Origin of the sequence: Streptococcus caecimuris (assembly GCF_943193075.1) — a bacterium.
GTDB classification, from domain to species: domain Bacteria; phylum Bacillota; class Bacilli; order Lactobacillales; family Streptococcaceae; genus Streptococcus; species Streptococcus caecimuris.
This window is the reverse complement of the sequence record NZ_CALPCT010000012.1, coordinates 1-57,671: the sequence shown is the minus strand read 5'-3', so window position 1 is coordinate 57,671 and position 57,671 is coordinate 1. Positions and strand designations below refer to the sequence as shown.

Genomic DNA, 57,671 nt, shown 5'->3' with positions numbered 1-57,671 from the left:
TTCCAAAAAGCAGAATTTCTACAAGAACATGGATTTGTAGACTTGATCGTGGAGAGAAGTCAAATCCGAGCGACAGTTGGACAATTATTAGCCCTTCATGGAGGTAAACATGAGTAAAATAACACAGATTATTAAAGAGGCACGTGACCAAGGAAGATTGACTGCGCTTGATTTTGCTCAAGGAATTTTTGATGATTTTATCGAATTGCATGGAGATCGAAACTTCCGTGATGATGGTGCGGTGATTGGTGGGATTGGACGCTTAGGCGATCAAACGGTTACAGTCGTTGGAATCCAAAAAGGAAAAAATCTTCAGGATAATCTAAAACGTAATTTTGGGCAACCACATCCAGAAGGCTATCGAAAAGCTTTGCGTCTCATGAAGCAAGCGGAGAAATTTGGCCGTCCAGTTGTGACCTTTATCAATACAGCGGGTGCTTATCCCGGTGTTGGTGCTGAAGAACGAGGACAAGGGGAAGCCATTGCCCGCAACCTCATGGAAATGAGTGATCTAAAAGTTCCAATTATCGCGATTATCATCGGAGAAGGTGGCTCTGGTGGTGCCTTGGCTCTTGCTGTGGCAGATAAGGTCTGGATGCTTGAGAACTCCATCTATGCGGTCTTGAGTCCAGAAGGTTTTGCCTCTATTCTTTGGAAAGATGGAAGTCGTGCCATGGAAGCAGCAGAGTTGATGAAGATTACTTCTCACGAATTGTTAAATATGGAAATTGTCGATAAGGTGATTCCCGAGCATGGATTTTCAAATGGAGAACTACTGGCTCAAGTGAAGAAGGAATTACAGGAAGAGTTAAAGGTTTTACAAGCTTTAACTCTCGAAGAGCTTCTGGAGCAACGCTACCAACGTTTTCGTAAATATTAAAAAACTGAGCTTGCAATTTGCAAGACTCAGTTTTTTTAAACTTTATTTTGGTGCGATGACTTCAGCGCCACCCATGTATGGGCGAAGGACTTCTGGAATGGTCACAGAACCGTCTTCGTTTTGGTAGTTTTCAAGAATAGCAGCGACGGTACGTCCGACAGCCAATCCAGAACCGTTCAAAGTGTGAAGGAGTTTTACCTTGCCATCTGCTTCATCACGGTAGCGGATTTGCGCACGGCGAGCTTGGAAATCTTCTGTATTGGAACAGCTTGAGATTTCACGGTAGGTGTTTTGCGCTGGAATCCATACTTCCAAGTCATAAGTCTTGGCAGCTGAGAAGCCCATGTCTCCTGTTGAGAGAGCTACTACACGGTATGGAAGGTTCAGCTTTTGAAGGATATTTTCAGCATTGACAACCATTTTTTCCAATTCATCATATGATTCTTCTGGTTTAGCAAATTTCACCATTTCAACCTTATGGAATTGGTGCAAACGGATCAATCCACGAGTATCACGACCAGCTGAACCAGCTTCTGAACGGAAAGATGGACTCATAGCGGTGAAGTAGATTGGAAGATCTTTCCCATCAAGAATTTCATCGCGGTAGTAGTTTGTCAAAGGAACTTCGGCTGTTGGAATGAGGACATAATTGGTATCGCTAAGTTCAAAAGTATCTTCCTTGAATTTTGGATACTGACCAGTACCAAACATAGAATCATGGTTGACCATGTAAGGAGGGATGACTTCAGTGTAGCCTTCCTTGCCATGTTCGTCCAACATAAAGTTGTAGATAGCGCGTTCTAAGCGAGCTCCAAGTCCTTTGTAAAAGAGGAAACGAGCACCAGTAACTTTAGCCCCGCGTTCCCAGTCAAGGATATCAAGGTCTTCACCTAAATCCCAGTGAGCTTTTGGTTCAAAGCCAAATTCGCGCGGTGTTCCCCAACGGCGAACCTCAACGTTGTCATCCTCATCCGCTCCAACAGGGACACTATCAGCAGGGATGTTTGGAAGGGTAGTAGTGAATTCAGTTAATTTTGCATCGATTTCAGCTAATTCTGTATCCAATGCTTTGACCTCTGCAGAGAGGGTTTGCATGGCAGCAATCTTATCATCTGCATTTTCCTTGTTGCGTTTAGCTTGTGCGATTTCAGCAGATACAGTGTTACGCTCTGCTTTGAGATTTTCTACTTTGACTAAGATATCTCGACGTTTGGCATCGATTTCTTTCATTTCATTCAAAATAGCTGCATCTACGCCACGTGTTGCCAATTTTTTAGCAACCGCATCAAAGTCTGTACGAATTCGTTTAATATCTAACATAGCTTCTCCTTTAACAAAAAACACACCTGTTAGAGTGTTGGAGTGGCATAGCCACGGTTCCATCCAACTTCACAGGTGTGCACTTGATTCGATATTGTATTTTAAAGAAACGGTAGAATTTCAATTAAGATTTCTATCTGCTCGCAGCAACCGCAGACTTTCTGAAAGAACCTCTTAACTTACTTATCCGTTTGCGTCTATTATACAAGAAAAGATCCTATTTTGCAAATAGATTTTTAATTTTAGCCGTGATGATTTGGATCAACGTAGGAAGTTTGACAATTTTATCATTTCCTAGATGTTCCCGAGCAATCTTTAAAATTTTTCCAGAGTCTTTTGAAGCAAAGAGAAATTTTGATTCTCTGGTATAGATTTCAAAATGGCGGCTAATTTTACGTCCGGATACATTGGCTCCGATTCGCTCGATTTCTTGCCAGGGAATTTGGATGTAGTCTTCTACATTTGCATCCGCATAAAATTCAAAAGCGGCATTCCCGACTAGGATTTTTCCAACCTTTCCCCCCACTCCAAGGTAAGAAACCCCTGTAGTATGGAATTCAACGGTTTTATTCAATGATTGAGCCATGAGATCCTCCTGTATTGCTATTCACTCCATTATATCATAATAAAAAGAAGGCCGAAACCTTCTTTTTAGTTGATCTTTGCTTACATCAAGCCAGCAACGTGTGCTAATACACCGATTACAAAGAGAGCGATGATGATAGTGATTGGAGATACTTTTTTCTTCAACAACCACATACAAGCAAAAGTAAGAAGTAATCCCATCAAACCAGGAATCAAAGAATCCAAGTTTTGTTGGAAAGTCGTAACTTTTTCAGGTGTTTGAGAGAGACCTGAGCCAACTTGAGCGAAGGCTTCTTGGATACCCTTGTATCCTTCAGGAAGTTTATCCCAGTGGATATAAGCTTTGTCGTCTAATTTGACAGAAGAAACATTAAAGATGAATTTAATAGATACCCAACGTTCTACCAAGACAGCGAGGATGAACATCCCAAGGATAGAAGCCCCTTTAGTGATATCTTGCAAGATCCCACCAGACATATCTTTGGTAATTTCAGAACCTGCTTTGTAGCCAAGTTCTTGCGTGTACCACAAGAAGGCCATACGAATCGCATTCCATGCGATAAAGAAGATGAGTGGACCAAGGATATTACCAGACGCAGCAAGTGATGCACCAAGAGCCCCAAGAATTGGACGGACAGTGAACCAGAAGACTGGATCTCCGATACCCGCCAAAGGACCCATCATACCAATTTTAACCCCTTGGATGGCAGCATCGTCAATAGCGGCACCGTTTGCTCTTTCTTCTTCAAGAGCAAGCGTTACCCCGATGATAGGAGCGGCAACGTATGGGTGAGTGTTAAAGAATTCCATGTGACGCTCAAGAGCAGCCGCTTGGTCTTCTTTCTTTGTGTAGAGTTTTTTGATAGCTGGGATCAATGAGTATGCCCAACCCAAGTTTTGCATCCGTTCATAGTTCCAAGAACCTTGCAAGAAGGTTGAACGCCACCAAACTTTTTGACGATCTGATTTAGATAATTGTAATTTTTCAGTCATGATAGTGTCACACCTTTCTTAATAGTCTTCGAGAATGTCGCCAATTGGATCGTTAGAAGTAGCGGCTCCGCCACCTCCATTGCCACCTTTCTTAGAAAGAGTAAGGTAGATCAAGGCAAGGGCAACACCAATTGCTCCAAGGGCGATCAAGGTCAATTGGCTAACAGCTGCAAGAGCAAAACCGATGGCAAAGAATGGCCATACTTCACGGCTCGCCATCATGTTGATAACCATGGCATAACCAACGGCTACAACCATACCACCACCGATTTGCATTCCATCAGAGAGCCATTTTGGCATTTGTTCAAGAGCAGTTTTGACAGTTTCAGCAGGAATCATCAACAAGAGGGCTGCAGGAATGGCGATACGAAGACCTTGAAGAAGAAGGGCCACAAAGTGAGCGCGTTCTACACCTTTGATATCCCCTTTTCTAGCAGCAGCGTCGGCAGTGTGAACCAAACCAACGGAAAGGGTACGGACGATCATGGTCAAGAAAAGACCAGCAACTGCAAGTGGAATAGCGACACCTTGAGCGACAGCGATTCCTTTTGTACTGAAGTCTCCCCCAAGTACCATGATGATGGCAGCAGCGACAGATGCAAGGGCAGCATCGGGTGCAACTGCGGCACCAATGTTTGCCCAGCCAAGTGCAATAAATTGAAGTGAACCACCAAGCATAATGCCAGCAGTCAAATTACCTGTTACCAAACCGATTAAGGTACAAGCAACAAGGGGTTGGTGGAATTGGAATTGGTCAAGGATACCTTCAAGACCTGCTAAGAAGGCAACAACGACCACTAATACCATAGAAATAATAGACATGTTTAAAATCCTTTCGTAAGTAATCGATTATTGAACGTTAGCTTTGTTAATTAAGTCAAACAAATCTTTCTTAGAGTCATTTGGCACTTTACGGACGTCAAATTCTACTCCAAGATCACGCATTTTTTCAAATGTAGCCACGTCATCTTTATCCATTGACAACACATTGTTCACCATGGTTTTACCAGTTGAGTGGGCCATTGAACCAACGTTCAAGGTTTTAATCGGAACACCACCTTCGATGGCGCGAAGAGCATCTTGGGGTGTTTCAAATAAGATCAAAGCATGGGTATTTCCAAAACGTGGATCTTTTGCAACGTCGATCAATTTTTGAATTGGGACAACGTTTGCTTTCACACCATTTGGTGCCGCTTGTTTGATCAATTCCTTACGGAGTTCATCTTTGGCAACAGAATCTGAAGCAACAATGATCCGATCGGCTTTTGAATCAGGTGTCCAAGCAGTTGCGACTTGTCCATGAAGAAGACGTGTATCTAAGCGGGCAAGGTTAATCTTGAGTTTTCCATCTCCGATAACCGTTCCTTCTGGAATCGCAGCTTGGGCTACAGGAGCAGCAGCGGCTGAACTAGCTTCTTCGACAGGATTCAATTCTTCTGGAAGGGCTTTGACACCGTCTTTAGCTTCCTTGATGATGTTTGCAGCGACTTTATCAACGCCGGCATTTGCATCCATCAAACGCTCTGTATAAGCTTGAATCAACATCGGAAGGTTCAATCCTGTGATGATCGCAAATTTACGATCTGGATTTTCTCCCATGACGCGACTTGCTTGGTTAAATGGAGAACCACTCCAAAGGTCAGCCAAAACCAAAACTTCATCTTCTGCATCAAATGCGGCAACAGCTGCATTAAATTTAGCATAGAGATCATCCGGGCCTTCGCTTGGCATGAACGTAACCACTTGAACTTTCTCTTGATCCCCAAAGATCATCGAGCCGGATTGGTGGATTCCAGCTGCAAATTCACCGTGGCTAGCAATAATGATACCAATACTCATTATTGACATTCCTCCTTATAAAATTTGTTTGACTTTCAGTTTAAGAAAACTTTAAGCTACTTTATTATAAATCGTTTCCACACTTAAGTCAATTTTTCTATCAAAATCTCGATGTAAAAATATCAATTTATTATATTAAATTATAGTTGGATAGAAAAAGAATGTTTTTGGATAGATCTTTTTTATTACTTGTTGATGCTTAAAAAATCAATGATAGATATGTTTTATAGGATTTTTTTCTTAATGAAAAAATTCCGACAATCAAGCAATATTCCCAAAAACAAAAATAAATATATAACAAATTGTAAATTAGAGTGATTGAGAGTACTCAAAAAAAGACCAGCCCAACTGGGCTAGTCCTGTAGGTTTAGTAGTTTAGTTTGTAAAGTCAAGCACCATACGTCCTTGAATGGTTCCGGCTTCCATTTCGTCAAAGACTTTGACAGCATCTTCTACTGGACGTTTTTGAACGACAGGGACTACCAAGCCTTCTGCACCAAATTGGAAGGCTTCTTCCAAGTCTTTACGAGTTCCTACAAGAGAACCAATGACTTGGATACCATCTAATACAGTTTTCACAATGCTGAGGTCCATCATTTCAGAAGGAAGACCAACTGCGATCACGCGACCACCTGCACGAACAGAATCTACTGCTTGGTTGAAAGCTACTTTAGAAACAGCTGTTACGACAGCAGAGTGAGCTCCACCATTTGTTTTTTCTTTGATCAATCCTGGGACATCTTCAACTTCGCGACCGTTGATGACAAAGTCTGCACCAACTTCTTTTGCCAATTCTAGTTTATCATTGTTGATATCGACAGCGATGACATGTGCGTTGAAGACTTTCTTAGCATATTGAACAGCCAAGTTTCCAAGTCCACCAGCTCCATAGATAACAATCCATTGTCCTGGTTCAGCTTTGGCTTCTTTGATGGCTTTGTAAGTGGTAACACCTGCACACGTAATAGAAGAAGCTTGGGCTGGATCTAATCCTTCCGGTACTTTCACTGCGTAATCTGCAGTAACGATACATTGTTCAGCCATTCCTCCATCAACAGAGTAGCCAGCATTTTTTACAGTACGGCAAAGGGTTTCACGACCAGTTGTACAGTATTCACAAGTTCCACATCCTTCGAAGAACCATGCAACACTGACACGATCCCCAACTTTTAGGCTCTTAACATCTGGAGCAACTTCTTTAACAATACCGATTCCTTCGTGTCCAAGAACACGGCCTGGAACTTTACCGAAGTCTCCGTGAGCAACGTGCAAGTCAGTGTGGCAGACACCACAGTATTCGATTTGAACAAGAGCTTCCCCTGTTTCAAGTGGACGTACGTCTTTGTTTGCAACGATTTCAACACCAGTACCTTCTGGATTTACAACAACAGCTTTCATTTTGTTCCTCCTTAAGTGAACGAGAAGCGATTTAGCATTTTTGAAAGCGCTTCTTTAATAACTATGTTAATAATATCACAAACTAGATGGCAAGGCAATGAAAAAAATGTAAAAATAGGAGGGTATTGATTAACCGATTAAGTATTTAGGATAGAAAAAGACATGAGGGATAGCTCATGTCTGTTCCTATTATAAGAATAATTGAATGAGTTGGCGCGCGACACCGTCCTCATTATTGGTAAAATCTGTGACGGAATCCGCGTAAGGAAGTAGGACAGAGCTCGCGTTTTTCATGGCGTATCCATGACCAGCGAGAGCTAGCATGTCGGTATCGTTGTGCTCGTCTCCAAAGGCAATCAAATCCTTCTGATCCATATTGAGTTTATCTAGAAGGTAGGTCAGAGCAGATGCTTTGGTCACATTTTTTGGATTGCATTCCAGAATATTTAAGGGACCACCCCAAGTATTGATAGACAGATTGTAGTCATAATGCCGATTCATTTCATCTGCCAGAGCATATTTGTCTTCCGCTTTCGTTTGAAAGAGGATACAGTTTGGGTCGCTCGTTACCCGTTCGGGGTTGAATTGATTTTCTGGTTGGAAAGCCTCAATACCGAATAATTTAGGATCTGCGACGTGCTCATTTGGATCGGTAATAAAGAATTTATTGCGGTATTCGCCTGCTATAAAGTCCGCTTGGATGGTGTCTCGGTTAGCGACCATATCTAACAGGTATTTTTTATCTAAAGTCAAACATTGTTCATCTGCCCATTTTTTCTCTGGGAGATGCGTAAGGGAGCCGTTAAAATTGATCATTGGAGTATCTAGCTCTAGTTGTTTGTAGTAGGTGTGTGCCATACGATAGGGGCGGCCTGTTGTAATAATGACTTTGTGTCCTAGAGCACTAATTTTTTTAATCGTATCAATGGTAAAGTCGCTCAATTTGCTTTCGGAATTTAAGAGGGTACCATCTAGATCTAGAGCGATCATCTTTTTATGCATATTTCAGTTCCTTTCGAGAAGAATGAGACCATTATATCAGAAAAATCGGAAAAGCGCTCAAAAATCGAGAAGAGAAGTAGGATTTCTTGAAAGGCGAAAGATCTTTTGGTAAAATAGAAATAACGTTCGCAAATTGATTGGGAGCGAGAATGATGAAAAAGGAGTTTATTCTGAAATGGATAAGTTTTTTAAACTTTCAGAACATGGAACCACTGTTCGAACAGAGGTTCTTGCTGGTTTGACAACCTTTTTTGCGATGAGTTATATCCTCTTCGTAAACCCTCAAATGTTGTCACAAACAGGTATGCCAGCTCAAGGAGTTTTCCTTGCAACGATTATTGGATCCGTTGTCGGGACCTTGATGATGGCTTTTTATGCCAATTTACCTTATGCACAAGCACCTGGGATGGGCTTGAATGCCTTCTTTACCTTTACCGTTGTATTTGGTATGGGCTACTCATGGCAGGAAGCTTTGGGGATGGTCTTCATTTGTGGAGTGATTTCATTGATTATCACATTGACAAATGTTCGGAAGATGATCATCGAATCGATTCCGACAGCTCTTCGGTCTGCTATTTCAGCGGGGATCGGGATTTTCTTGGCCTATGTTGGAATTAAGAATGCGGGATTTTTGAAATTCACGATTGACCCTCATACCTATACAGTGGTCGGAGAAGGAGCAGATAAGGCGAATGCAACGATCTCAGCCAATGCATCTGCTGTTCCTGGATTGGTTGATTTTAACAATCCGGCTGTCCTCTTGGCTCTTGTTGGTCTTGCGATTACTATTTTCTTTGTTGTCAAAGGGATTAAGGGAGGGATTATCCTTTCTATCTTAGCAACGACTGTACTTGGAATTCTCATCCATGTGGTTGATATCACTAAAATTGACTTTGCAAGTAATCATCTAGGAGCTGCCTTTAATGATTTAGGCACGATCTTTGGTCAAGCTTTGGGATCAAAAGGATTGGGTTCGTTGATTTCCAATACGTCTCGTTTGCCTGAGACCTTAATGGCAATCTTAGCCTTCTCCTTGACGGATATTTTTGATACAATTGGAACTTTAATCGGTACGGGTGAAAAAGTTGGGATTGTTGCGACAAATGGGGAAAACCATCAATCAGCGAAATTAGATAAGGCCCTCTATTCAGACCTTGTAGCGACTTCAGTCGGAGCTATTGCAGGAACTTCAAACGTAACGACGTATGTTGAATCTGCAGCTGGTATTGGAGCTGGTGGACGCACTGGTTTGACAGCCTTGGTTGTGGCAATCTGTTTTGCTATTTCAAGTCTCTTTAGTCCTTTGTTGGCGATTGTACCGACCGCTGCTACAGCTCCAATTTTGATTGTTGTTGGGATCATGATGTTGAGTGGCTTGAAAAATATCCATTGGGAAGATATGTCAGAAGCAGTTCCTGCCTTCTTCACCTCTATCTTTATGGGCTTCAGCTACTCGATTACACAAGGGATCGCTGCTGGATTTATCACCTATAGCTTGGTGAAAGTGGTTAAAGGAGAAGCCAAAGAAGTGCACAGCATGATTTGGATCCTAGATGTTCTCTTTATTTTAAACTACGTTAGCATGGCCTTGAATTAAGTATCAGAAAAGTGCCAAAAAGGAATGGGAGTTGTCTCCCATTCCTTTCAGATTGAAGACAAAGTTATACCAAAAACATTCCTTAGGTGAGTACGGACGTCAGCGAACTTCTTTGAAGTTCCATGACTAATTATTGAGCCTAAGGTCTCAATAATTCCGAGTGCCTGAAACGTTATTGTTTCAGGCACTTTTCTCACAGCGGAAAGTTTCAGTATTTTCTTAAATCGATTTAAAAATTGGAACTCAAATTTATTTTTTTTTGCAGAATCACTTAACTTATTTTACTTTAAAATAGTTTGTCTATCTATCTAAAAAGCAAACCTGAGTCGAACAATTTCTAAAAGAAAGAGCAGATTTTTAAAAAGTTTGGTATAATAGAGAAATGATTAGTCACAATGAAACGGAGCTGATCGCTCTAGGAAAACAGCTAGGAAAACTCTTAGAAAAGCAAGACGTGATTATCTTATCAGGTGATCTAGGAGCAGGAAAAACGACCTTTACCAAGGGAATTGCAAAGGGGTTAGGGATTGATCAGATGATTAAAAGCCCGACCTATACCATTGTTCGTGAATACGAAGGTCGCTTGCCTTTATACCATTTGGATGTTTACCGGATTGGGAATGATCCAGATTCTATTGATTTAGATGATTTTCTATTTGGAGATGGTGCGACCATTATTGAATGGGGAGAGTTGATTGAGCCGAGTCTCTCGGATGCTTATCTTAAAATTTTTATCCGAAAATTAGAAGATGGGCGAGAGTTAGCTTTTGAAGCTCATGGAGCGCGTGCAGAAGCTTTACTGACATCCTTTGAGCAGGTGGAAAAAACGGATGACTAAGGAAAAGGAAGTGACAGTAGAAATTCGGCAAGCTGACAGTGCAGACGCGGCTCTTGTCGTTGATTTCTTAAATCAAGTTGGGAAAGAGTCAGATTACATGACGCTAGATGAAGCTGGAATTGGCATGTCTCCAGCAGACATGGAGCAATTTCTGATGGTGCAAGAAATGGCGGAAAATCGGATTTGCCTCTTGCTATTTCTAGATCAGGAACTGGCAGCTTTGTTAAATATCACTGCAGCTTTTCAACGGTCCATTCGGCATATTGGTGACGTCTTTATTGTGGTTCAAAAAGCTTATTGGAATCAAGGACTTGGACAGATCTTGTTGGAAGAAGGAATTGAGTGGGCGCACTCGACCGGTGTTCTTCGCAAACTAGTCTTGAATGTCCAAGTGCGCAATGAACGAGCAGTTCACCTGTATAAAAAGTTAGGTTTTGAGATCGAAGGTTGTCAAGCTCGTGGAGCTTGTTCAGCTGAAGGAGAATTCTTAGATGTTTACCTTATGGGGAAACTGATAGATTAGAGAGAGTATACATGGTTAAAAAAATTATTTTGATGTTTTTGAGCTTATTGACGGTAACAGTGATTGGGATCGGGGCCTATGGCCTCACTATCCTCAATCAAACGACAGGGACCCTCAGTAAGACCTATAAAGGCTTTGGAAATGAGACCAATGTCATTGCAGAAAACAAGCCGATGACCATCCTTTTGATGGGGGTTGATACAGGTAGCGGTTCTCGGGAAGATCCTTGGGCCGGAAATAGTGATACCATGATTTTGGTGACTGTCAATCCTCAAACAAAAGAAACAACCATGACGAGCTTGGAAAGAGATATTCTAACCAATATTACTTCAGATGGCGAAACGGTCCAAGCAAAATTGAATTCGGCTTATGCTCAAGGTGGTGCCAAGTTAGCCATTAAGACCATTCAAGATCTTTTGAATATCCATATTGACCGCTATGTCATGATCAATATGAAGGGATTGGTTCAATTAGTGGATAAGGTTGGTGGCATCACGGTCAACAATCCATTTGACTTCGATATCTCGATCGAGGAAAATGAGCCAGAATATACGGCTAAGATCGCACCAGGACGTCAGGAGATTAATGGGGACCAAGCTCTCGTTTATTCACGCATGCGCTACCAAGACCCAGAAGGAGACTACGGACGTCAAAAACGCCAACGTGAAGTGATCAAAAAGATTGTTGAGAAAGTTTTAAGCCTCAATAGTTTGAGTCACTACAAAGGAATCATTGATTCTGTTAGTGACAATATGCAAACCAACATAGCGCTTGACAGTAATAGCCTTCTTCAATTGCTAGGATATAAAGATGCCCTTTCAACGATTCATCAGTACCAGCTGAAAGGAGAAGATGCCACCTTAGCAGATGGCGGAAGTTATCAGATTGTCACTTCAAAACATCTCTTGAAAATTCAAAATATCATCCGCAAAGCTTTGGGACTAAAAGAAATCAAAACATTGAAAACCAATGCTTACCTATTAGATGGAGATGAAGAGTTGAAGAATGCTTCTTCTCAAAATGATACGCCAGCGGCATCATCTGAGGAAGCACCTGTTTACCAAGAGTTTAACCAACTACCAGTTGTACCATCGACCCAGGATACGGGAGTGGTGACGCCTCAAAGTTCTGTTGCACCAGTGACACCAGTTGCTCCTGCAGCTACAGAGTCGAGCAGTGTGACACCTACGGTACCTTCAGAATAAGAAAAAAACGATTGAGTTTTCTCAATCGTTTTTACTTGGTTGCCAGATGTCTTTAATTTCTTTTAGAGATGCTGTTGCTTGTTGACGAAATAGTTTGGTCTTGTATTGGAAATCCGTTACCAATTCTTGAAGATTGGTCTTTTGGTCTTGGATAATATCCAGATTGCGTTGGATTTTTGCTAGGTTATCTTGAATTCCCTTGATCAATTGGCTGGATTCAGTCACCTCTGTTTTGATTTCTTTGCGGTTTTTTACTAAGTGGTAGCTAATGCTAGCTCCTGTTGCAAACCAAAAGAGATTTTTGAGTTTCATATGGCCTCCTTTTTAACTGTTTTTGATGGTTTCTGCAAGAACTGCTAGTTGTTCAAAATTAGGCTCGTGTTCAGTAAATGAAATGGCAAGCTCATCTTGATCGGAATAGCGAGGGATAATGTGGACATGTGTGTGAAAAACGGTTTGTCCAGAAACTTCTTCCATGTTGCTGATGACATTCATTCCCTTAGCTTGGGTAGCAGCTTCTACTTTTTTAGCAACTTTAGAGACACGTGCAAATAGTTGAGCTGTGGCGGTTTCGTCCATCTCTAAGAGATTGCGAGCGTGTTTTTTTGGAACCACTAACGTATGACCGGGTGTAACCTGAGAGATGTCCAAAAATGCGAGGACTTCCTCGTCCTCATAGACTTTGGAGGAAGGAATGTCGCCAGCTATAATCTTACAAAAAATACAATCGTCAACCATAAATACACCTCATTTAGACTAAATTTTGTTATAATATAAGAACATTATACCAGAAATCGGAGAAAATATGTTAGAAATCAACAAGTTGACAGGGGGCTATGTCAACATCCCTGTCCTGAAAGAGGTGAGTTTTTCAGTTCCGGATGGCCAACTGATTGGTTTGATTGGACTAAATGGAGCTGGGAAGTCAACCACGATTAATGAAATTATTGGTCTCCTGCATCCTTATGCTGGGGAAGTACGGATTGACGGCTTGAGTCTTCAAGAAGCTCCAACTGACTATCGTAAAAAAATTGGCTATATTCCAGAAACCCCTAGCCTATATGAAGAATTAACCCTGAGAGAGCATATCGAGACCGTAGCTATGGCCTATGATTTAGACATGGATCAGGTCATGGTGCGCGTCCAGCCTTTGTTGGAACGATTTCGTTTGGCTGAAAAATTAGATTGGTTCCCGACCCAGTTTTCAAAAGGGATGAAGCAAAAGGTCATGATTATTTGTGCCTATGCAGTGGATCCAAGTCTTTATATTGTCGATGAACCCTTTTTGGGATTGGATCCTCTTGCGATTGCAGATTTGATTCAGTTATTGGCAGATGAGAAAGCAAAAGGAAAATCGATTTTGATGAGTACCCACGTTCTGGATTCGGCTGAAAAGATGTGTGATGGTTTTGTAATCCTCCATAAGGGGCAGATTCGAGCACAAGGGACCTTAGATGAGTTGCGTTCAACTTTTGGGGATGAGAAAGCAAGTCTAAATGATATCTACATGACCTTGACAGAAGAGGAAACAGCATGAAAGAGTTGATGAAAAAACGGCAACAAACGTTTCGAACTCAATGTGTAAAATATAGCCGCTATGTTCTCAATGATCATTTCGTCCTCTTTATGCTGATTTTCATAGGATTTTTGGCGGTTCAATACAGCCAATTCTTACAAGATCTCCCCAAAGATACAAGCCTGATCCGCTGGAGTCTCATGATTGGTTTGCTCCTCTTGGTTCCGATAGGCTCTATTGCGACCTACTTAGAGAAGCCCGATGCTTTATTCCTTTTGGTAAAGGAAGAGGAAGTGAAACGTTATATCAAAGGGCAGGCCAAGAAGTCTTTTGTGTTTTGGTTTTTGATTCAAAGTTTTGTCCTTCTATTATTTGTGCCTCTTCTTCTGGCAATGGGGCTGGATAAACTTGCTATTGTAGCTTATATCCTTGTCTTAGGAGTGGCTAAAGGGGCTGTTTTTAGCTGGAAGGAAGCGCGCTTCTACCAGGATGGAAATTTGAATTGGACCTTAGCCATTGCTCGTGAGAATGCAAGGAAACAATTGATTCTTCGTTTCTTTGCCTTGTTTACAACGGTAAAAGGTATTACCAACAGTGTCAAAAGAAGAGCTTACTTGGATGGTTTCTTAGGGCTTCTTCCTAAAACACATGGCAATACGTGGCTTCACTTATATATGCGCTCCTTCCTACGGAATGGAGATCTTTTCTCTATGACTCTCCGACTCTTGGCTCTTTCCCTTCTCGCTATCATCTTTATTCCCCAACCCCTCGTAGTGATTGCCCTTGTAGCCTTGCTCAATTACTTGGTTATTTTTCAATTACTGGGGCTTTACAGTGCTTTTGATTACCAACCCTTGACCCTCCTTTTTCCGATGAAAAAGGGCAGTAAAAAGGCAGGGTTGAACAAAACGATTCAGCTGGTCATGGGGATGATAACGGTGATAGAAGGGGGAATTGGCCTGGGCTTTATTTCAGATAAAGTCCTGTTGTTAGGCTTATTGGCTTATACAGTTGCTTTAATCCTACTCTATCTTCCATTTAAGATGGCGCGCTTGGTTGACGAAAATCGTTAAAATTAGTAAAATAGATTGGAAACTTTTTACGGAGGAAAAGATGGACTCGAATGAAAAAGAGCTAAGCCTCACCCCAATTCCTGGGAAGAGTGGGAAGGCCTACATGGGGACCTACCCAGATGGTGGGCGCGTTTTTGTAAAAATGAATACGACCCCAATCCTTGCGGGTCTAGCAAAAGAACAGATTGCTCCTCAATTGTTATGGAGTCGACGTTTGCCAGATGGAAATGTGATGAGTGCCCAAGAATGGTTGAATGGGGAAATTCTCACGCCTAATGGGATGTCGAAAAAACAAGTCGTCAATATTTTAACGAGATTGCACCGTTCTAGACCTTTGATGACCCAATTGAAAAAACTTGGCTATCCTGTGGAATCTCCATTAGAACTGCTCAATTCTTGGAGCAATCGGTTGCCAATTGCCCTACGTCAGAACCACTATATCCAATCAGTCGTAAAGAATTTACGTAAGACAGTGCCTGCCTTTCGGGAGGATTATGCGACGATCGTTCATGGGGATGTCCGTCATAGTAACTGGATTGAGACAGAGAGCGGCTTGATTTATCTAGTCGATTGGGACTCTGTTCGTTTGACAGACCGGATGTTGGATGTGGCGCATATCTTGAGTCACTATATCCCAGATTCTAATTGGCGCGATTGGTTAGGCTATTATGGCTACAAGTACAATCAAAAAGTATTTGATAAACTCTATTGGTTTGGTCAATACTCTTTCTTGTGCCAAATTGCTAAATACTATGAAAATAATGATTTAGAAAATGTCAATCGCGAGATCTATGCTCTGCGCAATTTCCGGTTGAAATATGGAAAGGAAATATGAGAGTTAGAAATCGCAAGGGAGCGACTGAATTATTAGAAGCGAACCCGCAATATGTGGTCCTAAATCCAGAAGATGCCAAGGGAAAGTGGCATGAGATTTTCGGGAATGACCATCCTATTCATATCGAAGTAGGTAGCGGAAAAGGGGCCTTTATTACTGGGATGGCCAAGGCCAATCCAGAGATCAACTACATCGGAATTGATATTCAAAAATCGGTCTTGAGTTATGCTTTAGATAAGGTCTTAGAAGCTGATCTTCCTAACATTAAATTGCTTTGGGTAGACGGAGATAGCTTGACCAACTATTTTGAAGATGGGGAAATTGATCAACTCTATCTGAATTTTTCAGATCCTTGGCCTAAGAAACGTCATGAGAAGCGTCGTTTAACATACAAGACCTTCTTGGATACCTTCAAGCAAATTCTTCCAGAACATGGGGAGATTCACTTTAAAACAGATAATCGAGGTCTGTTTGAATACAGTTTGGTGAGCTTTTCACAGTATGGTATGACGTTGAAGGGTGTCTGGCTAGACCTTCATGCTAGTGATTTTGAGGGGAATGTCATGACGGAATATGAGAAAAAGTTCTCAAGTAAAGGACAGGTCATTTACCGTGTAGAAGCACAGTTTTAGCATATTCCTTGCAATCATTGGGGAATCGTGTTATAATACCTTAAATGAATAGAAAAGGAGAGGCGGGGAAATATCTTCGCCTCTTATCTATGAGGAGGTGGCAACCATCGCAACGATTGTTGACTTAGTAACAGAAGTGATTCAGGCAGCTATAAAGGAACCATTTGAATTGGTCGATGTTGAATATGGCAAAATGGGTGGTGACTACGTCTTAAGCATTTTCGTAGACAAACCAGAAGGGATCACACTGAATGATACAGCGGATTTGACAGAAATCATTAGCCCGCTATTGGATCAAATCAAACCAGACCCATTTCCAGAACAGTACTTTTTAGAAGTTACCAGTCCTGGCCTGGAGAGACCATTGAAAACCAAGGAAGCACTCGAGGGAGCTGTTGGCAAGTATGTCAATATCAGCTTGTATAAGGCTGTTGAAAAACAAAAGGTTTTTGAGGGGAACTTGGTAGGTTTTGAAGAGGATGTTTTGACCATTGAGTATATGGATAAAACACGAAAGAAAACTGTAGAAATTCCTTATAACCTTGTGTCCAAAGCAAGGTTGGCTGTAAAATTGTAACAGAATGAAAGAAAGGATGCCTTTATAATAGAGGCAAGAAAAACATGAGTAAAGAAATGCTAGAAGCCTTCCGCATTTTGGAAGAAGACAAAGGGATCAAAAAAGAAGATATCATTGAAGCCGTCACAGAATCATTGCGTTCAGCTTATCGCCGTCGTTATGGACAATCAGAAAGTGCAGCGATTGAATTCAATGAAAAAACTGGAGATTTCCGTGTTTATACGGTTCGTGAAGTGGTGGATGAAGTCTTTGATAGTCGCTTAGAAATCAGCTTGAAGGATGCCTTAGCCATTAGCTCTGCTTATGAGTTGGGGGACAAGATCAAGTTTGAAGAAGCACCAGCTGAATTTGGTCGTGTAGCAGCTCAATCTGCTAAACAAACGATCATGGAAAAAATGCGTAAGCAAACGCGCACCATCACCTATAACACTTATAAAGAACATGAAAATGAAATCATGAGTGGAACAGTGGAGCGCTTTGATAATCGTTTTATCTATGTCAATCTTGGTTCGATCGAAGCTCAATTGTCTAAGCAAGATCAAATTCCAGGAGAAGTGTTCCAATCTCATGATCGGATTGAAGTCTTTGTCTACAAGGTAGAAGATAATCCACGTGGTGTCAATGTCTTTGTTAGTCGAAGCCATCCTGAAATGATCAAACGTTTGATGGAACAAGAAATTCCTGAAGTCTATGATGGAACTGTTGAGATTATGAGTGTAGCGCGTGAAGCTGGAGATCGTACAAAAGTTGCGGTTCGCAGCCATAATCCAAACGTAGATGCGATTGGGACTATCGTTGGTCGTGGTGGATCGAATATTAAAAAGATTACCAGCAAGTTCCACCCAGCTCGATACGATCAAAAATTAGACCGTATGGTTCCAACAGAAGAAAACATCGATGTCATTGAATGGGTTCCAGATCCAGCTGAATTTATCTACAATGCGATCGCTCCTGCAGAAGTGGACCAAGTTATTTTTGATGATGAAGATAGCAAACATGCTCTCGTTGTGGTCCCAGATAACAAATTATCTCTTGCCATCGGTCGTCGTGGTCAAAACGTTCGTTTAGCAGCTCATTTGACTGGTTACCGCATCGATATCAAATCTGCTAGTGAGTTCGAAGAAATGGAAGCAGCTCAGGAAACTTTTGAAGACCAAGTAGAAAGTGACGAAGAGCAAGTCGATTAAGAGAGGGAGGGAAAATGGTAAAAACAAGAAAAATCCCTTTAAGAAAATCTGTCGTTTCAAATGAAATTATTGATAAGCGCGATTTGCTCCGCATTGTCAAAAATAAAGAAGGACAAGTCTTTATCGATCCAACTGGCAAAGCCAATGGTCGAGGTGCTTACATCAAGCTAGACAATGAAGAAGCGGCACTTGCTAAGAAAAAGAAAGTTTTTAATCGTAGCTTTAATATGGAAGTGGAAGAAGCTTTCTATGATGAATTGATCGCTTATGTAGATCATAAGGTGAAGAGAAGAGAGTTAGGCCTTGAATAAGCAAAAGATAAGTAATTTGTTGGGTTTGGCGCAAAGAGCAGGAAAACTCATTTCTGGAGAAGAACTCGTGATCAAAGCAATCCAGGAAGAAAAAGCAAAATTAGTTTTTCTGGCAAATGATGCAGCTAGTAACCTGACAAAAAAGGTGACAGATAAGGGTCACTATTATGAGGTTCAAGTATCTACCGTGTTTTCAACACTAGAATTAAGCACTGCAATTGGACGTGCCCGTAAGGTCGTCGCTGTTGTAGATGCTGGATTTTCAAAGAAAATGAGGTCTCTTATGGAATAGAAGAGGAGGACAGCAATTGTCTAAGAAAAGATTATACGAAATTGCCAAAGAATTGGGCAAGGAAAGTAAAGAAGTCGTCACTCGTGCGAAAGAATTAGGTTTTGACGTCAAGAGTCATGCATCTAGTGTCGATACTGATGTTGCTGAAAAGTTGATCAAGAGCTTTGTAGCGAAAAAAGAAACAGTCGAAAAGAAAGTAGCAGAAGTGGCTGCCAAGACAACGGCTGTCGCAGAGAAAAAAGAAGCAGCGCCCGTCAAAAAAGAAGGAGCAACTGAGACTAAATCAGTAATGCCAGCTGCTAAACCAAAGAGTCGTAACTTTAAAGCGGAACGAGAAGCGCGTGCAAAAGAGCAGTCTGAACGTAGGAAACAACAAGACAATCGTCCAAAACGCGATCGCAAGGACAATCAGCGTCATGGTGACAACCGAAATCAACGACCACAAGAGAGAAATGAACAACGAAATCAAGGTTCTGATCGTCGCAATAACCGACCAGATCAAAGACGTAGTGCACAACCCCAAGTGGCACCAAAAGTTGATTTCAAAGCGCGTGCAGCAGCACTGAAAGCTGAACAAAATGCTGAGTACGCACGTGGAAGTGAAGATCGCTACAAACAACAAACTGCAAAAGCAGAACAAGAACGTCAACAGCGCCGGAAACGGGTGGAAGCACCAGAAGTGAAAGCACCTGTACAGGAGCCAGCTGTTGAGAACCATACAAAACCAGCTGTTGCTGCTGCTCCAGCTCAAGTCGATACACGTCGGAAGAAACAAGCGCGACCAGATAAGAAACGCGATGATTTTGATCGTGAAGAAGATGGTCCAAGAAAACAACAAAGGAATCGAAATAGTCAAAATCAAGTGAGAAATCAGAGAAATAGTAACTGGAATAACAATAAGAAAAATAAAAAAGGAAAGAACAACCGTAATGATGCTCCAAAACCAGTAACAGAGCGTAAATTCCATGAATTACCAAGTGAATTTGAGTATACGGATGGAATGACGGTTGCAGAAATCGCAAAACGCATCAAGCGTGAACCGGCTGAAATCGTCAAGAAACTCTTTATGATGGGAGTCATGGCGACTCAAAACCAATCGCTGGATGGAGATACGATTGAACTCTTGATGGTGGATTATGGAATTGAAGCCAAGAAAAAGGTTGAAGTGGACAATGCCGATATCGAACGCTTCTTCGTTGAAGATGGTTATTTGAATCCAGATGAGTTGGTAGAGCGTCCACCAGTTGTCACCATCATGGGACACGTTGACCACGGTAAAACTACCCTTTTGGATACCCTTCGTAATTCACGTGTAGCAACAGGTGAAGCGGGAGGAATCACTCAGCACATCGGGGCTTATCAAATCGTGGAAAATGGCAAGAAGATTACCTTCTTGGATACACCTGGACACGCGGCCTTTACTTCTATGCGGGCGCGTGGTGCATCTGTTACGGATATTACCATCTTGGTTGTAGCAGCAGATGACGGGGTGATGCCACAGACCATCGAAGCCATCAACCACTCAAAAGCTGCCAATGTTCCAATCATTGTGGCTATTAACAAGATCGATAAACCAGGCGCTAATCCAGAGCGTGTCATTGGTGAATTGGCAGAGCATGGAGTTATGTCAACTGCGTGGGGTGGCGATTCTGAGTTTGTAGAAATCTCAGCTAAGTTCAACCAAAATATCGATGAACTCTTGGAAACGGTCCTTCTTGTGGCTGAAATCCAAGAACTCAAAGCAGATCCAACTGTTCGTGCCATCGGTACTGTTATCGAAGCGCGCTTGGATAAAGGAAAAGGTGCGGTGGCAACTCTCCTTGTTCAACAAGGTACCTTGAATGTTCAAGACCCAATCGTTGTCGGAAATACCTTTGGACGTGTCCGTGCCATGACCAATGACCTTGGACGTCGTGTGAAGGTGGCAGGACCATCTACTCCGGTTTCTATCACTGGTTTGAACGAAGCGCCAATGGCAGGTGACCACTTCGCGGTTTATGAAGATGAAAAATCAGCGCGTGCAGCGGGTGAAGAACGTGCCAAACGTGCTCTGATGAAACAACGTCAAGCAACCAACCGCGTCAGCCTTGAAAATCTCTTTGATACCTTGAAGGCTGGGGAAGTGAAATCTGTTAATGTCATCATTAAAGCCGATGTACAAGGTTCGGTTGAAGCCCTTGCTGCTTCCCTTCAAAAGATTGAAGTAGAAGGTGTGAAAGTGACCATCGTTCACTCAGCAGTTGGTGCGATCAACGAATCAGACGTGACCCTTGCAGAAGCTTCAAATGCCTTCATCATCGGATTTAACGTCCGTCCTACTCCACAAGCACGTCAACAAGCTGAAGCTGACGAGGTGGAAATCCGTCTTCACTCAATTATCTACAAAGTGATTGAAGAAATGGAAGATGCCATGAAGGGTATGTTGGATCCTGAGTTCGAAGAGAAAGTCATCGGGGAAGCAGTTATTCGTGAAACCTTTAAGGTCTCTAAAGTGGGTACCATCGGTGGATTTATGGTCCTCAGTGGTAAGGTTACACGTGATTCCAAAGTACGTGTCATTCGTGACGGTGTCGTGATCTACGACGGAGCTCTTGCAAGCTTGAAACACTTCAAAGATGATGTCAAAGAGATCACAAATGGTCGTGAAGGTGGATTGATGATTGAAGGCTACAATGATATCAAGACAGATGATACTATCGAAGCCTATATCATGGAAGAAATTAAAAAATAAGCAAGCTGACTAGGAAAAAAGAGGGGGGCCTCTGATTTCCTAGTTTTTAAACACAGAGCAGAAAGGAGTTCCTATGGCAAGTCATTTTCGGACAGACCGAGTAGGGATGGAAATCAAGCGTGAAGTCAACGAGATTTTACAAAAGAAAGTCCGTGACCCGCGTGTTCAAGGTGTCACCATTACGGATGTTCAAATGCTAGGTGATTTGTCTATGGCCAAAGTGTATTATTCAATTATGAGTGATTTGGCTTCAGACAATCAAAAGGCTCAGACAGGCCTTGAAAAAGCAACAGGAACCATCAAGCGTGAATTAGGTCGGAATCTGAAATTGTACAAGATTCCAGATCTTACTTTTGTGAAAGACGAATCCATCGAATACGGGAATAAGATCGATGAGATGTTGCGCAATTTGAACAAAGACTAGAGAGGTTGGAAATTTTCCACGCCCAGATTGAAAGACAAAGTCTTCTTAGAAACTTTCCTTAGGTGAGTACGGACGTCAGCGAACTTCTTCGAAGTTCCATGACTAATTATTGAGCCTAAGGTCTCAATAATTCCGAGTACCTGAAACTATTAAGTTTCAGGTACTTTTCTCACGACGAAAAGTTTCAGTAGATGATTGAATCACTCTAACGAGTAACATTTCTTTTTATAGAATTTATTAGATTTATAAAAAAGAATAGTTTGTCTACAGTCTCGGGTTGGAAATTTCCAACCTCTTTTTTTGGCTCTTAAAACGAGGAAAATAAAACAGAAGGAAAAAACGGTTTCAAAAAATAATAGAAATTTACAGAAATCTCTTGTGTGATTGGAAATTATCCTTTACAATAGGAGAGGAGTTTTATTTCTGATCTCAAATTTGGAGGAATGAACATGTCGATTAACTGGCAGGAAATTGTATTTAACTTTTTGGGAGGCCTGGGGCTCTTTCTCTATAGTATTAAAACCATGGGAGAAGGCTTGCAACAGGCTGCAGGAGATCGACTTCGATACTATATTGATAAATATACGAGTAATCCCTTTCTAGGGGTTCTAGTAGGGATTGGGATGACTGCCTTGATTCAGTCGAGTTCAGGGGTTACAGTGATTACGGTCGGTCTGGTGAGTGCAGGACTTCTAACCCTCCGTCAAGCTATTGGTATTGTTATGGGGGCCAATATTGGAACGACTATTACCTCCTTTATCATTGGTTTTAAATTAGGAGACTACGCTCTTCCCATGCTCTTTATCGGAGCGGTTTGTCTCTTCTTTACCAAAAATCGTTTGGTTAATAATGTTGGACGAATCGTTTTTGGTGTCGGTGGTATCTTCTTTGCCCTCAACTTGATGAGTGGGGCTATGGAACCTCTTAAAGATTTGCAAGTCTTTCGTGACTATATGGTGCAGTTAAGTAAAAGTCCTATCTTGGGTGTCTTTGTTGGATCAGGCTTAACACTTTTGATTCAGGCCTCTTCTGCAACCATTGGTATCTTGCAAAATCTCTATGCTAGTCATTTGATTGACCTGAAAGGAGCCCTCCCAGTTCTCTTTGGTGATAATATCGGAACGACCATTACAGCTATCATTGCTTCCTTGGGAGCTAATATTGCGGCCAAACGTGTGGCAGGTGCCCATGTAGCCTTTAATGTTATCGGAACCATTATCTGTCTTGTCTTCCTTGTTCCGTTTACCTCTTTGATTCAATGGTTTGAAACGACTCTTCATTTATCCCCAGAAATGACCATAGCCTTTGCTCACGGAACCTTTAATATAACCAATACCATCATCCAGTTCCCATTCATTGGAGCTTTGGCATACTTTGTGACCAAGCTGATTCCTGGTGAGGATGAGGTTGTCAAATATGAACCGCTCTACTTGGATGAAAACTTGATCACCCAAGCGCCTTCGATTGCTCTTGGAAATGCGAAAAAAGAGTTGCTTCATTTAGGTGGATATGCAGACAAAGCTTTTAATCTTTCTTATGATTATATTGTTCATCAAAATGAGAAAACAGCTGAAAAGGGTCATAAGACAGAAGAAGCCATCAATACCATCGATGATGATTTGACTCGCTACCTGATTCGTTTGTCAAGTGAAGCCTTGAGTCCGAGAGAAAGTGAAGTTCTCACCAATATCTTGGATTCTTCACGGGATTTGGAGCGGATTGGAGATCACGCGGAAGCCTTGATCAATCTGACCGATTATTTAATTCGTAAGAAAGTGGTCTTTTCAGAAGCGGCCTTGGCTGAATTGGAAGATATTTACAACCAAACCCATCAATTTGTAGAGGATGCCTTAAAAGCTGTTGAGAACAATGATGTGAGTCTTGCAAACCAATTGGTAGCACGTCACGAGGCAATTGAAAAGTTGGAGAAAAGACTTCGGAAAACCCATATTCGTCGTTTGAACCAAGGTGAATGTACACCTCAAGCCGGAGTGAACTTTATTGATATTATTTCTCACTATACACGAGTTGCAGACCATGCCATGAATCTCGCTGAAAAAGTACAAATCGATCAAATTTAAGGAACGTCAAACAGAGTAAGTAGGAAGCTTACTCTGTTTTTTTGTTGGATTCTATTCAAAAATAGGTCTAGACCATTTACAAATAGAAGTGAAAGCGTTATAATATGTATGAATATAAATGGAACACAGTTCCTACAATGGAAAGGACGATTTTATGTCTACATATATTAAAGCAGATCAATTTTATTACCCACATGGGGTTCGCCGCGGAGGCTATTTGGAGCTTGTTGATGGCAAGTTTGGAAAACATGTGGAAAGCTTACCAGAAGGTGCGGATGTGCTGGATTATTCTGGTTACAGCATTGCGCCTGGCCTCGTAGATACCCATATTCACGGATTTGGTGGGGTAGATGTGATGGATAATAATATCGAAGGCACTCTCCATACCATGAGTGAAGGGCTCTTGAGTACAGGGGTTACGAGCTTTTTGCCTACGACCCTTACTTCCTCTTACGAACAACTTTTGGCAGTAACTGAAAATATCGGTGCACGATACAAAGAAGCAACAGGAGCTAAGATTCGCGGGATTTATTTTGAAGGACCTTATTTTACAGAAAAATACAAGGGAGCTCAAAACCCATCTTATATGAAGGATCCAAGTATGGAAGAATTCCGGGCTTGGCAAAAAGCTGCCAATGGTCTGTTGAATAAGATTGCCCTTGCTCCTGAGCGTGAAGGTGTAGAAGACTTTGTTCGGACCATTACAGGAGAAGGGGTGACTGTTGCTTTGGGACACTCCAATGCAACTTTTGAAGAAGCTAAAAAAGCGGTAGATGCAGGTGCGAGTGTCTGGGTGCATGCCTACAATGGTATGCGTGGTTTGACGCACCGTGAACTCGGTATGGTTGGTGCTATGTATGAGTTGCCTCATACAACAGCAGAGTTGATCTGTGATGGCCATCACGTGGATCCGCTAGCGTGTGATATCCTGATGAAACAAAAAGGAAAAGAAAATGTTGCCTTGATTACGGACTGTATGACAGCTGGGGGCTTAGAAGACGGGGACTACATGCTTGGGGAATTCCCGGTTGTGGTCGCTGAAGGGACGGCTCGCTTGAAATCAACTGGTAATCTAGCTGGCTCAATCTTGAAATTGAAAGATGGATTAAAAAATGTTGTAGAGTGGGGGATTGCTAACCCTCACGAAGCAGTGATGATGGCCAGCCTCAATCCGGCAAAATCAGTCCATATTGATGATGTTTGTGGTCAAATTCGCGAAGGGTATGATGCGGACTTCATCGTTCTTGATCAAAATTTGGATCTGGTTGCGACCTATCTCGATGGGGTCAAACGTTACCAGGCTACGAACTAGATTCAAGAATTAAAGATAGAATACTTCCTCTCTAGGTCATACCTAGAGAGGTTTTTGTTTACCAATGGTAGTGCAATTTTGTGAATGCTGTCTTTTCATGCTATAATGGGAATTGAAATGTGAGGTAGTTTATGAAGGCAATTGATATACGTTTTTTATTGATGGGAATTTTTTTCTTGCTCTATGGGATTGTAAGAAAAAATATCTTTATTGTGATTGTTGGTGGGGCATTTTTACTCTATAGTTTTTATAGCAAGAAGATGGAGCCAACCAAGAAAAATATTTTTAAGCCAGAGCTCAAGCTTCGAGGGCCTAAGAAACCGAAATCGAAGAAAGGAAAGAAAAAATGAATCATTATCGTTTAAATAATGGGGTGGAGATTCCTGTATTGGGATTTGGGACGTGGAAAGCAGCGGATGGAGAAGAAGCCTATCAAGCTGTCTTAGCTGCTTTAAAAGCAGGTTATCGCCATATCGATACAGCTGCGATTTATCAGAATGAAGAGAGTGTGGGTCGGGCCATTAAAGACAGTGGTCTTGCGCGCGAAGACCTGTTTATTACCACCAAACTTTGGAATACTCATCACACCTATGAAGACGCTCAAGCTGCTTTGGAAGAGTCTCTTGAGAAACTAGGCTTGGACTATGTGGATCTTTATTTGATTCATTGGCCAAATCCAAAATCACTTCGAAAAAATGATGCTTGGAAACAACGAAATGCTGAGGTTTGGCGAGCAATGGAAGATATGCTAGCTGCTGGCAAGGTTCGGGCTATTGGTATTAGCAATTTTCTGCCTCATCATTTGGAAGCCCTCCTTGGAACAGCTCGGGTCATTCCGGCTGTGAACCAAATTCGTCTAGCACCTGGGGTTTACCAAAGTGAAGCCATTGCAGCAAGTCGCAAGCATGGCATTTTACTAGAGGCTTGGGGACCTTTTGGCCAAGGAGAATTGTTCCAAAATGAACAAGTAAAAGAAATGGCTACTAAATATGGAAAGACCGTCGCTCAACTAGCCTTGGCTTGGAGTTTGCAAGAAGGTTTCCTTCCATTGCCCAAATCGGTTACACCTGAGCGGATTGCGAGTAATTTAAATTGCTTTGATTTTGAATTGACAGCAGATGATGTGGAACTCCTTCGCCATCTTCCGGTTGAAGCAGGTGCACCAGATCCGGACACCAAAGATTTTTAAAAGGGAATTTCTATTCATTAATAAAAACCGAGGACAGTTTCGTTCTCGGTTTTTAAAATCCTTTCAATGATTAAATAATTTTAAAACTCCAACAAAAACAGATGTTCTATAATACTTTCCCATTCTAATTTACAATTTTCCGAACGAAAATAAATTAATAGCTAGTAATATTCGTAAATGTTACATTTGTGTTACAATTTGTTTTTTGAATGAATTTTCAGACAATTTTGCGTTATAATAGTTACTATTAAAATAAAAGGGGAGTTTCTATGAATAGACAAGAACGTTTTTCATTAAGAAAATACAAATTTGGTGTAGCCTCAGTTTTATTAGGGGCTGTTTTGGTATTTGGATCTGCACAAGCGAGTGCAGAAGAACAAGCGGCCAGCCAAACGAGTGCTGGAACACAGCTTGTAGCCACTACTCAACAGGCACCTGCTGAAGAAGAGCATTCACAAGCAACAGAAGCAAGTACAGCAGTTGCTAGTGAGAAAGTTGAAGTTACAAAAGACGCAGCTGTTGCAGCAAAGACAGTTGATGCAAAAGAAGCTACTGTTGTTGAAAAACCAGAAGCTCCGAAAGAGGCATCTACTGTTCCAGAAACAAAACCGGAAGTAGCGGAAAAACCTGTAGAAAAAGCAACAGCAGTGGCTACTGCGACAAGTTCAGAAACAACGAATCGCCATGAGGCAGCTGAAAAACCTCAAAGCATCGAAAGTGACGAAATTATTACTGTTCCCCAAACATGGAAGCAAGGTTATAAAGGGGAAGGGATGGTTGTTGCCGTTATCGACTCTGGCTTGGATGTGAACCACGAGGTTCTTCGGATTACCGATCCTTCAAAAGCTAAGTTTAAAAACCAAGAAGAAATCGAAGCTGCTAAGAAAGCAGCAGGAATTGATTACGGTAAATGGTACAACGACAAAGTTGTCTATGCCTATGACTATTTTGATGGTACAGATAATATCAAAGAGGCTGAAAGAGATTCTCACGGGATGCACGTTACAGGGATTGCGACGGGGAATCCTGATAAAGTAGCAGGCAACGGAGAAAAGATCTATGGTGTAGCACCAGAAGCGCAAGTTATGTTTATGCGTGTCTTCTCAGATCGCCAAAAAACAACGGGATCTGCTCTTTATGTAAAAGCAATTGATGATGCTGTAGCTCTTGGTGCAGATACTATCAACATGAGTCTTGGTTCTACGACTGGTTCTACGGTCAATGCGGATTCAGATATTGTGGATGCCATTAAACGGGCGCGCGCTAAAGGCGTATCTGTCTTAATTTCTGCAGGAAATAGCAATAGCTTTGGAAATGGTTACTCAAGACCTTCTGCTGAAAATCCAGATTATGGTTTGGTCGGAAACCCATCAACGGTAGAGGACTCCATCTCTGTTGCTTCTATCAATAATAATGTTATTACGACAGAAGTATTTGAGGTGAAAGGTCTAGAAGGCAATGCGGAAGCGGATAACGGTAAGTTTGATTACAGTAAATCTGCTGCAGATGCTGATTTTGAAAAAAGCAAAGAGTACGAATATGTGTCAGTTGGTCTTGGAAAAGAAGATGATTTCAAAGATCTGGATCTTACCGGTAAATTAGCCTTAATCCAACGCGGGGAAATTCCATTCTCAGAAAAGATTGCGAATGCCTTCCATCATGGTGCAGCAGGAGCTTTGGTCTACAATAATGTGGAAGGATCGAACCTTGGAATGGCAATTGAAGGAGATGCGAAAAAGATCCCATCTGTCTTTATTTCAAAACGTTATGGGGAAGCTCTTAAGGCAGGTTCCTACAAAATTGTCTTTAACAATACTATGGCCAACCGTCCATCTCCAGAGGCAGATCAATTATCTGATTTCTCAAGTTGGGGAGTAACAACAGATGGTCAGTTGAAACCAGATGTCACAGCACCTGGTGGAAATATCTTTTCTTCTTTGAATGATAATACCTACGGAGATATGAGTGGTACAAGTATGGCCTCTCCTCATGTAGCAGGTGTGGCAGCTTTGGTCAAAGAATACCTTGTGAAGAACCACCCAGAATTGACTCCAGAACAAGTTTCTGAAACTGTCAAAGCCTTGATTATGTCTACGGCTAAACCACATGTTAATAAAGAAACCGGTGTTTATACTTCTCCACGTCAACAAGGATCAGGGGTTGTAGACACAGCTGCAGCCGTTTCAACAGACTTGTATGTGACTGGTGAAAACAACTATCCAAGCGTTACTCTTGGAAATGTTGGAGATAGCTTTACCTTTGATGTGACGGTTCACAATATTTCAGATACCGATCGTACCTTGAAAATGTTGGTGAATACTGACACAGATGAAGTGAAGGATGGTAAATTTACCCTCCGTCCACGTAAATTGACTGAAACAGCTTGGCCTGAAGTAACCGTGAAAGCACATAGCTCTGAAACGGTTACGGTGAAAGTTGATACAAGTAAATTCACAGAAGAGTTGAGCAAAGAAATGCCGAACGGCTATTTCCTTGAAGGATTTGTTCGCTTTGTAGATCCGGCAGATGATGGGGATGTGGTCAGCTTGCCGTTTATGGGATTCAAGGGAGAATTCCAAAACCTTCCAGCTGTTGAAAAACCAATCTATGATTTGGTTCGCGAAGGAAAAGATGGCTTCTACTATCATGTTCCAAAAGATTTGAATATCTCCTCTAGTGCCAATGTTTCTGCGCTTGTTACCCTGCAAAATGACCTTCTCCTCACACAAGGAAAACGAGATGGTCGTCGGATTACAGTTCTTGGTATTGAAGAAAATGCGGAAGGTACACATTCTCTTCAATTAGATGAGAATGGGAATGTTCGCATTGCCATTTCGCCAAATGAAGATGGAAATAAAGACCTCGTTGAATACAAGACAGTCGCCCTTAGAAACATTGAAAACCTTCGTGCAACTGTTTATGCAGCAAGTGATACGGAACATAAAAATCCATTGTGGGAAGGAACTCCATCTGACCATCGTAAGAACTTCTTCAACGGTGACCAAAAGAACCCACGCAGTTACACACTAGATAACACTGCTTGGAACGGTACCGATGCAAATGGGAAAGCAGTAGCAGATGGTGTATATGATTATGTCATTCGTTACACACCAATGGTTCCTGGAGCTGAGGAGCAATCAACAACCTTCAAGGTTCAAGTCGATACTCAAAAACCAGTGATCACATCTGGATATATCCGTTTCAAAGATGGGGCTCAACAGTTTGTAGCACGTAAAGCCAAAGATGTTGGCGAAGGTGGTATCTTAACTGAAAAACTCGTCTACGTGACTCCATTCGATGATCAGGGGACAATGGTCCAAACCAGTGAAGATAAGAATGGTACACGTGCGCTTGAAAATTACCATGTGATCAAGGCCAATGCAGATGGTAGCTTCGATCTTCCTGAAAACATCGATAAGAAGAATATCTACTACTATGTAGAAGACTTTGCGGGGAACGTAGACTATGTTTCACTAGCAGATTTAGTTCGGGATCAAAATAGTGGTCGGGTTCAAATTGCAGTTCGTGACGCTAAAACGAACAAAGATTTGGATACTATGTATGTTTACCGAATCAAAGATAGCAATGGCCAATACGTATCAGTTGATAAGACAAAAGATATTAACTTCTTGAACTTTGGTCATTATACTGCAGAAATCTTTACGTATGATCGTACAGAAGTGAAATTTGTCAGCAGCTTGACGCAAGAATTTGATTTGACAGAGGATAATAGTTTCCAAACGATCGCTTTTCTTGCCAATACTTTAGAATATGCACCAGTTAGCATCAGCTTTGATCAACCGGTTTCAAAAGCAGCTACGATCGTATTAAAAGGGGCAGATGGTGAAAACTTTGTCTTGCCTGCTGAAAAATATGGTAAAAATGGCTTTGGTAAATCTATAGCAACTGGTCAATATACCTTGGTTGCAACTCTTCCTACAGGCTATGAACTAGCTGAGGAAGCACCAGTGATCTCAGTTGTCGCAGGGCGTAACAACAATTATCGTATTGGAGTAATCTCAAAAGTGAATCTCTTGGCTGCTTTGAACAACCAAGCAGATGTTACAAAGACAGCGCAATACTTCAATGCCAGTGCGGATAAGAAGGAAGCCTATGATCAAGCTTTGCAAGCTGCCCAAGCAGCCTTGACCAACAAGGTTAGTCAAGAGCAAGTCAACCAAGCTCTAGCTAGTCTTGAAGCTGCTAGCCAAGCTTTGGATGGGAAAGTTTCAAACGTTGCGGCCTTAAAAGAAGCGATGCAGGCTTACGATGCTACGACTAAAACTGGTCGTTATGCCAATGCCAAAGAAAAAGTACGTCGCGACTACGATCGTGCTTTCCAAACAGTAGCCTTGCTTGCAGTTGATCCAACTGTGAAACAAGAACAAATCAATCAAGCACTTGCTGAGCTTAGCCGTGCGGAAGGAAAATTAAACGGGAAAGCAACTGATTTTTCAAGCCTTGAAAAATACATCAAGGAAGAATTGAAGTTCCAAGAAAAGAATGCTAAATTCATCTATGCTGGAAATGAAGAAAAAGAAGCTTACCTAGCAGCCTTCAAGGATGCACAAACTATCCTTTCAAATCCAGGAGCAAGCCAACAAGATGTGAAAGATGCTTTGACAGCCTTGAAGAATGCCAAGAAAAAACTTCATGGTAAAAAACCAAAAGCTGCGAGACGTCCATAAGAAAAACAACCTTGTTTGTTAGCCTAAAATCCGTATGAAACGATTGTTTCATGCGGATTTTAATTTACAAGTCACTAAAAATCTGCTATAATACTAGTCAAGAAAGAAGGGCTTACGGCGTTTTTCTAGCGAGCTTGGGATAGTGAGAGCCAAGTAGATCAAAGTAAGCAAGTGGCGCTTTCTCTCAGTAAAAAGCTGAGTAAAGTAAAATAAAATGAAGTAATAAATTAGGGTGGAACCGCGTTTCTGACGCCCCTAGGTCATAGACTTAGGAGCAGAGACACGGTTCTTTTTGTATCCTAAGTCGCAAGAAACTTTATGAATAAGGAGTAAAACATGTCTAAAAAATTGACTTTCCACTGCGTCAGTGGCAGAGAACTCCTTACAGTCGGACTGCCACACGCTCAGCACTAGGGTGCCTGAGCTAGACGCAGTACTAACTCGTCTTGCTTCGTGTAATCGACGAGGCAGACTCGTGTCGCAAGAAATCATTTAAATCAAGGAGTATTTAATGTCTAAGAAATTAACCTTTCAAGAAATTATTTTGACTTTGCAACAATACTGGAATGACCAGGGTTGTATGCTGATGCAGGCTTATGATAATGAAAAAGGTGCGGGAACCATGAGTCCTTACACCTTCCTTCGTGCCATTGGTCCTGAGCCATGGAATGCGGCTTATGTAGAGCCATCACGTCGTCCAGCGGACGGTCGTTACGGAGAAAACCCAAACCGTCTTTACCAACACCACCAATTCCAAGTGGTCATGAAACCATCACCATCAAACATCCAAGAGCTCTACCTTGAATCATTGGAAAAATTGGGGATCAATCCTTTGGAACACGATATCCGTTTCGTTGAAGATAACTGGGAAAACCCATCAACTGGTTCAGCTGGTCTAGGTTGGGAAGTTTGGTTGGACGGTATGGAAATCACTCAGTTCACCTACTTCCAACAAGTTGGTGGATTGGCAACTGGTCCGGTAACTTCTGAGGTCACTTACGGATTGGAACGTTTGGCTTCTTACATCCAAGAAGTCGATTCTGTTTACGATATTGAGTGGGCTCCAGGCGTTAAATACGGAGAAATCTTCCTTCAACCAGAATATGAACACTCAAAATACAGCTTTGAAGTTTCTGACCAAGATATGCTTCTTGAAAACTTCGAAAAATTTGAAAAAGAAGCAGGACGTGCTTTGGAATTGGGCCTTGTTCACCCCGCCTATGACTACGTTTTGAAATGTTCACATACCTTTAACTTGCTAGATGCACGTGGTGCTGTTTCTGTTACAGAACGCGCTGGCTACATTGCCCGCATCCGTAACTTGGCCCGTGTTGTAGCCAAAACCTTCGTCGCAGAACGTAAAAAACTTGGTTACCCACTTCTCGACGAAGCCACACGCGCAAAACTCCTAGCAGAAGAGGAAGAATAAAGAGAGCGTATTAGATGGGATTGACTGATAGAGCAATCCTACAGAACCAGTTGCCGCAGTGATAAAGGTATCGTTAGAGAAACTAACGATACCAGGCAAAATTGGAGACTTTAGGCTCCAATTTTAGCAATGAAACGACGAAGTCGGTTGCTTGCGTGCCAATCACATAAGGCAAACTGGAAAAAAAGATATTTTTCGGAGAAAAAACATGACAAAAAACTTATTAGTAGAACTAGGACTTGAAGAGTTGCCAGCCTACGTTGTCACACCAAGTGAAAAACAACTGGGTGAGAAAATGGCAGCCTTCTTGGATGACAACCGTCTTTCATACGAAAGCATTCAAACCTTCTCAACGCCCCGCCGTTTGGCTGTCCGTGTGATTGGTTTGGCGGATCAACAAACAGATTTGACCGAAGATTTTAAAGGACCTTCTAAGAAAATCGCCTTGGATGCAGATGGGAACTTCTCAAAAGCGGCCCAAGGATTCGTCCGTGGAAAAGGCTTGACCGTTGATGATATCGAATTTCGTGAAGTCAAAGGGGAAGAGTACGTTTATGTCACGAAACACGAAGCTGGTAAACCTGCCAAAGAAGTCTTGGCTGGCGTTCCAGAAGTGCTTGCTTCATTGACCTTCCCTGTTAGCATGCACTGGGCTAACAACACATTTGAATACATTCGCCCAGTTCACACCTTGACAGTTCTTTTGGGTGACGAAGCACTTGACCTTGATTTCTTGGATATCCATTCAGGTCGTGTGAGCCGTGGACACCGTTTCCTTGGACATGAAGTAGAAATTACCAATGCGGATTCTTATGAAGAAGACCTTCGTACCGTTTACGTGATTGCTGATAGCAAAGAACGTGAAACCATGATTCGTGAGCAAATCAAGGTTATCGAGGCTGCAGAAGGAGTAAAAGTCCAAATCGAAGAAGGACTTCTAAATGAAGTCTTGAACTTGGTGGAATACCCAACGGCCTTTATGGGAAGCTTCGACACCAAATATTTGGACGTTCCAGAAGAAGTCTTGGTGACCTCAATGGAAACGCACCAACGTTACTTTGTGGTACGTGACCTAGATGGTCAGCTGAAACCAAACTTCATCTCCGTCCGTAATGGGAACGCTGAACACTTGGAAAATGTTGTTCGAGGAAATGAAAAAGTATTGGTGGCACGTCTTGAAGATGGTGAATTCTTCTGGCGTGAAGACCAAAAACTTAAGATTGAAGACCTCGTTGCTAAATTGGCACACGTGACCTTCCATGAAAAAATTGGTTCTCTTTCAGAACACATGGCGCGTGCTGGTGTCATTGCAGCGTCACTAGCTGAGCAAGCTGGTTTGACTGCAGAAGAAACGGCAGCCGTCGCTCGTGCAGCTGAAATCTACAAATTTGACCTCTTGACGGGTATGGTCGGAGAGTTCGATGAATTGCAAGGAATCATGGGTGAAAAATACGCCCTCCTCGCTGGTGAAGATGCTGCGGTTGCGACAGCTATCCGTGAGCACTACCTTCCTGATTCAGCAGATGGTGCCCTTCCAGAGACTAAGGTTGGTGCCATTCTTGCCCTTGCAGATAAATTGGATACCCTCCTTTCCTTCTTCTCAGTTGGCTTGATTCCATCAGGTTCCAATGACCCTTATGCGCTTCGTCGTGCGACTCAAGGAATTGTGCGTATCTTGGATGCCTTTGGTTGGCATATCCCTATGGATGAGTTGATTGACAGCCTTTACGGACTTTCATTTGATAGCCTTTCCTATGACAATCAAGCAGAAGTGCTCAACTTCATCAAGGCGCGCGTGGACAAGATGATGGGACGCACACCAAAAGATATCAAAGACGCTGTTCTTGCTGGTTCAAACTTTGTCGTGGCTGATATGCTGGAAGCAGCTGACGCCCTTTCAGAAGCTGCTAAGACTGATGGTTACAAGGCGGCTGTTGAGTCCCTCTCTCGTGCCTTCAACTTGGCAGAAAAAGCAGAGGCTTCAGTAGCAGTCGATGCCAGTCTCTTTGAAAATGATCAAGAAAAAGCTCTTGCTAAAGCAATTGAAGAGCTTGAATTGACTGGTGCAGCTAGCGACAAATTGGCTCAACTCTTTGCTCTTAGCCCAGTTATTGATGCTTTCTTTGACAATACTATGGTAATGGCAGAAGATGAGGCGGTTAAAAACAACCGTTTGGCCCTTCTTGCAGGCCTTGTAGCGAAAGCTAATAATGTTGCAGCCTTCAACCAATTGAACACAAAATAAGTACCTGATGACAGGTAGAAAGTAGGTTTTATTATGACACCTGAAAAAATCGCTCGTATCAATGAGCTTGCTAAAAAGAAAAAAACAGAAGGTTTGACTCCAGAAGAAGAAGTGGAGCAAGCAAAACTTCGTGAAGAATACATTGAGGGCTATCGTCGTTCAGTTCGTCACCACATTGAAGGTATTAAAATTGTGGATGAAGAAGGAAATGATGTAACCCCTGAGAAACTACGCCAAGTGCAACGGGAAAAAGGTTTGCATGGCCGTAGTCTCGATGACCCTAATTCATAATCAAAAGAGTGCTGGAAAAGACTCCAGCACTTTTTTAATCTATAAAATTCAGAATATTCTGGACTAGATTGACCAATTTTTAAAAACATGGTATAGTAGATTGTGTGAAAATTTTAAGTATACTTTTCTGAAAATGTACAGAAAAAGAATTGGAGTAATCATATGTCAAAAAAACATCATCCTGGTGAAGAAACCGAAAATGGGATGGTTCGTGGTCTGCAAAATCGGCATGTTCAGCTGATCGCTATTGCAGGAACCATCGGGACAGGACTCTTTCTTGGAGCCGGTCGTTCCCTTTCTTTGACAGGTCCTTCTATTATTTTAGTCTATATGCTGACTGGCGCTTTCATGTACCTGATGATGCGGGCAATCGGAGAAATGCTCTATATGGACCCTGATCAACACACCTTTATCAACTTTATCACCAAGTATCTAGGAAAAGGTTGGGGTTATTTTTCAGGATGGTCCTATTGGGTCTCCTTGGTATTTTTGGGAATGGCAGAGATCACCGCTGTTTCCAACTATGTCCAGCTTTGGTTTCCAAATTGGCCAGCCTGGCAGATTCAAATTATCTTTTTAGCGCTCTTAAGTTGTGTAAACTTGATCGCTGTGAAGGTTTTTGGAGAGGTTGAATTCTGGTTTGGAATGATCAAGATTGTCACTATTTTAGCCTTGATCGCAACAGGAATCTTTATGGTGACGACGAATTTTGAAACACCAGCTGGACACGCTAGCTTAAGTAACATTACCAATGGTTTTCAAATGTTTCCAAATGGTTGGGTCAAGTTCGTCATGGCCTTCCAAATGGTCTTCTTTGCTTACCAAGCAATCGAATTTGTAGGAATTACTACTTCTGAAACAGCTAATCCCCGACAAGTATTGCCAAAAGCTATTAAAGAAATTCCAATCCGGATTGTAATCTTTTATGTAGGAGCTTTGTTGGCGATTATGGCTATTTTCCCTTGGCAACAGCTTCCTGTCAATAAGTCACCGTTTGTAACGGTCTTTCAGATGGTAGGAATCAAGTGGGCAGCTGGATTGATTAATTTTGTTGTACTGACAGCTGCTGCATCTTCCTTGAATTCCACCCTCTATTCAACAGGGCGTCACTTGTACCAGATTGCAAAAGAAACACCAAACAGCAAAGTGATGAATCGTTTGAAACTGAATAGCTTATCTCGTATGGGGATTCCAAGTCGCGCGATTATTTTTTCTGCGATTGTGGTTGCTGTTTCTGCCTTTATCAATATCTTGCCAGGTGTCTCAGATGCCTTTGCCTTGATTACGGCATCTTCTTCTGGTGTCTACATTGCTATTTACATTTTGACGATGCTTGCCCATCTTAAGTACCGTAAATCGAAAGAATTTATGCCAGATGGTTTTGTCATGCCAGCCTATAAAGTGTTGAATCCATTGACCATTGTTTTCTTCCTCTTCGTATTCGTTTGTCTCTTCTTGCAAGAATCAACATACATTGGAGCGATTGGAGCAACCATCTGGATCATTCTTTTTGGGATTTACAGCAATTGGAAACATAATAAATAAACTGCAAAACTCACCAAACGGTGAGTTTTGTTGTTATCTTATAAATGATTCCTTTTCAAGAATTTCTTGGGGGATTAGAAAAAAACAGGGACGGAGGAAATTAGTTTTCTTCCATCTCTGTTTTTTGTCCTTGAATGGCTTTTTTGAGCCACCAAAGTGAGCCGGCTAGGATCAGGGCAGCAAGCCAAAAAATCCAAGCCTCAATAGTGGTTAGAAAAAAGTAGAGAGCGATAGCATCGACCAATAAAAGTGGGATGAGAATCTGTTTTCTTATTTTCATAAGAATATTGTATCATAAATCCTAGAGGAAACAAATAAAATCAAGCCTTTCTAGGTATTTTGTAGGATCCGAAAAGGTCCGATAGGATTAGTTAGTGAATTTTCTTTCAGGAGTGCATCTTGGTCCCATTTGTGGTAAAATAGTAAAGATATGAGTAAAGAATTTCATCATGTAACGGTTTTGCTTCATGAAACGATCGATATGCTGGATGTTAAGCCAGATGGGATCTATGTAGACGCCACATTGGGTGGGGCAGGCCACAGCGAATATTTGTTAACAAAATTAAATGAATCGGGCCATCTTTATGCCTTTGACCAAGATCAGCATGCGATTGAGAATGCTAAGATTCGATTGGCACCTTTCATTGAGAAAGGCATGGTGACCTTCATTAAGGATAACTTTCGTCATTTGAAGGAACGTCTAAACGAATTGGGTGTGACTGAAATTGATGGAATCTGTTATGACCTAGGTGTCTCTAGTCCTCAGTTAGATGAACGGGAACGCGGATTTTCTTACAAGAAAGATGCGCCTCTGGACATGCGGATGAATCAAGAAGCTTCCTTAACGGCTTATGAGGTCGTAAATAGCTACGATTACCATGATCTAGTCCGTATTTTTTTCAAATATGGAGAGGACAAATTTTCCAAGCAAATTGCGCGGAAAATTGAGCAAGCACGAGCAATTAAACCGATTGAAACGACGACTGAATTAGCAGAGATTATTAAATCTGCTAAACCAGCTAAGGAGCTCAAGAAAAAGGGCCATCCTGCTAAACAGATTTTCCAAGCCATTCGTATCGAAGTCAATGATGAACTGGGAGCTGCAGATGAATCGATTCAGCAAGCCATGGATTTGTTGGCCCTCGATGGTCGTATTTCTGTGATTACCTTTCATTCGTTAGAGGATCGATTGACCAAACAATTGTTTAAAGAAGCTTCGACGGTTGAGGTTCCAAAGGGACTTCCCTTTATTCCAGATGATTTGAAACCAAAGATGGAGTTGGTCAACCGGAAACCTATTTTGCCAAGTGATGAAGAGCTTGAGGATAATAATCGATCCCATTCAGCAAAACTACGGGTTGCTCGAAAAATACACAAGTAAGAGGAATTGATATGGCAGCAAGAAATGAGAGAACAAGAACACAGGTACTACAAGACCGCTTTCGCCGTTTCTCTAGAGTAGAAAAGGCTTTTTATGGGTCGATTGTCCTAACAGCTGTTATTTTAGCCATTAGTATCGTCTTTATGCAGACACGGATTTTACAAGTTCAAAGTGAATTGACTGATTTGAATACGGAACTAGAAGCCAAAAAGACGGAATTGGCAGATGTTCGTCAAGAGGTCAATGAATTAACACGTTATGACCGCTTATCACAGTTGGCTAGCTCCCAAGGAATGAAGCTGCAAAAAGAAAATCGAAAAACAGTGAGTGCAAGTAGTGATGAATAAATTCAAAAAATTTTTGATCGGGTATTCGATAAAGAAACGTCGCTTGCCGGATCAGAATCGAAAACAAGTTGGGAAAAATCTCAGTGTACTGGCGATTTTCCTCTTTTTTCTCTTTCTGATTAATTTTGCAATGATCATTGGGACTGACAAAAAATTTGGTGTGACCTTATCGGATCAAGCCAAAAAAGTCCATGAGCAGACGGTCATTGTTCCTGCAAAACGTGGAACGATCTATGATCGAAATGGAGCAGTAATTGCTGAAGATGCGACGACCTATAACGTTTATGCCATTATTGATAAAAAGTACAAATCAGCAACTGGGAAAGTCCTCTATGTAGAAGAGAGCCAATTTAAAAAAGTAGCAGAAATCTTTAAGCAGTACTTAGGGATGGATGAGGATTACGTCATTCAACAGTTGTCGCAAAAGAAATTGAAACAGGTTTCTTTTGGCTCGAACGGAAACGGCATAACTTATAGTAATATGACAGCCATCCGTGAGGCCATGGAAGCGGCGAAGATTGAAGGTGTTGCCTTTACAACCAGTCCAAATCGAAGCTATAAAAATGGAGTTTTTGCTTCTCAATTTATAGGTCAGGCCTCTCTTCAAGAAGATAAAGAGGGGAATAAAACCCTGAAGGGACAATCAGGGATGGAGAAATCCCTCGATCGTATTCTCGCTGGTCAAAATGGGGTTATCACCTATGATAAAGACCGAAACGGCAATATCGTTCCTGGTTCAGATAAGGTTTCTGTCAAAACAGAAGATGGAAAAGATGTCTATACGACCATTTCAGCAGAATTACAAACCTACCTTGAGACGCGAATGGATGTTTTCCAAGAAAAAGTAAAAGGAAAGTATGTTAGTGCGACTCTTGTGAGTGCAAAAACTGGAGAAATCCTGGCGACAACGCAACGTCCATCCTATAATGCGGATACCAAACAAGGGTTGGATCTGAAAAACTTGAAAACCTGGAATACCATCCTTTATCAAGATCAATATGAACCTGGTTCAACCATGAAGGTCATGTTATTAGCTTCGGCGATTGATCATGGGACCTTCCCAGCCTATAATGAGGCATACTACAATAACGAACTACAGGTAAAAGATGCGACCATTCGTGACTGGGATGTCAATATGGGACTGTCTGAAGGTCGCTATATGAATATCGCACAGGGCTTTGCTTACTCAAGTAACGTGGGGATGACCCGTTTAGAGCAAAAAATGGGAAATGCTGTCTGGATGGACTACCTAACCCGCTTTAAATTCGGTCTTCCGACCCGTTTTGGAATGGGAAATGAAGCTTACGGGAGTCTTCCAGGGGATAACTATGTCAGTCAGGCACAATCTGCCTTTGGTCAAGGGATTTCCGTCAGTCAAACCCAAATGTTACGGGCCTTTAGTGCCATCGCTAATGATGGACAAATGTTGGAGCCGAAGTTTATTAGTGCTATTTACGATAAAAAATCAGACACAGCCCGCAAATCAAAAAAAGAAGTTGTTGGAAAACCAGTTTCAGGATCAGCTGCGCAACAGACACGGAACTATATGATCACCGTCGGAACAGATCCAGAGTATGGAACCTTGTACAGTGATGGACCCATCATTCAGGTACCCGGTCAAAACGTTGCGGTGAAATCAGGGACTGCCCAAATTGCGACAGATCAAGGATACTTGCAAGGAGAAAATGATTATATCAACTCGGTTGTAGCTATGACACCTGCAGAAGATCCTGAATTCATCATGTATGTAACGGTCCAACAACCAGAAGTGAAATTCTCAGCGACCAGCTGGGAAGAGCTGGTCAATCCTATTTTGGAAGATGCAGTTGCTTTAAAAGACGAATTGCATTTGACATTAGAGGCACCAACGTTGGATGATGTGACCAAAGAAACGACCTACAAAATCCCTTCAGTAGAAACTCTCTCTAAGGAGTTGAATCTGAAACAAAATCTGAGCCCAGGTGCTTATTCAGAGGAATTGCGTCGCAATTTGGTGCAACCAATTGTCCTAGGAACTGGGAAAAATATCCGCAAGATGTCTGTGGATGTAGGCTCTAAAGTCAAAGCCAATCAGCAAGTATTGTTATTGACAGAAGACTTTGATGCGGTTCCGGATATGTATGGTTGGACAAAGAAAAATGCGGACATCTTTGGAGAATGGACTGGAATTGAGATTACCTATAAAGGTAGTGGAAAGAAAGTAACCAAACAAAGTGTCAAAATGAACTCCTCACTCAATAAAACTAAAAAGATTACGTTAACATTAGGAGACTAAGATGTATATTGCTACGATCCTTGTATCGTTTCTATTAACAGTGGCTGCTATTCCAGCCTTTATTCGATTTTACCATCGTGCTCATATTTCCGGGCAACAAATGCATGAAGATGTGAAACAACACAAAGCGAAAGCTGGCACTCCGACAATGGGTGGAGTTGTATTTCTCATTACAGCCGTTCTAGTTAGTTTTGTCGTTACCGTATTGACTGGAAATTTCACGCGCCCTGTTCAACTTATTCTATTTATCTTGATTCTATATGGAATTGTTGGATTTTTAGATGACTTTTTAAAAGTTTTTCGTAAGATTAATGAAGGTCTTAACCCAAAACAAAAATTGGCCCTTCAACTTGTTGGTGGAATCATCTTCTATATTTTTTCTGAACGCCACGGTGCAGGAAGCCTTTTGAATGTCTTTGGTTACGATCTATACTTGGGCCATTTCTACATTCTCTTTGCTTTATTTTGGTTGGTTGGATTTTCAAACGCGGTCAATTTGACAGATGGGATTGATGGATTAGCCAGCATCTCCGTTGCTATTAGCCTAAGCGCCTATTCCTTTATTGCCTATATGCAAGGAAAATGGGATATTCTCTTTGTCGCCTTGAGTATGATTGGGGCCTTGCTCGGATTTTTTGTCTTCAACCACAAGCCAGCTAAAATCTTTATGGGCGATGTCGGTAGTCTAGCTCTTGGAGGGATGCTTGCAGCCTTGTCAATGGCTTTGCATGTCGAGTGGACGCTGCTCTTGATTGGTCTGGTCTATGTCATTGAAACAGGTTCAGTGATGCTACAAGTGACCTATTTCAAATGGACCAAGAAACGTTACGGGGAAGGACGTCGGATTTTCCGAATGACTCCTTTCCACCATCATTTAGAACTGGGCGGCCTTTCTGGCAATGGCCAAAACTGGTCAGAATGGAAAGTGGATGCCTTTATGTGGAGCATTGCCTTGGTGACAAGTGTCGTGACTCTAGTTCTTCTCTACCTATAAAACGACGGTGGGCTTGCCCATCGTTTTTTTGCTGACTCAGAGAGACATCGCTGGTTAGGAAAAATGACTCATAAGAGAGGCAAGAAGACAGCTTTTCTGATATAATAATAGAGATCATGAAAGGAACTGAGAAAATGAAATTTACAGAGTTTAATTTTAAGCCCTATATTCAAGAGGCGCTGAAAGAAATCAATTTTAGAGAAGCAACCGAAGTACAGGAAAAACTAATTCCGATTGTCTTAGCTGGAAATGATTTGGTAGGAGAGTCAAAGACAGGTTCTGGGAAGACCCATACTTTCCTCTTGCCGATTTTTCAAACGTTAAATGAAGACAGCCAACAAGTTGAAGCGGTCATCACGGCTCCTAGTCGGGAGTTGGCGACGCAAATTTACCAAGCTGCTCGTCAAATCGCTAGTCATTCTGACAAAGAGATTCGGATTGTGAATTATGTTGGAGGAACGGATAAAAGCCGTCAGATTGAAAAATTGCAGGTCAAACAACCTCATATCGTGATTGGAACACCAGGCCGGATCTATGATCTGGTTGCATCTGGTGATCTGGCAATTCATAAGGCCCATACTTTTGTGGTAGACGAGGCAGATATGACACTGGACATGGGATTCTTGTCTACCGTGGATAAGATTGCTTCAAGACTTCCGCAACAACTGCAATTTTTAGTTTTTTCAGCCACCATTCCGCAAAAATTACAGCCATTCTTAAAAAAATATCTCTCAAACCCAGTTATGGAGCAAATAAAGACCAAGACGGTGATTTCAGATACCATCGATAATTGGCTGGTTTCGACCAAGGGTCGGGATAAAAATGAGCAAATTTACCAATTGACCAAGACCTTGCAACCTTATTTGGCTATGATTTTCGTTAATACCAAAACGAGAGCAGATGATCTCCATGCCTATTTAGTGGCTCAAGGATTAAAAGTGGCGAAGATTCACGGAGATATCCCACCACGTGAACGAAAACGGATCATGAACCAGGTGAAAAATCTTGATTTTGAGTATATTGTGGCCACAGATTTGGCGGCTCGTGGAATTGATATCGAAGGGGTGAGTCATGTCATCAACGATGCTATTCCACAAGATCTTTCCTTCTTCGTTCACCGTGTAGGCCGGACAGGACGCAATGGTCTACCGGGTGTCGCTATTACTCTTTATCAACCGAGTGATGATTCAGATATCCGTGAACTAGAAAAAATGGGAATTCGTTTCGTACCGAAAGTGTTGAAAAATGGGGTTATTGAAGATACTTATGATCGGGACAGACGGGCGAATCGTGAGAAAAAGCAAGAGAAACTCGACATCGAAATGATTGGTCTGGTGAAGAAGAAAAAGAAAAAAATCAAACCAGGCTACAAGAAAAAAATCAAATGGGCAGTTGATGAAAAGCGGAGAAAAGCTAAGCGAGCTGAAAACCGTGCGCGTGGTCGGGCGGAACGAAAGGCCAAACGTCAAACTTTCTAACCCCTTCTTTCAAATGTTCAGAAGAAAACATAGATTTTCTTTATGAACTCCATAAAGAAAAACTATTAGGAACTTGTCTAAAATTATGATAGACTAAATTTGAGTAGTCTATCATTTTTCTATTTCTATAGCAATTTTTGGAATTCCGATAGTGAATGTGATAGAATGTTTATGTTCGAGAAAGGAAGTAACAAAAATGTTTACAACTAATCTTTTAACTGCCAACTGGTATGCTGACTTTTTAAAACACGTTCCAGATAGCAAGCTGTTTAGTTTGAGAGCCGTATTGGATGCATTTCCGGCAGTCATTGGGAAATTGCCTGTGACGATTTTACTAGCCCTAGGAGGCGCATTTTTTGGGATTATTTTTGCCATGATTTTTGCTCTGGTCAAAATTAATCGTGTACGAATTCTTTACCCGATTCAAGCTGTTTTTGTCAGTTTTTTACGGGGGACTCCTTTGTTGGTTCAGTTGATGTTGACCTATTATGGGATTCCTCTTATTTTAAAAGCGATCAATCAGTCCTATGGAACAGCTTTTAATATTAATGCCATTCCAGCTGAGTTATTTGCAATTGTGGCTCTTGCCTTTAATGAAGCAGCTTATGCGAGTGAAACCATCCGGGCAGCCATTTTATCAGTGGATCCTGGTGAAATTGAGGCAGCGCGTAGTCTTGGGATGACCAACCGTCAAGTTTATCGACGGATTATTATTCCCAATGCAGCAGTCGTTGCAACTCCAACCTTAATCAACTCTCTCATTGGCTTAACCAAGGGGACCTCGCTAGCCTTTAGTGCCAGTGTGGTTGAAATTTTTGCCCAAGCACGGATTATTGGGGGGAGCGATTTGAAGTACTTTGAACGCTTTATCACGGTATCGATTGTTTACTGGATTGTGAACATTCTCATTGAAATACTAGGCCGTCACATTGAACGTCGACTGGATATTGAGACTCCCGTAGCAATTGATTTACCAGATCAGGAGGTCCGGATCTAATGATTTATATTTCAGAATTATCAAAGACATTTTCAGGTCAAAAGGTTTTAAATAATCTCAGTTTGGAAATTCAAAAAGGGGAAGTCGTGGCCCTAATCGGGTCTTCGGGAGCTGGTAAATCAACCTTCTTACGCAGTTTAAACTATTTGGAAGCACCAGACAGCGGTAGAATTAAGATTGATGATTTCGAGGTTGATTTTGAGCACATTACCCAAGATCAAATCTTAACCTTAAGAAGAAAATTGGCCATGGTGTTCCAACAGTTTAATTTGTTTGGTAGAAAAACAGCTCTTGAAAATGTGAAAGAAGGGCTCATTGTTGTGAAGGGCCTATCCGATCAAGAAGCAACGAAAATTGCTCGAGAAGAACTGGCAAAAGTCGGTTTATCGGATCGTGAAAATCACTATCCTCGTCACCTCTCAGGTGGACAAAAACAACGTGTGGCTTTGGCTCGTGCCTTGGCTATGAAACCAGAAGTTCTTTTGCTGGATGAACCGACTTCAGCCTTGGATCCAGAATTGGTTGGAGAAGTTGAAAAATCCATTGCCAATGCAGCAAAATCAGGACAAACCATGGTACTGGTCAGCCATGATATGTCTTTTGTAGCGCAAGTAGCAGATAAGGTCCTATTTTTGGATAAAGGACGGATTATTGAATCTGGAACACCAGAAGAAATCATGCAACATCCAAAAGAAGAACGGACAAAAGAATTCTTTGCTAGTTACAAACGGACCTATGTTTGATATAATAGAGAAGAGGTAAGACTCAGCTGGCAATGCTAGCTGGGTTTGTTTTCTGAAAATGTAAAAATATTTGGAGTCGTGATGTTAAATAAATTATTGTCCTTATATTTACAAAGTTTAGTGACGACAACGATTTTAGTTGGGATCGCTTCTTGTATTTGGATTGGCTACCGTGCCCTTAAGAAGAAAGATAAAACAGCCAAGCAACGACAAGCCCATTTGTATGATATCCTCTTAATTGATATCATGACGATTCCTATTTTAACCTTTGCGGTCATAGGGATTTTGTTTATCTTTCAAGCACGATAATTGCAAAAAGACCGTGTTAGAATTATAATGGTTACAAAAAACAGAAAGAGGTTGAGTATGTTTGATACAGTGATTATTGGAGCAGGTCCTGCAGGGATGACTGCTGCCCTTTATGCAGCACGAAGCAATTTAAAAGTCGCATTAATTGAGAGAGGGATTCCAGGCGGTCAAATGAACAATACGTCTGACATTGAAAACTATCCTGGCTATGCGAATATTAGTGGCCCAGACTTGGCTGAAAAAATGTTCGAGCCTTTAGAGAATCTTGGTGTGGAACATTTGTTTGGACAGGTAGAGCGCATCGAAGACCACGGAGCAACCAAAAAGATTGTCACAGATGATGGGGAATTTGAAGCTAAAACCGTGGTGATTGCAACAGGGTCTAACCACCGTTCATTGAATGTCCCTGGTGAAGAGGAGCTAAATAGTAGAGGGGTTTCCTACTGTGCTGTTTGTGATGGAGCTTTCTTTAGAGATGAGGATCTCTTGGTCGTTGGTGGTGGTGATTCTGCGGTAGAAGAAGCTGTCTTTTTGACTCAGTTTGCAAAAACAGTGACCATTGCCCATCGTCGTGATCAATTGCGTGCTCAAAAAGTTCTTCAAGATCGTGCCTTTGCCAATGATAAAATTCACTTTGCTTGGAATACGGTTGTTGAAGAAATTAAGGGTGAACAAAAAGTAACGTCTGTCCTTTTAAAAGATGTGAAGACAGGAGAGGTTAGAGAGCAAGCCTTCGGTGGTGTCTTTATCTATGTCGGTTTAGATCCTGTCAGTGATTTTGCGACAGAACTTGGTATTTTAGATGAAAATGGCTGGGTGGTCACGGATGATCATATGAGAACCACAGTCCCAGGTATTTTTGCGGTTGGCGATGTTCGTCAAAAAGATTTGCGTCAAGTGACGACAGCAGTCGGAGACGGTGCGATTGCTGGCCAAGAAGTTTATAAATATATCACAGAAAACTTTTAATCCAAAAAATCTGAGCTTCCTGTCTCAGATTTTTTTCATTCTTTCCTTTCAGTATTCAATAGGACTGAAATGTGCTATAATGGTACTAATTTTATGGTAGGAATTCATAGAACAAATCTATAAAAAAGAGGTATACATATGTATCCAGATGACAGTTTAACCTTGCATACTGATTTATACCAAATCAATATGATGCAGGTCTATTTTAATCAAGGTATCCACAATAAACATGCCGTATTTGAAGTCTATTTTCGTCAACAGCCTTTTAAAAACGGCTACGCAGTATTTGCTGGCTTAGAGAGAATTGTGAAATACTTGGAAAACTTGAGTTTTTCTGAGAGTGATATTGCCTATTTAGAGTCACTTGGTTATCATGGGGCCTTCTTGGAATATCTCCGTGATCTCAAGTTGGAATTGACGGTACGCTCGGCTCAAGAAGGAGACTTAGTCTTTGCGAATGAACCAATTGTTCAGGTAGAGGGCCCTCTGGCTCAGTGTCAATTGGTGGAAACAGCCCTTTTGAATATCGTCAACTTTCAAACCTTGATAGCCACAAAAGCTGCTCGTATTCGTTCAGTCATTGAAGATGAGCCTTTGATGGAATTTGGAACCCGTCGTGCGCAAGAAATGGATGCGGCCATTTGGGGCACTCGTGCGGCAGTCATCGGAGGGGCCAATGGGACTAGTAATGTTCGTGCAGGAAAACTCTTTGGAATCCCAGTTTTAGGAACTCATGCCCATTCTCTTGTACAGGTTTATGGAAATGACTACCAGGCCTTTAGGGCTTATGCGGAAACCCATAAAGATTGTGTCTTCCTCGTCGATACCTATGATACCCTTCGTATTGGGGTACCAGCAGCTATTCAGGTAGCACGTGAAATGGGAGATAAAATCAATTTCCTAGGCGTCCGGATTGACTCAGGAGATATTGCCTATATTTCTAAAAAGGTCCGCCAGCAATTAGATGAGGCTGGGTTTACAAATGCTAAAATCTACGCTTCTAATGACTTGGATGAAAATACCATCCTCAACTTAAAAATGCAAAAAGCAAAAATTGATGTTTGGGGTGTAGGAACCAAGTTAATTACAGCTTACGATCAACCAGCACTTGGAGCGGTATACAAAATTGTCTCTGTTGAAAACGAAGCAGGAGAGATGATCAATACTATCAAGCTTTCCAATAATGCAGAGAAAGTTTCTACTCCAGGTAAAAAGCAAGTCTGGCGGATTACGAGCCGTGAAAAAGGTAAGTCAGAAGGGGACTACATCACTTATGATGGAGTAGATGTTTCACATCTGACAGAACTTAAAATGTTCCATCCAACTTATACCTACATTAATAAAACAGTCCGAAACTTTGAGGCGATTCCTCTTTTAGTGGATATTTTTAAAGAGGGTCAATTGGTTTATCAACTGCCAACATTATCAGAAATTCAAGAATATGCTCGTAAAAATTACGATCAATTATGGGATGAATACAAGCGCGTCCTCAATCCACAGCATTACCCAGTTGACTTGGCCAAAGATATTTGGCAGGATAAGATGGACCTGATCGAGGAAATGCGTAACAAGGCCAATGGAGAAGGAGAAGCAAAATGAGTTTGCAAGAAGAGATTATCCAACAATTGGGTGTCAAGCCTAGCATTGATCCTCAGGAAGAGATTCGCCGCTCGGTTGATTTCTTAAAAAGATATCTAAAAAAACATCCCTTCTTGAAAACATTTGTATTAGGGATCTCAGGAGGGCAAGATTCAACTCTTGCTGGACGATTAGCTCAATTGGCCATGGAAGAAATGCGCGCAGAAACAGGAGATGCCTCCTATCAATTTATTGCCGTTCGTCTTCCTTATGGGGTACAGGCAGATGAAGCAGATGCACAAAAAGCATTGGCCTTTATCCAGCCGGATGTTAGCCTGGTTGTGAATATCAAGGAGTCTGCTGACGAAATGGTACGAGCAGTAGAAGCGACTGGAACAGAGGTTTCTGATTTTAACAAAGGCAATATTAAGGCTCGCAGTCGCATGATTGCTCAGTATGCTCTAGCTGGAGCACGTAGCGGAGCGGTGATTGGGACGGATCATGCTGCAGAAAATATTACTGGTTTCTTCACAAAATTTGGAGATGGTGGTGCAGATATTCTGCCCCTTTTCCGTTTGAATAAACGCCAAGGAAAACAATTGCTTAAGGTCTTAGGAGCCGATCCTGCTCTTTATGAGAAAATCCCAACAGCAGATTTGGAAGAAGAAAAACCAGGAATTGCAGATGAAGTAGCGCTGGGTGTCACCTATAATGAAATTGATGATTACCTAGAAGGCAAACAAGTGAGTCCAGAAGCTCAAGCCACTATTGAAAAATGGTGGTACAAAGGCCAACACAAACGCCACTTGCCAATCACAGTATTTGATCATTTTTGGGAGTAAAAAGGTCCAGTGGACCTTTTTAGCCCGAGTCTTAAAATAGGAGAACGAGGTAGAAATCGGTAATTCGTAGAGTTCGATTTCGTAGTCTTCTCATCATACAATATTGTGAAAAGCATCAAAAAGAAGGGCGGTTTCATCCGTCCTTTTCTTCTAGATTAAAGTAACCAACTTGCAAAGTTCAAGTTGCATGAAAAAATGAAATGAAGGGAGACAATCTATGAATCATCTTGGAAGTCTTGTCATAGAGACAGAGCATTTATACTTGAGGCCTTTCGTTTTGGAAGATGCACCGGCGATGTTTGAAAATTGGGCTTCTAATCCTGAAAATCTGAACTATGTCACCTGGGATGCCCATGCATCTACTGAGAGAACTAGAGAATCGATCAAAAGATGGATCGAACAGTATCGTAAACCAGATACTTATAAATGGGCGATCTGTTTAAAAACATCACCAGATCAGGTGATTGGAGATATTAGTGTAGTTTCTCAAGACCAGGAAAGTCAATCATGCGAGCTAGGTTATATCCTTGGCAAGAAATTCTGGGGGCAGGGATTTATGACAGAAGCCGTCATAGCTGTTTTAGATTTCTTATTGAATGAAGTCGGATTTAAAGAAATCAAAGCCACTTATGTCAGTTTAAATCCTGCTTCAGGGAAAGTCATGAAAAAGGCCGGAATGCAGTATGTAGAAACCATCCCTCATGCCATTCAACGCAAAGGATATTGTGGGGATAAAATCATCTATTCTATACAGAATCCCTCTCTATAGGGTGATTTTTACTTGAAGATTCTGCTCAAAGGATTATAATAGTAAATAACGAAAAAAGGAGATTGCTATGTCAGAATTAACGAAAGAATTTACAGACCAGCTCTATGCTAATTATGAAGCAAATGTGAAATATGCGGCTCTTGAAAATGCTGTTACCCACAATGGGATCCATGCATCGCTTGAAACGCGCAAGAGTGCAGTAGAAAATACACCAGTTTTTTCACTTGATTTGACCAAGGATAAGGTGACAAACCAAAAAGCATCTGGACGTTGTTGGATGTTTGCGGCTTTAAATACCTTCCGTCACAAGATGATTTCAAGCTTCCAATTGGAGGATTTTGAATTGTCTCAAGCACATACTTTCTTTTGGGATAAGTATGAAAAATCAAACTGGTTTTTGGAGCAAGTGATTGCTACAGCAGACCAAGAATTGACCAGCCGTAAGGTGGCTTTTCTCCTACAAACCCCTCAACAAGATGGCGGTCAATGGGATATGGTGGTATCCCTCTTTGAGAAATACGGAGTGGTTCCAAAATCAGTTTATCCAGAATCGATTTCTTCAAGCAATAGCCGGGAATTGAACACCTACCTCAATAAACTCTTGCGTCAAGATGCGCAAATCTTGCGTGATTTGATTCACTCAGGCGCAGATAGTGAGGCAGTTGCGAGCAAGAAACAAGCGCTGTTGCAAGAAATTTTTAACTTCTTGGCTATGTCTTTAGGATTGCCTCCACGTGAATTTGACTTTTCATACCGTGATAAGGACAACCAATTCCATAGTGAAAGTGGCATAACTCCACAAAGCTTCTACAAAAAATATGTAGACCTTCAATTAGACGATTACGTCTCTATTATCAATGCCCCAACTACAGACAAGCCATATGGAAAATCTTACACCGTAGATATGCTGGGCAATGTTGTTGGTAGCCGTCCAGTCCGCTACCTAAATGTTCCAATGGATCGATTGAAAGAATTAGCCATTGCTCAAATGAAAGCAGGGGAAACTGTCTGGTTTGGTTCAGATGTAGGCCAAGTCAGCAACCGTAAAGCCGGAATCCTGGCAACAGATGTCTACGATTTTGAAGTAGGCATGGACATTCATTTGACACAAGACAAGGCGGGTCGCTTGGACTATGCAGAAAGTCTCATGACACATGCTATGGTCTTGACAGGGGTTGATTTAGACGAAGCAGGTCAGTCTCGTAAATGGAAGGTTGAAAATTCATGGGGAGACAAGGTCGGTACAGATGGTTACTTTGTGGCTTCTGATGCTTGGATGGATGAATATACCTACCAAATCGTAGTTCGTAAAGAATTCCTAACAGCAGATGAATTAGCAGCCTATGAAGCAGAACCAATTGTCCTAGCACCGTGGGATCCAATGGGTGCTTTAGCAAAATAATGATATAGAAAAGAGCCGAAAGGCTCTTTTTTATATACTCAAAAATAAAAAAGCTGGGAAGTCTAACTAAATAAACCAGGTTTATAAGTGTTGGATTCTAAAATAAGAAGGAAAAGGTTCTGATTGTCCAACCATCATTTAAAAAAAGCCGGGCCAAAAGCCCGACTTCTCTGTTATATTATTCGTTATGATTGTTAGAGTCTTGTGAAGAAGGCTCAGATGGTTTAGATGGATTTTCTTCGTTCGAAGAGCTAGACGATGGTTCTTCATACGAATACTGATCAGTGGAATAACTTGGCTCATAATAGTAGTTATTGTAGTTGTTCTTACCATTGTTTAAGTAGAGATAAGAACCACTTCGATACAGTCCACTTGGTTGCGTCCAATCTGTATGACCAGAATTGTTGTTATTGGCAAGATAGAGCATCATCTGACGGTAAACATCTGTTGCTACCTGAATTCCGTTGTCTAATACCGGAGTCAAGCGATTTGAATAACCCGTCCAGACGGCCATAGCATATTCAGGTGTGTATCCAACGAATAATTCATCTGGAGCCACGATACTTGAATAACCTGTATTTTTGGTTAACTTATTAACCTCGTTGTCAGCATAGTTTGATGTACCTGTCTTACCAGCTTGGTAGACTCCTGAAATAGCCGCATTTGTACCAGTACCAGACATGAGAACTGTCTTCATCATATCTGTCATCATGTAGGCAGTTGTTGCCTTCATTGCACGGGTTCCTTCGGAATCGAATTCTTTTGTGGTTCCATCGCTAAAGACGACTCGACTAACATATTTCGGTTTGTAATAGGTACCACCATTTGCAAAAGCAGCATAGGCAGCAGCCATTTTTTCACTGCTAGCTCCGTATTTGTTACTTGAATCGCTAGTATTACTTGAGATGGCATTGGCGTATACCATTTCTGGATAGTCGATTCCCAGTCCATTTAGGAATTTCTTAGCTTTTTTAAGACCGACTTTTTCGAGGGCCTTCACCGCTGGAACGTTCCGAGATTGTTGGATTGCATAAGTCATAGTAATGCTACCGTAGTAAGAACGGTCCCAGTTGTAGACTGGTGTTGAGGAATGAGGGAAATTGTATGGTGCATCTGTAATGGTAGCTGCAGTAGAAGTATATTCCTCATGTTCAAGAGCTGGGGCGTAGTCTGTGATTGGCTTCATAGTAGAACCCCAGTCACGGTTAGTCTCAACGGCTTGGTTTGTACCAAAGGAAACGTTGCTAGATTGGTGACGAGAGCCAAGTTGTGCAATGACTTTACCATTATTAACATCGATAACTGTTGAAGCTACTTGCAATTCATCATCTGGATAGTTGACATATTCATCTGTATTGTAGATGTCCCACAATTTCTTTTGCGCTTCGGTATCAACGTTAGTATAGACATCCATTCCGGTTGTCAACAAATTGTAGCCCGTTTCTTCTTCGACTTGCTCGATCACTTCTTTTAGGTAATTATCCATATAGGCTGGGTAACTGCTTGAAGAACTGAGACTTTGCAGACCATCTGTAACAGGTGTATTGACCGCTGCTTCGTATTGTTTGTTAGAAATGGTCTTCATATCGAGCATTTCTTTTAATACTAAGTTTCGGCGCTGTTGCGCTGCTTCAGGATGGGAGTATGGATCGTATTGGTTTGGTGCTTGGGGCATCCCCGCAAGGAGTGCCAATTGAGGGAGCGAAAGATCTTTTAGATCTTTTCCGTAATAACTTTTCGCAGCTGTCTGCATTCCGTAGTTCCCATTCGCCATAAATACTTTATTGACGTAATAGGTCAAGATTTCTTGTTTGGTTGCTTTCTTTTCTAATTGGGTTGCTAACCAAGCTTCTTGGATCTTACGAGAGAGGGTACGGTCAGAGGCCGAAGTGGAGAAATAGGTTAATTTGATCAATTGTTGCGTCAAAGTTGATCCACCTTGACTTCCTCCTCGTAAGTTGTGAAGGAAGGAACCGCCGATCCGAATGATGTCGACCCCACGGTGATTGAAGAAACGGTGGTCTTCAATCGCTACGATAGCATTGACCAAATCAGTAGGGATTTCATTGGCTGTGACATTGATTCGTTTCTCAGCCCCCAAATCTGCGATCAAGTTATTTTGATTGTCATAGATCTTACTAGATGTTGTTGCAACCAAATCTTTTTCAGACAAGGTTGGTGCTTTCATAGCATAGTAACCAAATATTAGTCCACCAAGGACAAATAAAAGTAAGAAAAATGAAATGGCTGCGATGGCAACATATTTCAACCATTGAATGACTGTTTGTTTATTCATTTAAATACCGCCTAGAAGTTTCTGTTCGATAATATCAAGATAAGGAACGCTTGGAAGACGATTCTTATCTACTAGAAAGCCGTGCTCCTGAATATAGGAGAGGGGCATGGATTTACTACCATGATCGATGTTGTAATAGTGAATTAATGCAGGAGCAGGAAGTAAGTAGGTTTCACTCAACTTTGCAAAATGCAAGAGAACGAAACAGATACCGCCTTGCTGAACAACTGCCTCCATATGATCGATTTGATGTTGATGAAAATTTTTCATCGGCATGGATTGCTTTTGCTGTGTTTCCTTCGCTTCAAAATCGATATAGCGTCCCTTGTATACTCCAGAATAGTCCGTCGTTGAGGCTTGCCTGAAATAGGCTTCAACAATCTTTGCCCGACTGCGACGTGGATAATCCACTTTCACGATTTGAATCGGTGTTGGTTTTTTATGGATGACTGCTAGACCTCGAGAAAGATAGTATTGATTGCTTTCATTGATCATTTTTTCAAATGTCATCCCACGATTCGCAAAGTCGACTGGATGTTTCCTTTGTGTAGAGACCAAGGTTTTTTTGGCTACTTTATGTGGATAGTTGACCATAGTTCTCCTTATTGGTACAATTACATCACTCTATTATATCATAAATTAGAATAATGAGGAAAAAATGAATACCATACTTGTTGCAGGTTATAAGAGTTTTGATGTGGGAATCTTTTCCAATAAAGACCCTCGACTGACCATTATCAAAAAAGCCATTGAAAGAGATCTTCGTCGTCTATTTGAAGAAGGAGTGAAATGGCTGGTCTTTTCTGGTAATTTGGGATTTGAGGCTTGGGTACTAGAGGTCGCCTTTGCATTAAAAAAAGATTACGATTTTCAAATGGCGACGATCTTCCTATTTGAGAATGTTGGCGAAAATTGGAATGAAAGCAATCAGGAATTATTAGCACGCTTCAAACAGGTGGATTTCGTGAAATATGCCTATCCCCACTATAGCAATCCGGGTCAACTAAAAGAATACAATCAGTTTTTGATAGATAACGCGGATGGAGCTTATGTTTTTTATGATCCAGAAAATGAAACCAATTTAAAATATCTTTACAAAATGATGGTAGAAAAAGAACCATTTTATGTCAAACAATTAAGTTTTGATGACTTAAATGAACTTGCTGAAAATTTTTACGAAAACTAAGTGTTATACCTTGATTTTTCTTACCATTTTTTTATATAATTGAGATGATGAACTAGATTGGAGAGAGTAATGGCGAGTATTATTTTTACTGCGAAAGATATTTTTGATCAAGATTTCAAACGAGAAGTTCGTGGTTATAATAAAGATGAAGTAAATGAATTTTTGGATGATGTCATAAAAGACTATGAAACCTATGCTGCTTTGGTGAAGGAATTGCGTGAAGAAAACGCACGCCTTCGTGAAGAACTTGCCCAAAAAGCACAGGAAACACCACAAACATCTCCGATTGCTAGCACTGCTACGCAAGAATACCCGCAAGTGACAACAGCGACGAACTTTGATATTCTCAAACGTCTCAATCGTTTGGAAAAAGAAGTTTTTGGGAAACAGATCGTAGATCGCGATTATTAATCCCATAGATCGTGCAATTTTTGGATAATCGCGTGAGAGAATATTCTCATGAGGAAAGTCCATGCTAGCACAGGCTGTGATGCCTGTAGTGTTTGTGCTAGGTGAATCCATAAGCCTAGGGACTTGGTATTCAAGTTACGGCGAGTGAAGGAGCTAAGTCTAAGGATAAGCTCTAGTAACTCTGAAAGTGCCACAGTGACGTAGTTTTTAGGGAAACCTAAAAAGTGGAACGCGGTAAACCCCTCAAGCTAGCAACCCAAACTTTGGTCGGGGCATGGAATGCGTGGAAACGAACATAGCATTCTGACTGGAAACAGTAGACAGATGATTATCGAAGGAAATGGTACCTAGTCATTTCTGGAACAAAACATGGCTTATAGAAAATTGCATATAGGTTGATGAGGTGGAGAGAGATCTCAACCTCCTTTTTTAAAGTGATAGGAATAAGATGAAAAAACAATTTGAATTGATTGCAACGGTCGCTGCTGGCTTAGAGGCTGTTGTTGGTCGAGAACTACGCGATCTCGGTTACGATTGCCAGGTTGAAAATGGACGGATTCGATTTCAAGGAGACCGTCGAGCAATCATAGAGACCAATCTCTGGTTGCGCGCGGCTGATCGAGTAAAAATTGTGGTTGGGACTTTTCCAGCCAAAACCTTCGAAGAACTCTTTCAAGGTGTCTTTGCTTTGGATTGGGAAAATTATTTGCCTTTAGGAGCACGTTTTCCCATTTCTAAGGCTAAATGTGTCAAATCAAAACTTCATAATGAACCTAGCGTTCAGGCCATTTCGAAAAAAGCAGTGGTTAAAAAGTTACAAAAACATTATGCCCGCCCAGAAGGTGTTCCTCTCATGGAAAATGGGGCAGAGTTCAAGATCGAAGTATCGATCCTTAAAGATCAAGCCACTGTCTTGATTGATACCACTGGTAGTAGCCTCTTCAAACGTGGTTATCGGACTGAAAAAGGGGGAGCCCCTATTAAGGAAAATATGGCAGCAGCAATTCTTCTGTTGTCAAACTGGTATCCAGATAAGCCCTTGATTGACCCGACATGTGGTTCTGGAACCTTTTGTATTGAGGCGGCGATGATTGCGAGAAATATGGCACCTGGTTTACGTCGGACCTTTTCTTTTGAAGAATGGAACTGGATGGATGATCGCTTGATTCATGAAGTCCGTCAAGAAGCAAGCAGAAAAATCAATCGCGAGATCGAATTGGATATTATGGGAACTGATATCGATGCACGGATGGTTGAGATTGCCAAAGAAAATGCCCAGAAAGCGGGCGTTAGCAGTGACATTACTTTCAAACAGATGCGAGTCCAAGATCTTCACTCAGATAAGATCAACGGGGTGATTATCTCCAACCCTCCATATGGAGAACGCTTATCCGATGATGAGGGTGTGACGAAATTGTATACTGAAATGGGGCACGTATTTGCACCTCTCAAAACCTGGAGTAAATTTATCCTAACCAGTGATGAAGGTTTTGAATCTAAATTCGGTAGTAAAGCAGATAAAAAACGAAAACTTTATAACGGAACCCTAAAAGTTGATCTCTACCAATATTTTGGGGAACGAGTAAAACGGCAGATAAAGGCATAGAAAGGATTTTTATGACAGAGAAGGATAAAAAGCCATTAGAGCAAGAAACAGAATCAATTTTAGAGTTTGAAGATGCTAAAGAGATGACGATTGGGCAGGCCAATCGAAAGGCAGAAGAAATCGAAGCAGGTGTCACTGAAGGTGATAATGTCTTAGACAAATACATCAAACAACACCGAGCAGAAATTGAAGCTGAAAAATACGATACAAAAATTTTGGCCAAAGAAGAATTGGCTAAAGCTGAAGAGGTGGCAGCTTCAGAAACAGTTGCTGAAGTAGCTGAAGCAGTGGAGGCACCGGAAGTAACGGAAACGGTCTTGGAACAAAGACCTGAAATGGATGCTATCTCAACAGAATTACCTGCCAAGATTAAATTTGGACCTACACCAACTGAACCAGTTGTAGAAGCAGAGGACCTTCCTGAGGAAACACCAAGCAATGCGGGTAAACGAATCAAAGCGGTTCTATACTCTGCATTAGGTCTTGCGATTGTCGGTTCGGCCATTTTTGTGACCTATAACTGGATGCACAGTCGTGGAAAATCTGGTGGTACAACTGTTGTATCGTCTTCATCTAGCAAGTCATCTTCTACTTCTAAATCAAGTAGCAGTGAAACACAAGCTCAAAAACTAGAAGAGTTTACCAAAGCCTACGATGCCTTTTTTGTAGATGAATCAAAAAGTGCTCTTAAAAATGATAAATTCGGAGACTTGGAAAATCTGAAGAAACTGCTGGACAAATTAGAAGGAAGCAGTGATTATAATGCGGCTAAAACAAAATATGAAGACCTTGTGAAGCAAGTTTCTGCTATTCAAAAAGTGAATTCTCAATTTAGTTCTCCAGTCATCAAAGATGGAGTTCTTGATGCAACTGCCAAAGCGAAAAGTGATGCGACCTTTGCAGAAACAAAGACAGGCAATGAAAAATTAGATAGCTTATTGAATGAAGCGGTTGCGCAAGGACGTTCACAACAAGTTGCGACACCGGCACCAGTGACTGGAACAGGAGGTACAGATACTTCTAATGCAACTCCAGCCCCAGCTCAAGCAGCAACGCCTACGGCCCCAGCTGTCAATGCTGCTACAGGTAGTGCAGGAACGGCAAATCCAGGCTATTCAGGGTACGGTCTTCCAAGCGATGGTGTCCCACTTCAGCGGAACTTGAGTCGTGTGCCATATAACCAAGCAGCTATCAATGATGTCAATAACCCGGCTTGGGTATTTGGTGATGGGATCCTTGAAAAAGTATTGAACATTGCTCGTAAACGTGGACATATCACTGGCAATCAATACATTTTAGAGCGCGTCAATATCATTAATGGTAATGGCTATTACAACCTCTTCAAACCAGATGGAACCTATCTCTTTAGTATCAATGCCAAGACTGGTTATTTCGTAGGAAACGGGAAAGGTCATTCAGATGCTCTGGATTATTAATACCTGAGCAGACATCCCCTTTCTGGGAAAAATGACAATAAAAAAGAGAGTGGGACAGAAATCGGTAATTCGTTAGAATTCGATTTCGTCGTCCCACCTCCGCACAGTTGAGTA

53 protein-coding genes, 1 other RNA gene and 2 pseudogenes (1 of these 56 running past the window's edge) are annotated in these 57,671 nt (G+C 41.6%); 44 read left to right on the top strand and 12 right to left on the bottom strand.

All coding sequences use genetic code 11. The features are described from left to right. Positions 1 to 117: the end of an acetyl-CoA carboxylase, carboxyltransferase subunit beta gene (accD, locus tag NFR56_RS06200; protein ID WP_003003810.1), read on the top strand. The gene continues 750 nt to the left of window position 1, outside the view; 117 of the gene's 867 nt are visible here — the last part of the coding sequence; its start codon lies off the left edge, out of view; it ends in the stop codon at positions 115 to 117. Beyond that, positions 110 to 880 carry an acetyl-CoA carboxylase carboxyl transferase subunit alpha gene (locus tag NFR56_RS06195; protein WP_031575185.1) on the top strand — a complete coding sequence of 257 codons (771 nt, stop codon included), beginning with the start codon at positions 110 to 112 and terminating at the stop codon, positions 878 to 880. The genes accD and NFR56_RS06195 overlap by 8 nt, the downstream gene beginning before the upstream one ends. A gap of 42 nt (positions 881 to 922) precedes the next feature. Here the strand turns inward: NFR56_RS06195 and serS are convergent, their stop codons facing one another. The 7 genes from serS to NFR56_RS06160 all read right to left on the bottom strand — a co-directional run bounded on the left by serS (position 923) and on the right by NFR56_RS06160 (position 8,017). Then, the gene (gene serS / locus NFR56_RS06190; protein ID WP_003018473.1) at positions 923 to 2,200 is read right to left on the bottom strand and encodes a serine--tRNA ligase; all 1,278 of its coding nucleotides are present in this window, start codon (positions 2,198 to 2,200) and stop codon (positions 923 to 925) included. A gap of 217 nt (positions 2,201 to 2,417) precedes the next feature. Further along, positions 2,418 to 2,786: a DUF956 family protein gene (locus NFR56_RS06185; RefSeq protein WP_023920226.1), complete on the bottom strand. Its 369-nt coding sequence runs from the start codon at positions 2,784 to 2,786 to the stop codon at positions 2,418 to 2,420. Positions 2,787 to 2,866: 80 nt separating this feature from the next. Continuing rightward, a complete protein-coding gene (locus NFR56_RS06180) occupies positions 2,867 to 3,778 on the bottom strand; it encodes a PTS system mannose/fructose/sorbose family transporter subunit IID (protein ID WP_003010435.1) in 912 nt (303 codons plus the stop codon). A gap of 18 nt (positions 3,779 to 3,796) precedes the next feature. Continuing rightward, complete coding sequence (locus NFR56_RS06175; protein ID WP_048789380.1) at positions 3,797 to 4,600, bottom strand: PTS mannose/fructose/sorbose transporter subunit IIC; 804 nt, start codon at positions 4,598 to 4,600, stop codon at positions 3,797 to 3,799. A gap of 27 nt (positions 4,601 to 4,627) precedes the next feature. Beyond that, on the bottom strand, positions 4,628 to 5,617 hold the full coding sequence (locus tag NFR56_RS06170; RefSeq protein ID WP_118096388.1) for a PTS sugar transporter subunit IIB: 990 nt from the start codon (positions 5,615 to 5,617) through the stop codon (positions 4,628 to 4,630). 375 nt (positions 5,618 to 5,992) lie between these two features. Next, positions 5,993 to 7,015 (bottom strand): alcohol dehydrogenase AdhP, encoded by a 1,023-nt coding sequence (adhP, locus tag NFR56_RS06165; RefSeq protein WP_049490985.1) that lies wholly within the window; start codon positions 7,013 to 7,015, stop codon positions 5,993 to 5,995. A gap of 189 nt (positions 7,016 to 7,204) precedes the next feature. After that, the gene (locus NFR56_RS06160) at positions 7,205 to 8,017 is read right to left on the bottom strand and encodes a Cof-type HAD-IIB family hydrolase (protein ID WP_003010425.1); all 813 of its coding nucleotides are present in this window, start codon (positions 8,015 to 8,017) and stop codon (positions 7,205 to 7,207) included. Positions 8,018 to 8,192: 175 nt separating this feature from the next. On the opposite strand from NFR56_RS06160, the gene NFR56_RS06155 reads away from it, so the two are divergent. From NFR56_RS06155 to lytR, 4 genes are all read left to right on the top strand, one after another. Next, positions 8,193 to 9,614, top strand: a complete 1,422-nt coding sequence (locus NFR56_RS06155) for an NCS2 family permease (RefSeq protein WP_049490983.1) — start codon at positions 8,193 to 8,195, stop codon at positions 9,612 to 9,614. Positions 9,615 to 9,996: 382 nt separating this feature from the next. Continuing rightward, positions 9,997 to 10,452, top strand: a complete 456-nt coding sequence (gene tsaE, locus NFR56_RS06150) for a tRNA (adenosine(37)-N6)-threonylcarbamoyltransferase complex ATPase subunit type 1 TsaE (protein ID WP_003010422.1) — start codon at positions 9,997 to 9,999, stop codon at positions 10,450 to 10,452. Continuing rightward, positions 10,445 to 10,975 carry a GNAT family N-acetyltransferase gene (locus NFR56_RS06145; RefSeq protein ID WP_118228681.1) on the top strand — a complete coding sequence of 177 codons (531 nt, stop codon included), beginning with the start codon at positions 10,445 to 10,447 and terminating at the stop codon, positions 10,973 to 10,975. The genes tsaE and NFR56_RS06145 overlap by 8 nt, the downstream gene beginning before the upstream one ends. Positions 10,976 to 10,986: 11 nt before the next feature. Further along, a complete protein-coding gene (gene lytR, locus NFR56_RS06140; RefSeq protein WP_251458172.1) occupies positions 10,987 to 12,180 on the top strand; it encodes a glycopolymer--peptidoglycan transferase LytR in 1,194 nt (397 codons plus the stop codon). Between the two features lie 21 nt (positions 12,181 to 12,201). Here the strand turns inward: lytR and NFR56_RS06135 are convergent, their stop codons facing one another. Together NFR56_RS06135 and NFR56_RS06130 are read right to left on the bottom strand one after the other, a co-directional pair. Continuing rightward, on the bottom strand, positions 12,202 to 12,492 hold the full coding sequence (locus NFR56_RS06135; RefSeq protein ID WP_251458170.1) for a hypothetical protein: 291 nt from the start codon (positions 12,490 to 12,492) through the stop codon (positions 12,202 to 12,204). 12 nt (positions 12,493 to 12,504) lie between these two features. Next, complete coding sequence (locus tag NFR56_RS06130; protein ID WP_003010414.1) at positions 12,505 to 12,918, bottom strand: HIT family protein; 414 nt, start codon at positions 12,916 to 12,918, stop codon at positions 12,505 to 12,507. 67 nt (positions 12,919 to 12,985) lie between these two features. Here NFR56_RS06130 and NFR56_RS06125 point away from each other — a divergent pair, with 67 nt between their 5' ends. From NFR56_RS06125 to NFR56_RS06035, 20 genes and pseudogenes are all read left to right on the top strand, one after another. Then, positions 12,986 to 13,717 carry an ABC transporter ATP-binding protein gene (locus NFR56_RS06125; RefSeq protein ID WP_118228684.1) on the top strand — a complete coding sequence of 244 codons (732 nt, stop codon included), beginning with the start codon at positions 12,986 to 12,988 and terminating at the stop codon, positions 13,715 to 13,717. Beyond that, positions 13,714 to 14,769, top strand: a complete 1,056-nt coding sequence (locus NFR56_RS06120; RefSeq protein WP_118228685.1) for an ABC transporter permease — start codon at positions 13,714 to 13,716, stop codon at positions 14,767 to 14,769. Before NFR56_RS06125 ends, NFR56_RS06120 begins: the two co-directional genes overlap by 4 nt. Positions 14,770 to 14,809: 40 nt before the next feature. Next, positions 14,810 to 15,604, top strand: a complete 795-nt coding sequence (ccrZ, locus tag NFR56_RS06115) for a cell cycle regulator CcrZ (protein WP_003003852.1) — start codon at positions 14,810 to 14,812, stop codon at positions 15,602 to 15,604. Then, entirely contained in the window at positions 15,601 to 16,236 is a 636-nt protein-coding gene (trmB, locus tag NFR56_RS06110) for a tRNA (guanosine(46)-N7)-methyltransferase TrmB (protein ID WP_101771033.1), read from the top strand. The genes ccrZ and trmB overlap by 4 nt, the downstream gene beginning before the upstream one ends. Positions 16,237 to 16,333: 97 nt before the next feature. Continuing rightward, entirely contained in the window at positions 16,334 to 16,813 is a 480-nt protein-coding gene (gene rimP, locus NFR56_RS06105; RefSeq protein ID WP_101771032.1) for a ribosome maturation factor RimP, read from the top strand. Between the two features lie 44 nt (positions 16,814 to 16,857). Beyond that, positions 16,858 to 18,000: a transcription termination factor NusA gene (gene nusA / locus NFR56_RS06100; protein ID WP_031575236.1), complete on the top strand. Its 1,143-nt coding sequence runs from the start codon at positions 16,858 to 16,860 to the stop codon at positions 17,998 to 18,000. 14 nt (positions 18,001 to 18,014) lie between these two features. Continuing rightward, on the top strand, positions 18,015 to 18,311 hold the full coding sequence (gene rnpM, locus NFR56_RS06095) for an RNase P modulator RnpM (RefSeq protein WP_003010401.1): 297 nt from the start codon (positions 18,015 to 18,017) through the stop codon (positions 18,309 to 18,311). Further along, on the top strand, positions 18,304 to 18,603 hold the full coding sequence (locus tag NFR56_RS06090) for a YlxQ-related RNA-binding protein (protein WP_003010399.1): 300 nt from the start codon (positions 18,304 to 18,306) through the stop codon (positions 18,601 to 18,603). The genes rnpM and NFR56_RS06090 overlap by 8 nt, the downstream gene beginning before the upstream one ends. Before the next feature lie 16 nt (positions 18,604 to 18,619). Continuing rightward, positions 18,620 to 18,773: pseudogene (locus tag NFR56_RS09885) on the top strand (translation initiation factor IF-2 N-terminal domain-containing protein); the annotation flags it as partial. 68 nt (positions 18,774 to 18,841) lie between these two features. Next, positions 18,842 to 21,334: pseudogene (infB, locus tag NFR56_RS06085) on the top strand (translation initiation factor IF-2); the annotation flags it as partial. A 73-nt stretch (positions 21,335 to 21,407) separates the two neighbouring features. Then, positions 21,408 to 21,758, top strand: coding sequence for a 30S ribosome-binding factor RbfA (gene rbfA / locus NFR56_RS06080; RefSeq protein WP_003003976.1), 351 nt, complete (start codon positions 21,408 to 21,410; stop codon positions 21,756 to 21,758). A 449-nt stretch (positions 21,759 to 22,207) separates the two neighbouring features. Continuing rightward, entirely contained in the window at positions 22,208 to 23,839 is a 1,632-nt protein-coding gene (locus tag NFR56_RS06075; RefSeq protein WP_031575242.1) for a Na/Pi cotransporter family protein, read from the top strand. Positions 23,840 to 23,993: 154 nt separating this feature from the next. Beyond that, positions 23,994 to 25,151 (top strand): N-acetylglucosamine-6-phosphate deacetylase, encoded by a 1,158-nt coding sequence (nagA, locus tag NFR56_RS06070; protein ID WP_037608475.1) that lies wholly within the window; start codon positions 23,994 to 23,996, stop codon positions 25,149 to 25,151. Between the two features lie 131 nt (positions 25,152 to 25,282). Beyond that, positions 25,283 to 25,501: a hypothetical protein gene (locus tag NFR56_RS06065; protein ID WP_003018530.1), complete on the top strand. Its 219-nt coding sequence runs from the start codon at positions 25,283 to 25,285 to the stop codon at positions 25,499 to 25,501. After that, positions 25,498 to 26,340 (top strand): aldo/keto reductase, encoded by an 843-nt coding sequence (locus NFR56_RS06060; RefSeq protein WP_134974502.1) that lies wholly within the window; start codon positions 25,498 to 25,500, stop codon positions 26,338 to 26,340. Before NFR56_RS06065 ends, NFR56_RS06060 begins: the two co-directional genes overlap by 4 nt. Positions 26,341 to 26,609: 269 nt before the next feature. Continuing rightward, on the top strand, positions 26,610 to 31,028 hold the full coding sequence (locus tag NFR56_RS06055; protein ID WP_251458165.1) for a S8 family serine peptidase: 4,419 nt from the start codon (positions 26,610 to 26,612) through the stop codon (positions 31,026 to 31,028). A gap of 511 nt (positions 31,029 to 31,539) precedes the next feature. Beyond that, a complete protein-coding gene (glyQ, locus tag NFR56_RS06050) occupies positions 31,540 to 32,457 on the top strand; it encodes a glycine--tRNA ligase subunit alpha (RefSeq protein ID WP_002886077.1) in 918 nt (305 codons plus the stop codon). Positions 32,458 to 32,665: 208 nt separating this feature from the next. Continuing rightward, positions 32,666 to 34,702 (top strand): glycine--tRNA ligase subunit beta, encoded by a 2,037-nt coding sequence (gene glyS / locus NFR56_RS06045; RefSeq protein WP_251458162.1) that lies wholly within the window; start codon positions 32,666 to 32,668, stop codon positions 34,700 to 34,702. A gap of 33 nt (positions 34,703 to 34,735) precedes the next feature. Then, entirely contained in the window at positions 34,736 to 34,993 is a 258-nt protein-coding gene (locus tag NFR56_RS06040) for a DUF896 family protein (protein ID WP_031575259.1), read from the top strand. A 162-nt stretch (positions 34,994 to 35,155) separates the two neighbouring features. Then, positions 35,156 to 36,538: an amino acid permease gene (locus NFR56_RS06035; protein ID WP_251458160.1), complete on the top strand. Its 1,383-nt coding sequence runs from the start codon at positions 35,156 to 35,158 to the stop codon at positions 36,536 to 36,538. Between the two features lie 100 nt (positions 36,539 to 36,638). Here the strand turns inward: NFR56_RS06035 and NFR56_RS06030 are convergent, their stop codons facing one another. After that, a complete protein-coding gene (locus NFR56_RS06030; RefSeq protein ID WP_251458157.1) occupies positions 36,639 to 36,818 on the bottom strand; it encodes a hypothetical protein in 180 nt (59 codons plus the stop codon). A gap of 150 nt (positions 36,819 to 36,968) precedes the next feature. On the opposite strand from NFR56_RS06030, the gene rsmH reads away from it, so the two are divergent. The 13 genes from rsmH to pepC all read left to right on the top strand — a co-directional run bounded on the left by rsmH (position 36,969) and on the right by pepC (position 50,622). After that, positions 36,969 to 37,919 (top strand): 16S rRNA (cytosine(1402)-N(4))-methyltransferase RsmH, encoded by a 951-nt coding sequence (gene rsmH / locus NFR56_RS06025; RefSeq protein ID WP_024054758.1) that lies wholly within the window; start codon positions 36,969 to 36,971, stop codon positions 37,917 to 37,919. Positions 37,920 to 37,930: 11 nt separating this feature from the next. Next, positions 37,931 to 38,266, top strand: a complete 336-nt coding sequence (ftsL, locus tag NFR56_RS06020; protein WP_021154536.1) for a cell division protein FtsL — start codon at positions 37,931 to 37,933, stop codon at positions 38,264 to 38,266. Beyond that, positions 38,259 to 40,541 (top strand): penicillin-binding protein PBP2X, encoded by a 2,283-nt coding sequence (pbp2x, locus tag NFR56_RS06015; RefSeq protein WP_251458154.1) that lies wholly within the window; start codon positions 38,259 to 38,261, stop codon positions 40,539 to 40,541. Before ftsL ends, pbp2x begins: the two co-directional genes overlap by 8 nt. A gap of 1 nt (position 40,542) precedes the next feature. Beyond that, on the top strand, positions 40,543 to 41,535 hold the full coding sequence (mraY, locus tag NFR56_RS06010) for a phospho-N-acetylmuramoyl-pentapeptide-transferase (RefSeq protein WP_251458151.1): 993 nt from the start codon (positions 40,543 to 40,545) through the stop codon (positions 41,533 to 41,535). Between the two features lie 134 nt (positions 41,536 to 41,669). Then, positions 41,670 to 43,013: a DEAD/DEAH box helicase gene (locus NFR56_RS06005; RefSeq protein ID WP_195424427.1), complete on the top strand. Its 1,344-nt coding sequence runs from the start codon at positions 41,670 to 41,672 to the stop codon at positions 43,011 to 43,013. Between the two features lie 196 nt (positions 43,014 to 43,209). Next, positions 43,210 to 44,010, top strand: a complete 801-nt coding sequence (locus NFR56_RS06000; protein ID WP_049498839.1) for an amino acid ABC transporter permease — start codon at positions 43,210 to 43,212, stop codon at positions 44,008 to 44,010. Continuing rightward, positions 44,010 to 44,753, top strand: a complete 744-nt coding sequence (locus tag NFR56_RS05995; protein WP_003003991.1) for an amino acid ABC transporter ATP-binding protein — start codon at positions 44,010 to 44,012, stop codon at positions 44,751 to 44,753. The genes NFR56_RS06000 and NFR56_RS05995 overlap by 1 nt, the downstream gene beginning before the upstream one ends. An 81-nt stretch (positions 44,754 to 44,834) precedes the next feature. Continuing rightward, positions 44,835 to 45,062 (top strand): DUF4059 family protein, encoded by a 228-nt coding sequence (locus tag NFR56_RS05990; RefSeq protein ID WP_003003995.1) that lies wholly within the window; start codon positions 44,835 to 44,837, stop codon positions 45,060 to 45,062. Between the two features lie 57 nt (positions 45,063 to 45,119). After that, complete coding sequence (gene trxB, locus NFR56_RS05985) at positions 45,120 to 46,031, top strand: thioredoxin-disulfide reductase (RefSeq protein WP_049474369.1); 912 nt, start codon at positions 45,120 to 45,122, stop codon at positions 46,029 to 46,031. A 138-nt stretch (positions 46,032 to 46,169) separates the two neighbouring features. Beyond that, positions 46,170 to 47,630, top strand: a complete 1,461-nt coding sequence (locus NFR56_RS05980) for a nicotinate phosphoribosyltransferase (protein WP_009732324.1) — start codon at positions 46,170 to 46,172, stop codon at positions 47,628 to 47,630. Then, positions 47,627 to 48,451, top strand: a complete 825-nt coding sequence (nadE, locus tag NFR56_RS05975) for an NAD(+) synthase (protein WP_251458148.1) — start codon at positions 47,627 to 47,629, stop codon at positions 48,449 to 48,451. Before NFR56_RS05980 ends, nadE begins: the two co-directional genes overlap by 4 nt. A 217-nt stretch (positions 48,452 to 48,668) precedes the next feature. Continuing rightward, a complete protein-coding gene (locus tag NFR56_RS05970) occupies positions 48,669 to 49,220 on the top strand; it encodes a GNAT family N-acetyltransferase (protein WP_251458145.1) in 552 nt (183 codons plus the stop codon). A gap of 67 nt (positions 49,221 to 49,287) precedes the next feature. Continuing rightward, positions 49,288 to 50,622, top strand: a complete 1,335-nt coding sequence (gene pepC, locus NFR56_RS05965; RefSeq protein ID WP_251458142.1) for an aminopeptidase C — start codon at positions 49,288 to 49,290, stop codon at positions 50,620 to 50,622. A gap of 178 nt (positions 50,623 to 50,800) precedes the next feature. On the opposite strand, the gene pbp1a is transcribed toward pepC, so the two are convergent. Further along, positions 50,801 to 52,918 carry a penicillin-binding protein PBP1A gene (gene pbp1a / locus NFR56_RS05960; protein ID WP_251458138.1) on the bottom strand — a complete coding sequence of 706 codons (2,118 nt, stop codon included), beginning with the start codon at positions 52,916 to 52,918 and terminating at the stop codon, positions 50,801 to 50,803. Further along, positions 52,919 to 53,512 carry a Holliday junction resolvase RecU gene (gene recU / locus NFR56_RS05955; protein ID WP_003010355.1) on the bottom strand — a complete coding sequence of 198 codons (594 nt, stop codon included), beginning with the start codon at positions 53,510 to 53,512 and terminating at the stop codon, positions 52,919 to 52,921. A 64-nt stretch (positions 53,513 to 53,576) separates the two neighbouring features. On the opposite strand from recU, the gene NFR56_RS05950 reads away from it, so the two are divergent. The 5 genes from NFR56_RS05950 to NFR56_RS05930 all read left to right on the top strand — a co-directional run bounded on the left by NFR56_RS05950 (position 53,577) and on the right by NFR56_RS05930 (position 57,557). Beyond that, entirely contained in the window at positions 53,577 to 54,104 is a 528-nt protein-coding gene (locus NFR56_RS05950) for an SLOG family protein (protein WP_251458135.1), read from the top strand. Between the two features lie 69 nt (positions 54,105 to 54,173). After that, positions 54,174 to 54,515 (top strand): cell division regulator GpsB, encoded by a 342-nt coding sequence (gene gpsB, locus NFR56_RS05945; RefSeq protein WP_049496141.1) that lies wholly within the window; start codon positions 54,174 to 54,176, stop codon positions 54,513 to 54,515. Between the two features lie 16 nt (positions 54,516 to 54,531). After that, an RNA gene (gene rnpB / locus NFR56_RS05940) (RNase P RNA component class B) lies at positions 54,532 to 54,897 on the top strand. A 66-nt stretch (positions 54,898 to 54,963) separates the two neighbouring features. Continuing rightward, on the top strand, positions 54,964 to 56,121 hold the full coding sequence (locus NFR56_RS05935; protein ID WP_003010349.1) for a THUMP domain-containing class I SAM-dependent RNA methyltransferase: 1,158 nt from the start codon (positions 54,964 to 54,966) through the stop codon (positions 56,119 to 56,121). 11 nt (positions 56,122 to 56,132) lie between these two features. After that, complete coding sequence (locus NFR56_RS05930; protein WP_134974510.1) at positions 56,133 to 57,557, top strand: cell division site-positioning protein MapZ family protein; 1,425 nt, start codon at positions 56,133 to 56,135, stop codon at positions 57,555 to 57,557. The last annotated feature ends 114 nt before the right edge of the window (positions 57,558 to 57,671 follow it).

Coding starts and splice junctions, on each gene's coding strand:
- NFR56_RS06195 (WP_031575185.1), top strand. CDS start 110: ATGAGTAAAATAACACAGATTATTAAAGAGGCACGTGACCAAGGAAGA.
- serS (WP_003018473.1), bottom strand. CDS start 2,200: ATGTTAGATATTAAACGAATTCGTACAGACTTTGATGCGGTTGCTAAA.
- NFR56_RS06185 (WP_023920226.1), bottom strand. CDS start 2,786: ATGGCTCAATCATTGAATAAAACCGTTGAATTCCATACTACAGGGGTT.
- NFR56_RS06180 (WP_003010435.1), bottom strand. CDS start 3,778: ATGACTGAAAAATTACAATTATCTAAATCAGATCGTCAAAAAGTTTGG.
- NFR56_RS06175 (WP_048789380.1), bottom strand. CDS start 4,600: ATGTCTATTATTTCTATGGTATTAGTGGTCGTTGTTGCCTTCTTAGCA.
- NFR56_RS06170 (WP_118096388.1), bottom strand. CDS start 5,617: ATGAGTATTGGTATCATTATTGCTAGCCACGGTGAATTTGCAGCTGGA.
- adhP (WP_049490985.1), bottom strand. CDS start 7,015: ATGAAAGCTGTTGTTGTAAATCCAGAAGGTACTGGTGTTGAAATCGTT.
- NFR56_RS06160 (WP_003010425.1), bottom strand. CDS start 8,017: ATGCATAAAAAGATGATCGCTCTAGATCTAGATGGTACCCTCTTAAAT.
- NFR56_RS06155 (WP_049490983.1), top strand. CDS start 8,193: ATGGATAAGTTTTTTAAACTTTCAGAACATGGAACCACTGTTCGAACA.
- tsaE (WP_003010422.1), top strand. CDS start 9,997: ATGATTAGTCACAATGAAACGGAGCTGATCGCTCTAGGAAAACAGCTA.
- NFR56_RS06145 (WP_118228681.1), top strand. CDS start 10,445: ATGACTAAGGAAAAGGAAGTGACAGTAGAAATTCGGCAAGCTGACAGT.
- lytR (WP_251458172.1), top strand. CDS start 10,987: ATGGTTAAAAAAATTATTTTGATGTTTTTGAGCTTATTGACGGTAACA.
- NFR56_RS06135 (WP_251458170.1), bottom strand. CDS start 12,492: ATGAAACTCAAAAATCTCTTTTGGTTTGCAACAGGAGCTAGCATTAGC.
- NFR56_RS06130 (WP_003010414.1), bottom strand. CDS start 12,918: ATGGTTGACGATTGTATTTTTTGTAAGATTATAGCTGGCGACATTCCT.
- NFR56_RS06125 (WP_118228684.1), top strand. CDS start 12,986: ATGTTAGAAATCAACAAGTTGACAGGGGGCTATGTCAACATCCCTGTC.
- NFR56_RS06120 (WP_118228685.1), top strand. CDS start 13,714: ATGAAAGAGTTGATGAAAAAACGGCAACAAACGTTTCGAACTCAATGT.
- ccrZ (WP_003003852.1), top strand. CDS start 14,810: ATGGACTCGAATGAAAAAGAGCTAAGCCTCACCCCAATTCCTGGGAAG.
- trmB (WP_101771033.1), top strand. CDS start 15,601: ATGAGAGTTAGAAATCGCAAGGGAGCGACTGAATTATTAGAAGCGAAC.
- nusA (WP_031575236.1), top strand. CDS start 16,858: ATGAGTAAAGAAATGCTAGAAGCCTTCCGCATTTTGGAAGAAGACAAA.
- rnpM (WP_003010401.1), top strand. CDS start 18,015: ATGGTAAAAACAAGAAAAATCCCTTTAAGAAAATCTGTCGTTTCAAAT.
- rbfA (WP_003003976.1), top strand. CDS start 21,408: ATGGCAAGTCATTTTCGGACAGACCGAGTAGGGATGGAAATCAAGCGT.
- NFR56_RS06075 (WP_031575242.1), top strand. CDS start 22,208: ATGTCGATTAACTGGCAGGAAATTGTATTTAACTTTTTGGGAGGCCTG.
- nagA (WP_037608475.1), top strand. CDS start 23,994: ATGTCTACATATATTAAAGCAGATCAATTTTATTACCCACATGGGGTT.
- NFR56_RS06065 (WP_003018530.1), top strand. CDS start 25,283: ATGAAGGCAATTGATATACGTTTTTTATTGATGGGAATTTTTTTCTTG.
- NFR56_RS06060 (WP_134974502.1), top strand. CDS start 25,498: ATGAATCATTATCGTTTAAATAATGGGGTGGAGATTCCTGTATTGGGA.
- NFR56_RS06055 (WP_251458165.1), top strand. CDS start 26,610: ATGAATAGACAAGAACGTTTTTCATTAAGAAAATACAAATTTGGTGTA.
- glyQ (WP_002886077.1), top strand. CDS start 31,540: ATGTCTAAGAAATTAACCTTTCAAGAAATTATTTTGACTTTGCAACAA.
- glyS (WP_251458162.1), top strand. CDS start 32,666: ATGACAAAAAACTTATTAGTAGAACTAGGACTTGAAGAGTTGCCAGCC.
- NFR56_RS06040 (WP_031575259.1), top strand. CDS start 34,736: ATGACACCTGAAAAAATCGCTCGTATCAATGAGCTTGCTAAAAAGAAA.
- NFR56_RS06035 (WP_251458160.1), top strand. CDS start 35,156: ATGTCAAAAAAACATCATCCTGGTGAAGAAACCGAAAATGGGATGGTT.
- NFR56_RS06030 (WP_251458157.1), bottom strand. CDS start 36,818: ATGAAAATAAGAAAACAGATTCTCATCCCACTTTTATTGGTCGATGCT.
- rsmH (WP_024054758.1), top strand. CDS start 36,969: ATGAGTAAAGAATTTCATCATGTAACGGTTTTGCTTCATGAAACGATC.
- ftsL (WP_021154536.1), top strand. CDS start 37,931: ATGGCAGCAAGAAATGAGAGAACAAGAACACAGGTACTACAAGACCGC.
- pbp2x (WP_251458154.1), top strand. CDS start 38,259: ATGAATAAATTCAAAAAATTTTTGATCGGGTATTCGATAAAGAAACGT.
- mraY (WP_251458151.1), top strand. CDS start 40,543: ATGTATATTGCTACGATCCTTGTATCGTTTCTATTAACAGTGGCTGCT.
- NFR56_RS06005 (WP_195424427.1), top strand. CDS start 41,670: ATGAAATTTACAGAGTTTAATTTTAAGCCCTATATTCAAGAGGCGCTG.
- NFR56_RS06000 (WP_049498839.1), top strand. CDS start 43,210: ATGTTTACAACTAATCTTTTAACTGCCAACTGGTATGCTGACTTTTTA.
- NFR56_RS05995 (WP_003003991.1), top strand. CDS start 44,010: ATGATTTATATTTCAGAATTATCAAAGACATTTTCAGGTCAAAAGGTT.
- NFR56_RS05990 (WP_003003995.1), top strand. CDS start 44,835: ATGTTAAATAAATTATTGTCCTTATATTTACAAAGTTTAGTGACGACA.
- trxB (WP_049474369.1), top strand. CDS start 45,120: ATGTTTGATACAGTGATTATTGGAGCAGGTCCTGCAGGGATGACTGCT.
- NFR56_RS05980 (WP_009732324.1), top strand. CDS start 46,170: ATGTATCCAGATGACAGTTTAACCTTGCATACTGATTTATACCAAATC.
- nadE (WP_251458148.1), top strand. CDS start 47,627: ATGAGTTTGCAAGAAGAGATTATCCAACAATTGGGTGTCAAGCCTAGC.
- NFR56_RS05970 (WP_251458145.1), top strand. CDS start 48,669: ATGAATCATCTTGGAAGTCTTGTCATAGAGACAGAGCATTTATACTTG.
- pepC (WP_251458142.1), top strand. CDS start 49,288: ATGTCAGAATTAACGAAAGAATTTACAGACCAGCTCTATGCTAATTAT.
- pbp1a (WP_251458138.1), bottom strand. CDS start 52,918: ATGAATAAACAAACAGTCATTCAATGGTTGAAATATGTTGCCATCGCA.
- recU (WP_003010355.1), bottom strand. CDS start 53,512: ATGGTCAACTATCCACATAAAGTAGCCAAAAAAACCTTGGTCTCTACA.
- NFR56_RS05950 (WP_251458135.1), top strand. CDS start 53,577: ATGAATACCATACTTGTTGCAGGTTATAAGAGTTTTGATGTGGGAATC.
- gpsB (WP_049496141.1), top strand. CDS start 54,174: ATGGCGAGTATTATTTTTACTGCGAAAGATATTTTTGATCAAGATTTC.
- NFR56_RS05935 (WP_003010349.1), top strand. CDS start 54,964: ATGAAAAAACAATTTGAATTGATTGCAACGGTCGCTGCTGGCTTAGAG.
- NFR56_RS05930 (WP_134974510.1), top strand. CDS start 56,133: ATGACAGAGAAGGATAAAAAGCCATTAGAGCAAGAAACAGAATCAATT.